Origin of the sequence: Marinomonas phycocola, from assembly GCF_047525455.1 — a bacterium.
Classification (GTDB): Bacteria; Pseudomonadota; Gammaproteobacteria; order Pseudomonadales; family Marinomonadaceae; genus Marinomonas.
Window position 1 is genome coordinate 115343 of sequence record NZ_JBLIXL010000007.1, and the last position, 54635, is coordinate 169977.

The window sequence follows — 54635 nt, forward strand, 5'->3', positions numbered from 1 at the left end:
TACTGATCCAATCACCGCGCCATCAAACATGACAAGAATACGGTCACTTAATGCCATAATTTCATCCAACTCTACTGAGACAAGTAAAATCGCCTTACCAGAATCTCTTAATTTCACAATTTCTTCATGAATATTTTCAATTGCACCAATATCGACACCACGTGTCGGCTGACCAATTAAAAGTACATTGGGGTTTTGCTCCACTTCACGAGCAATGACAATTTTTTGCTGATTACCACCCGAGAAATTGGCGGTTTTTAAATGGGGATTAGGCGGACGAACATCCCATTTGGCCATTCTTTCTTCACATTCAGACAGCATTGCTTTTCGATCTAATAAAATAGGACCATTGTATACAGATAAATTGTGATACCCCAGAATAGCCGATTCATAGGCCTCAAAACCGGTAACAAGACCCATTTTATGTCGATCTTCTGGCACGTGTGCCATTTTCAAATCACGCATTTGGGACGCATTTTTAGGGTTCTTAGGTGTAATGGTTTCACCTGAAAACTGAATCTCTCCTTCCGACAAGGCAGAAATGCCAGACAGCACATTCAGTAGTTCACTCTGACCATTACCAGACACACCTGCAATGCCGACAATTTCACCTGCCTTTAATTCAAAACTCACGTTTTTCAAACGTTTAACACCTTGGCTGTCAACAAGGCTTAAATTCTTCGCTGATAAAGCAACCTTTGTTGGGGTCGCTTCATCTTTATCCACCTTCAAGCGGACTTTTTTACCTACCATTAATTCAGCTAATTCTTCTTTACTGGTATTTTTGGTTTCACGATGAGCCACCATTTGACCTTGTCTCATAACCGAAACATTGTCTGTCGAGGCCATAATTTCACGCAATTTATGCGTAATTAACAAGACCGTAACACCTTGTTCTTTTAGCGACTTTAGAATCACAAACAAATGATCGGCTTCTTGAGGTGTTAAAACACCTGTTGGCTCATCCAGTATCAGAACTTTTGCGCCACGGTATAACGCTTTTAGAATTTCGACTCGCTGTTGCAGGCCAACAGGCAATTCTTCTACAATAGCATCCACATCCACATCCAAACTGTATTCAGACGCGAGTCTTTTAAGCTCTGCTCTTGCTGCAATTTTCCCTTGTTTCAACATAGCGCCACCCTCAGCGCCTAACATCACATTTTCTAGTACAGTAAAGTTTTCAACCAACATAAAATGTTGATGGACCATACCGATACCAGCATTAATGGCATCTTCAGACGTCTTAATGTGAGTGATTGATCCGCCTATCTCAATATCACCAGTATCTGCGGCGTAAAAACCGTAGATGATGCTCATTAAAGTTGATTTACCAGCACCATTTTCGCCGATAATACCGTGGATAGTCCCCATAGGGACTTGAAGACAAATATCTTTATTTGCCTGTACGGAACCGAAGCGTTTACTGATATCGCGCAGTTCGATTGCTAATGGACTTTTGTTGTTCATAAGATTGTGGTTTATCTGCGTTTATTTTTAGAAGAAACTAATAACTTGTAACGCTCTACTCGGCTACATTTAAGTCATTATAATGCGCTGTTGTCAGTATTGCGTTTTTATTTGACCTAACAAAATACATGCTGTGAATTAACTATCAGAAACAACTCTTTTACAACAATAATTTCACACAGAAACACATGTCTCCATATATATTTTAAACAAAAACAGCCGTCTATAGAGACGGCTGTTTTACTAACTTAATTATATGTCACATGAATTATTTGACATATAATCATGTACAACAACTTTACCACTTACAATATCCGCACGAATCGCATCCATTTTTGACTTCATATCAGCATCAACTAATGACGCATTATTATCATCTAAAGCCCAATCAACGCCACCTTCAGCAAGGCCTAAAACAGTCAAACCAGAAGCCCAAGTGCCTTTAGCCGCTTGATCGTATGTATTGTAAGCCGCTAAATCAACACGCTTAACCATGGAAGTAAGCATAGTACCTGGCTGTAAATGGTTTTGGTTTGAATCCACACCAATTGCAAATTTACCTTCATCTTTCGCCGCTTGGTACACACCGATTCCCGTGCCACCAGCAGCAGCAAAGACTACATCAGCGCCTTTAGAGAATTGGCTTTTCGCTAACTCTGCGCCTTTTGTAGGGTCATTAAACGCTGACGGAGTTGAGCCAGTCATGTTTTGGAAAACGTCAGCATTTGATACAACGTATTTAACACCTTGCTGATAACCACAAGCAAAACGACGGATTAATGGAATATCCATTCCACCGACAAAACCCACTTTCGCAGTTTCAGATTTCAGTGCAGCTAAAGCACCGACTAAGAACGAACCTTCGTGCTCTTTAAATACAACAGATTGTACATTTGGTAAATCAACAACCATATCGATGATAGTAAATTGTAAATCTGGGAAGTCCTTCGCAACTCGTTCAAGAGCGGATGCCATTGAGAAACCAACAGCAACGATAGGAGAATGGCCACGTTTTGCTAAACGACGTAAACCTTGCTCTGTTTGAGTTTCATTTTTCGGTTCAAATTCACGAACTTGAATACCAGAATCTTTGGTAAATTTAACGATGCCATTATAAACACCTTCGTTAAATGATTTATCAAATTTACCTGCTTGATCATAGACAACCGCTGGCTTTACGTCCGCAGCGTGAGCTGAAGCAACACTGATTGCCAACGCCGTAGCTGTAATAAAAAATGCACCTTTCATTCCGATTCCTCTTTATATTTTTTAAATTAGAGTCTGACAAATATATCAATTCTGTCTAACTGATCAAAAGTAAACTTTCTTGTATCATATCGCAACGATTATCCTTTTTTACGCAGAACAATCACATATTTTATGCGTACAAAATCGTACTATGATAAATCTTATATCACTCATTATTATCATAATGCTATCAATTAAAAAACGCCTGTTATCATTTTTATCATTCAAAATAAAAACACTATTTTTGGCAATACGAACAAAAAACCGTGCTGCGCTGCCCTAAACGGGACTCTGTTAACTCTTTTTGACAATTGACGCAAGCAGAGCCCGCTCGTCCATAAACAGATAACGATTGTTTAAAGTAGCCCGGTTTACCATCGCCACCAACAAAGTCTTTTAGTGTTGTTCCACCTTGTTCAATGGCTTCTCGTAAGATTATCTTAATATTCTCGACTAATAATGACAAACGCCGTTCACTAATGCGCCCTGCATGTCGATCGGGGCGAATACCAGATTTAAACAATGCCTCATTAGCGTATATATTACCAACCCCAACAACAATTTTACTGTCCATAATAAAAGTTTTAATCGGTTTTTTTCTCATTTTCGCTTTTGCCACTAAATAATCAGAATTAAACGCACAAGTAAGTGGTTCAGGACCAAGCGAGTTAAGCAAAGGGTGTTGCATCCAGTCATTTTCTGTCCACAATATAGAACCAAAGCGCCTCGGGTCTGTATAGCGTAGACATTGTCCAGTACTTAACACAACATCAACATGGTCATGAAATAGGGCTTCTGTTTTTTGCTCGACCAAATACAAACTGCCAGACATGCCTAAGTGCGCCATCATCGTACCGTTGTCTGTATGTATTCCGATGTATTTCCCTCTTCGAGAAACAGACCGAATCACTTGCCCTTCCATATTTTCAGGCAGTTCAGGTGTAATAGGCCACCTTAAATTGGGCTGACGGATAACGATTTTCTCGACAACAGAATCTATCAGGTAAGGTTCTATTCCATTTTTTGTTGTTTCGACTTCGGGTAATTCAGGCATAATGTCAGTACCATAAATAATTCAAATGCATAAAAAGTGCCACTTTATGATCTTCCCTGATTGCCATGTTTTATGTATAAAAAAACCGGCCACTGCCGGTTTTTTTATACATAAAAGCAAAAATTATTTAATTTTAGCTTCTTTGTACATTACATGCTTACGAATAACAGGATCGTATTTTTTAAACTCCAACTTATCAGGAGTATTACGCTTGTTTTTATCCGTAGTGTAAAAATGACCGGTACCAGCAGATGATACCATGCGAATTAAATCGCGAGCGCCTTTAGATGCCATGGTTCAGCTCCTTATACTTTTTCGCCATTTGCACGAATATCAGCTAAAACTGACTCGATGCCTTTTTTATCGATAATACGCATACCTTTAGAGGACACACGAATGCGCACAAAGCGGTTTTCGCTTTCTACCCAAAAACGGTGCCAATGAAGGTTAGGAAGAAAACGACGTTTTGTACGACGTTTAGAGTGGGAAACGTTATTACCTGTAACAGGACGCTTACCCGTAACTTGACATACGCGAGACATATTAAAACCTTTTTAATGCTATCCAGAAATTTTTGGAAGTGTTCTGCACTTCCTCAGGCGGAGCGTGGCATCTTTATCAAACCACTAAAATCCCATACCGAGGAATAGCGGCGCATATTCTCCCATAAGCACAATCCACTGGCAACCGCTTGTTAAAAAATAACCAATAGAAATACGACACAACATAAAGTGCATCGAGCTAAACCTGCCCACGCTCAGCCAAAGACACAGGCAGCCCATCCCCTACTATAAAATGATCGAGCAACCTAATATCAACCAAATCTAGCGCCTTTTTTATTTTTCCAGTAATTAATATATCCGCTTGGCTAGGTTCTGTTACACCTGACGGATGGTTATGAGCCAGAATGCAGGCAGCGGCATTGGATTTAAGCGCCTCTTTAACGACTTCTCTTGGGTAAACAACAGCAGCATCAATGGTTCCGTAAAACAGCTCCTTATATTGGATTAACCTATTTTGGCTGTCCAAAAACAAAACGGCAAAAACTTCTCGTTGTGATATTTGTAGATGAGTTTTCAAATACCGCTTCACCAACTCAGCACTGGTAAAGACATCCTCTCTTACAAGCTGTTCATTCAAATGGCGCTTTGTCATCTCCTGAACTGCCTGTAACTGAACAAATTTCGCCTCCCCAAATCCCGCACAAGCACAAAACTCGTCTTTAGACGCCGACATTAAAGGTCGTAATCCGCCAAAATGCATAATAGCTTGTCGGGCTAACTCAACAGCGCTAGTACCTTTGATACCTACACGTAAAAAGATAGCTAACAGCTCTGCATCACTCAGCGCTTCCGCACCTTTTGCCATTAACTTTTCTCGCGGTCTATCCTGCTCAGGCCAATGTTTGATACTCATGATCTACTCCTTGATCCATGCTATTCTTTTGTTTACGAACCTATTCGAAAATATATGGTCATATTCAAACCATAAAACACACAATAAACCATTAAAGAATTATTTGAGAAACCTTTTTTTATGACATCACTAAATGATAAAAAAATCCTCTTGGGTATCACTGGAGGCATTGCTGCTTACAAAAGCATCGAGTTGGTTCGATTATTAAAAAAGGCAGGGGCCCATGTACAAGTCGTTTTAACAAAAGGGGCGTTAGCGTTTGTCACACCAATGACGCTCCAAGCCGTTTCAGGCCTCCCAGTGAGAACAAGCTTACTTGACCCCGAAGCAGAAGCAGGAATGGGACACATTGAACTGGCAAAATGGGCCGACGTAATTTTAATCGCCCCTGCATCGGCGGATTTTATGGCCAGACAGACAACAGGTATGGCGGATGATTTACTCACTACTCTGTGTTTAGCAACAGAGTCACCCGTCATCATCGCACCAGCAATGAATCAAGCCATGTGGAAACACCCCGCCACCCAATCTAATTTGAAAACACTGCTTGAACGTGGAGTACACACTATTGGGCCTGAATCTGGTGCCCAAGCGTGTGGTGACATTGGGTATGGTCGAATGAGTGAGCCATTAGACATCTATAATTACATTGATGATTTTCTCTCTACCTCATCAGATCCATTACCACTAGCAGGGCAACACTGGGCGATTACTGCTGGCCCAACGATGGAAGCCATTGATCCTGTTCGCTTTATCAGTAACCATAGTTCTGGGAAAATGGGGTACGCACTCGCCAGTGCCGCCGCTACATTAGGGGCTAAGGTGACATTAATAAGTGGTCCTGTTTCTTTAAATACACCAGAGAAAACAACCAAGGTAGATGTACTTTCCGCTATCGATATGCTGGAAGCATGCAGAGCCATCAGTGAAAAAAGCCCTATTGACGTATTTATTGGCGCAGCCGCTGTAGCGGATTTTCGCATTCAAGAAGTTGCGACTCAAAAAATGAAAAAGCAAAATGGCACGAATGAGATGCAGCTCAATTTAGTAAAAAACCCAGATGTCATTGCCAGTGTTGTCTCTGAGTCTATGGCAAAGTTTGTGGTAGGATTCGCGGCCGAAACGCAAAACGTTATTGCTTATGCTAAAGATAAATTAGCAAAGAAAGGCCTCGATCTTATTGTTGCAAATGATGTGTCTAGAAAAGACATTGGCTTTAACCAAGATCAAAATGAAGTGACCATCGTTGGAAAAGACATCACGTGGTCTCCCAATAAAGCCGATAAAACAAAACTGGCTGACTTGTTAGTTAATTTTATAATACAGCACAATCGCTAACTCACACTTACCACCACGGGAATATAAGACAGAATGAAACAAGCAATTCAATTAAAGATACTGAATGATAAAATTGGCAAAGAGATCCCTTTACCAAGCTACGCAACAGAGGGGTCTGCAGGTTTAGACCTTAGAGCATGCTTAGACGCGCCAATAACACTGGCACCAGGTAATACCATTTTAATCCCAACGGGTCTGTCTATTTACATTGAAGATCAAAATTTAGCCGCTACAATACTTCCTCGGTCGGGGTTAGGTCATAAACACGGCATTGTATTAGGGAACCTAGTCGGGCTGATTGATTCTGATTACCAAGGAGAACTGATGGTTTCTTGTTGGAATAGAGGCCAAGACTCATTCACTATCGAACCTAGCGAGCGTATTGCTCAACTTGTTTTATTACCTGTAGTTCAAGCAGAATTCACTCTGGTTGAAGACTTTATAGCAACTGAACGTGGTGCAGGTGGTTTTGGGCATACTGGGAAAAACTAAATAACCTTCATTGAAACGAAGCATGCGATTCTTTGAAACTGTCACTAATGACCCTGTAACAGGGTCGACTCTTGCTTCGTTTATCTTCTTCTCTATCATTCAAAAGACACGCCTCTGTACGCTTATTAAACTAACTTTTTGTAGTCTATATCACAATATCACGTTATTATTTCGCCCCCAATTAGTAGTCACTCACATATTTTAACTTTATATGTCACCGTATCGCCTTTAATATGCGATACAATGCCGTTATTACTTCATTTTTATTTTGAGGAGCGTTTCAACATGCCTTTATCACTAGACTCTGCACTAAAAACCGCCAGTGTCCTAAGTGAGTCCCTTCCTTATATACAACGTTTTGCAGGGAAAACACTTGTCATCAAATACGGTGGCAACGCCATGACAGATAAGGCATTACAAGCAGGGTTTGCTCGTGATATCGTCTTAATGAAACTGATTGGTATCAATCCCATTGTTGTGCACGGTGGAGGGCCTCAAATTGGCAAAATGTTGTCCGACCTTAATATTGAATCAAAATTCATTAATGGCATGCGTGTAACCGATACTCGCACAATGGACATTGTTGAAATGGTTCTAGGCGGTCAGGTAAATAAAGGCATCGTTGATTTAATCAGCAGAGCGGGCGGCAAAGCCATCGGCTTAACAGGAAAAGACAGTGGCTTTATACAAGCTAAAAAATTGTTTGTTAAGCATCAATCTGACTCCATGGAGGCACCAGAGCAACTTGACATCGGACATGTAGGTGAAGTGTCTTCCATCGATATCAGCGTCTTAAAAGTACTAGAAAATAGCGATTTAATTCCTGTCATTGCACCAATTGGGGTGGATTCTGAAGGGAACGCCTATAATATCAATGCAGATTTGGTCGCAGGCAAAGTCGCTGAGGCGGTCAACGCAGAAAAATTAATATTGTTAACAAATATTGCTGGTCTGCAAGACAAACAAGGCAAAGTATTGACTGGATTAACAACTTTAGAGGTTGATGCGCTCATTGCAGATGGAACAATTTACGGAGGAATGCTTCCTAAAATAAGTTGTGCACTTTCCGCCGTAAATGCCGGGGTAACAAGTTCTCATATTATTGATGGTCGGGTTCCTCATGCCACACTATTAGAAATATTTACCGATGCAGGTGTTGGGACATTAATCTCCAATTCAAACCAACCTTAGCACCCAACTGAAAAAATGAATTAAGTGACACAGGCTTTAAATAAAAACTTTACTGAGTAAGAATGAAAATATAATGACGACCAAGAAGATAGATCGCCGAACTCAAATTCTACAATCTCTCGCTCAGATGCTTGAAAGCAGCCCTGGTGCTCGAATAACAACCGCCGCCTTAGCTAAACAAGTAGGTGTATCTGAGGCTGCTCTATATCGTCATTTTCCAAGTAAAGCTAAAATGTTTGAAGGCTTGATTGCGTTTATTGAAGAAACCATTTTTTCTCGTATTAATATCATTCTTCATGAAGAAACAAACGTTAATGCACGATTGCATATGATTTTATCTTTAGTCTTAGGGTTTGCCGAACAAAATCCTGGAATGTGTCGTTTATTAACAGGTGACGTATTATCTGGCGAAACAGATCGTCTAAGAACACGCATTTGCCAGTTATTCGATCGCATTGAAACACAGCTGAAGCAAGTTATTCGAGAAGCAGACCTAAAAGAAGGCCTAAAGCCAAGTGCTGGCGTTGCCGCTAATGCAGAACTGTTAATTGCCATTATTGAAGGCAAAGTCCGTCAATACGTTCGTAGTGAGTTTAAAAACAAACCTACCGCAATGTGGACAGATCAATGGAATGCAATTATTAACAATTTAATGGTCAGTCGCTAGTAATTTGAAAAAAATAACTATAATACTAAATTAGTATCGTACGTTATAAAAACTAAGTCTATTAAAGCAAATGTTATCGCCTTAATAGACAATAAAATTAAATGCCGTATTGAGTGCGATAGTCTTTAATCGCCGCTAGATGCTGAGAAAGTTCTGGAGAATTTTGTTCTTCAAGATAAGTGATAATATCGCCTAAAGAGACAATACTAATGACAGGTATTGAAAAATCTCTTTCGACTTCTTGAATTGCAGACAACTCTCCCCCACCTTTCTCTTGTCTATCGAGAGCAATTAGGACTCCAGCTGGCTTTGCTTGAGCCTCCTGAATAGTCACCATCACTTCTCGTATGGCAGTACCGGCAGTAATGACATCATCAATGATCATGACGTTGCCGACTAAAGGTGCACCAACTAATGAGCCACCTTCACCGTGAGTTTTTGCTTCTTTACGGTTAAATACATAAGGTGTGTCATAGTTATGATGGTCAAAAAGAGCAACAGCCGTTGTTGTGGCGAGTGGTATGCCTTTATAGGCAGGCCCAAACAAAACATCAAATGGCACCGCTGAGTCCATCAGGGCAGAGGCATAAAAACGCCCTAATTTAGCAAGCGCCTGACCTGAATTAAACAGGCCTGCATTGAAAAAATAAGGACTTACACGCCCTGATTTGAGTGTGAATTCACCAAATTTTAAGACGTTTTGAGAAATAGCGAACTCGATAAATTCTCTTTGGTAAGGTTTTTGCACGACCAACTCCAGAAAGATAAAAACATAAAAAAACAACACGCTTTAACCCGTGTTATAGAAACCAGAAAGTTATAACGGGTAATATAACACATGGCTTTGAATTATAGGGACCAGAAATGAAGGTCATTAGCCTTAATGTAAATGGTATAAAACAAGCAGCTGAACGCGGCTTTTTTGATTGGATGATTCGTCAGAATCCTGATGTGGTTTGCTTACAAGACATACAAGTTGACGAACGCAGCCTAAATGACAGCGTTTTTTTTCCAGCAGGTTATAACACGTATTTTTTTGACTCAATGGAAGACCCTGATACCGCGGGCGTCGCTATCTATTGTAAAAAAATGCCTAAAGCCATCATGACAGGTATGGGATTTACCGAATGTGATATTGAAGGCCGTTTTATTCAAGCAGATTTCGATAACGTTAGTATCGGCTCTTTTTTAACACCACATGGCTCTAACCATGAAGCAAGCTTACAAGAACACAAGTACCGCTTTATGGAGGGCTTTAAAAACCATTTGATTAAAACTCGGCGTAAACGTCGAGAGTTTATTTTTTGCGGCACAACAAACGTAGCTCGCTCACCGATTGATGTTAGCAGTTGGTTTGTTAACCAAAGAAATTCAGGTTTTTTACCTGAAGAACGCAAGTGGATTAATGAAATCTTCAATGAGATGGAATACATTGATGCCTTTCGACAAGCAAACAAACAAGATAAGCAATACACTTGGTGGCCTGATTACGAGCGTGCATGGAAATTAGATGAAGGGGGTCGCCTTGATTATCAAATTACTACCCCAGGAATCAAACATTTAATCCAAGGAGGCAGTGTTTATAAGGGCCAACGTTTTGCCGATCATGCTCCATTGATAATGGAATATAATCTAGACTAATCTACCCGTATATAGCCAATTCAATCTATTAAAACACCCCGCTGGTTATTATCAGACGGGGTTTTTTAATACTAAAAAAATGATTAATAAGTAGGCATAACCAACCCATAGATTTTTTTAGCGCACCAAAAAAGACCAAATCATAAACGTTTTTTTCACCATCCACACCCTCAAAAAGCGAGACCATTTGGTTATAAAAAAGATTTTTTATAACCTATTTAATTACTTACAGAGTTGATTGAAACTATTTTTTCAATCTGGCACATCTGCTGCAAAATAAATTTCATTCATTTCTTCAATTAAAACACTCAAAGGGAAAACACAATGAAACTTAAGAGTATGCTGAAAAAAACGTTTCTTATTGCGGCCTCTTTAGCCGCTTTATCAACAACTGCAATGGTGCAAGCCGATATACTGCAAGACATCAAAGATAGAAAAATTCTACGGGTTGCCGTTCCTCAGGACTTTCCTCCTTTTGGATCTGTTGGCTTGAACCTTAAACCTCAAGGCATTGACATCGATGTCGCTCAATACATCGCAGATAAAATGTCTGTGACACTTGAACTGATTCCTGTTACCAGCGCCAATCGCATTCCATACCTTCAGACCAAAAAAGCAGATCTGGTCATTTCTAGTCTAGGCAAAAATTCTGAACGAGAAAAGGCTATTGATTTTTCAATACCGTACGCACCTTTCTTTTTAGGTGTATTTGGTGAAAAGGGCATTGACGTTACAAGTGTAGAGGGGTTAAAAAATAAAACAGTTGGTGTAACACGCGGCGCGGTTGAAGATCTGGAGTTAGAGAAAATAGTATCAAGCAGTACAACAATTCAACGCTTCGAAGATAATAATACAACCTTATCCGCTTATCTTTCTGGTCAAGTTAGTTTGATCGCTACCGGTAATTTAGTCGCAACAGAAATTTCTAAAAGACAGCCAAACAGAGCACCTGAAAGCAAGTTTATGCTGAAAGACTCTCCTTGCTACATTGGCATGATGAAAGGAGAAAAAGCACTACAATCTGAAGTTAATGGCATTATCTCCGCCGCATTTGCAGATGGAACGTTAAACAGCATTTCTATGAAATGGCTAAAAGCACCACTACCCAAAGGCTTTGGAGCTTAGTCAAGATGCTAAACTTTTCAGATTTATTGCCTTATACAGGCCAGTTTCTCAAAGGCTTGCTAACAACGGTTGAACTCACATTGTATTCAACTTTATTAGGATTAGTATTGGGGGCGGTTCTTGCAACCGTCCGCCAATACAGTTCTTCCTTACTTGCCAGCGCAGTTTCTATCTATGTGGAGTTGATTCGAAACACACCTTTTATTGTGCAGTTATTCTTTATATTTTTTGGACTACCGTCGATTGGGGTTATGTTATCACCATGGCAAGCAGGCATGATTGCTATGATGATAAACCTTGCAGCATATAGTACAGAGATTATTCGTGCAGGTTTAGGAGCAACACCTAAAGGTCAATGGGAAGCAGGAAAGGTACTCGGATTAAGCTTTACGCAAACCCTGTTTAGAATTGTTATGGTACCTGCGGCTGAGAAAATATATCCCGCTCTCACGAGCCAATGCATTATCGTTATGCTTGGGTCTGCTGTCCTTTCTCAAATATCTGTTCCTGACTTAACTTACGCTGCGAATTTAGTTCAGTCACGTAACTTTAGAAGCTTTGAAAGTTATTTAGTTACGGCTGGGCTGTACCTTTTACTGGCCATTTTAATGCGTAAAGCATTTAACATGATTGGAAAAAGAGTCTTCTCTTATCGGGTAACTACATGATTGAATTTTCTAATATTGACATCATAAGAAATTTATTAATTGCCACTCAGTGGACAATTTTATTATCTCTAGTTGCTTTCGCTGGAGGAATTAGTATTGCCTTATTATTAACAGCGGTAAGATTAAATAAAACCCCCTTCTTTTCTATTTTTGTTCAACTTTATATAGAAGTTTTTCAGGGCACTCCCTTACTCATGCAAATGTTTTTATGTTTCTTTGGGCTATCCATGATCGGCATCGAAATATCAGCATGGAATGCGGCAGCGCTGTCTTTGACTCTATTTACCAGCGCTTTTTTAGTAGAAATTTGGCGTGGATGTATCGATACTCTGCCAAAAGGTCAATGGGAAGCGTCTCGTTGCCTTGGACTGAATTTCTTACAAACACTGCGTTATATCATTCTGCCTCAAGCGATTAGAACCGCTCTAGCGCCTTCCATCGGGTTCTCTGTACAAGTTGTGAAAGGTACAGCTTTGGCATCCGTAATTGGTTTTGTCGAACTCACAAAAGCGGGATCAATGCTAAACAACGCTACGTTTGAACCTTTTAAAGTGTTTACATTTGTCGCCATTATCTATTTTGTACTTTGTTATCCATTATCATGGACAAGTAAATTCTTGGAGAAAAAATTCCATGCCTCTCGTTAAAATCAATGATGTTCATAAATATTACGGAGACCTCCATGTATTGAAGGGTATAACTCTTTCGATTAAACAAGGCGAAGTCATTTGTATCATAGGTCGTAGTGGTTCAGGAAAAAGCACTCTATTACGCTGTATGAATGGCTTAGAAGAATATCAAAAAGGAGGAATTAGTGTTGATTATAAGGAAGTAACAACGGAAGAAATCCAAGTAAAAGCATTAGCCAAAAGTGTCGGCATGATCTTTCAGAATTTCAATTTATTCCCACATTTAACTGTCGGACAAAATATTATGCTGGCCCCAACCATTGTCTTAAAACAGTCACTGGCAGAAGCCCGGGAGGTTGCTCAAAAGATGCTCACGAAAGTGGGTCTTGCCGATAAGTTTGACAGCTACCCTGAACAGCTTTCAGGAGGACAGCAACAACGTGTTGCAATAGCTCGCGCATTAGCAATGTCGCCAAAAGTTCTTCTATGTGATGAAATCACATCGGCTCTCGATCCAGAATTGGTTGGCGAAGTATTAAAAGTCGTAGAACAACTCGCCGAAGAAGGAATAACCTTAATACTGGTTACTCACGAAATGAATTTTGCACGTGATGTCAGTGACCGAGTTGTCTTTATGAATCAAGGTAAAATTTGGGAAGAAGGCCCTCCAAAAAGCATCTTTGAAAGACCACAAACAGAAGAACTAAAACTCTTTGTCAATTCAGTTCTTTAGATATGGTGAAGATACTGATTCATGCTCCTATTAAGAGTTGATCAGTGTCTCAGATGTTACCTTCATTTTTAAATGGTAGATTTCTCTTGGCCCAACTTCGTGAGCATTGTCTAACGCATTGGCGCTTTCTACACAAACAAAAGACTGATATTCCATATTATCCATGTCGTTACGCTCTTTCGCTAAAGCTTCACCAGGGTTCCAAGCAACCACAGATGACGTTCCTTCTGTTTCAACAGTAATCCTACGATTAAAAACAGGGTCCTCTAAATAGGTCACTGATGGTGCATTTACATAAACACGATCTAAATAAGTACAAGGCGTAATATCACCTTCTTGTTTATGTCGCCCTCCTACAAATTTATCTTCATACTCAACTTGATCCAATCCTTTTAATACCGCAGATCGACTGTCACCTACATAAAAGTAAGTGTGAAATGCTTCAGAGACTTGAATAGATTCATAGGATAAATTGGCAGCGGAAAAATGCACTTGAAAACCATCGCCCAGTCGAAATGTTTGTCTCAACTCAAAAGCTTGAGGCCACATATCTTCAATTAAAGGGTGATCTTCAGATTCAAGTTGTATAACAACTTTGATATCACCGTTTTTAAAACGGCCTACTTCAACCAATTCCCAACGAAAATAACGAGCGATTCCATGAGCTTGTAGATCTGAGTGTTTAAGGTTAGCGCCAAACCAAGGCCAGCAAACAGGAACTCCGAAATGCTTACGCCCAAAACGAGTATCAGAGCCATCGTTTGACGATTGAAATAAGAGGTCTTCAAAGCCATTTTGAATAAAACTGCTTAAGTGCCCACCCCAAAGAGATATTTTTGCGGTAAAGCCCAATTGATCAATAACAATTTCATCGCACCCTTTAAAGCTCGAAGCAAGCAATTCGCCTCCTATTGCTTCCAACTCCGAAATCAGCTGGCTGTCCATTTCATACCTCTATCAATTAATGTATTCAAACATATTAGCGCTATAAGACGTAATTTCAACCTACCTAAGCTGAATGTTTGAAAATAGAGTACTTATAGCTTGTCATTCCATGCTTAAATGCTTATTGATTGAACACAATAAATGATAGTCTCAGTAACCTTAATGAGAATGTTAAGCGGATACTATTTGATTTCCGCCGGCTAACTCCGCTTTACCCAAAGCCTCATCGGCTTTACTCACCCAATCAGAAATAGAGTCAATACTTCTATCTGCTTGCGCCACACCAATACTAAGCGTGGTAGAAACATTTCCATTTTTTGTTTCTATTAACAACGACTCGATCTCTTTCCTAAGCGTATCTAATAAATCAGCTGCATTTTTTGCGTTATTATTTGGCAATACAATAGCAAACTTCTCACTGTTAAAACGGCCCACAAACGCATTGGGTTTAACTGAAGATAACAAAACCTGAGAAATAGCTTGAGTAACAACATCACTAATCAGGTAATCATACTGACTTTCTTCATCTCTAAAATAATCAGGCCGAATCATGATAAGAGCATGGCTCGACTTTGGCGATTTTTGGAACGCCTGCAATGTAAAACCCAGTGCTTTTTCTATACTGCTCCGGTTTTTTAAACCAGTTAAATGATCGGTTGTTTTCATTACCTGAATAGTACGATTCGCCGTAGATAGCGCTGTTTTGTTGGTAGCCACATCGGTTACATCATAAACAATGATACAGATATGCTTTACCGTGCCATCTATGTGTGTCAGAGGACGAATGGTGACGTTTTGAAACATCTGCTCGGCAACACCCGTAATTGGGCGATAACTTTTGAATAAAAACAAATACGGTCGTTGCTCCCATGAAAGATGTATTGGCGTATGCAAAGCCACTACTGTATCCATTTTCTTCCTTAACCAATTAGAGTTTAGGTGAGGAAATACATCAAACAAGGAATGTTCTTTCGCATTGGCAGAGCTGACACCACTGTGATTTTCCATAAAGCTATTCCATAGCTGAATGTTATAATCCACATCGAGTACTATTAAACCGGCATCGATGTTGTGCAACATGTCAAACAGCCAATGAAGTTCAAATAATTCATTTGAATCCGCACTCATTTATTATTCCTCAGCCAAATAAGATAAAAGGTTTTCTAATACACCGACTGAATCTTCGGTAAACAAAAGCATCAAATCACAGCTAATTTGGTAATTCTCAACTTCATATACAATTTCAACAGCCAAGGTTCGTTTCCATTGGGTTTTCTTAATTTGAATTAAATCATTAATAGAAACATGCTGCCCTAATAGCACTGGATGACCATGGCTAAAATCGATATTTAATTGCTTTCCCATTTCCATCATGAACGGACCAATTAAAACAGACGACACATCCATTAATAACTCAACTTCAGCATTGCGATCCAACTCTTGATCATAATGAAGTAACTTCGCCATATCAGGAAAGCTAGAATCAGAAAAAATAAACAACGCTTCAAACGCCACACCAGCACCAACAAAACCTTGCGATATGGCGGAGCATTGCTTGCTCTTATCGCCATAAGTTAATGCCATTTGCAATTCACTTACTTCCAACATATTGACAGTTGGAATGGGAAGCTTAATAAAGACATTTAACATATTCGCCAAGACGCTTGCCGCTTTACCCATTGCTATATTTGACACTTCTTGCAAACATTCATTTAAGGAGAACGGCTCTGATACTGTGTCGTTGGCAACAGCTAAGCCTCCTGTAAGAGACCCTGAACCTGATTTATTGTAAAGACCATGTTTCGTTAACGTCTCTAGTACTGCATTTTGCGTTGCTGGCTTCTTTAAAAAGTCCACGGCCCCCAAGGACATAACTCTAGCGAGAGCTTGTGGCTGAATATCTGCAGAAACAACAATGACTGATATTTCAACACCCAATTTTTGAAGTTTTGTCAGTGTTTGATACCCATCCATTACGGGCATATTAAGATCTAAAAATAGAACAGATATGTTTTTTGAGCTAATAACATCCAATGCTTCCATTCCGTTTGCAGCAAAGAACAAAGAGCTCTTCCACTCTTCAGGAATCAACTTCGAAAATTGCTTCCTTGCAATATTCGAGTCATCACAAATTAGAACATTAACACTCATATACACACTCTAATAATTAATATATTTGTACATCTTTAAATAAGAGACACACTCAATGAATGATGAACGACAACAATCATTGAAATGCGTTCAGCCTTTTATAATTACACTAAAGATACTAAAAATTGGCAAACCGCATGTTCATCGTAATATTGAGAACCTGCTTTTACCAAAGGTGCAACCAACACAGTCACATCAAGCTGCTCTACAGATGTAATGTCTTCGATGGGAGTTCGCTTAAAATGCGCCTCATCTAAAATCAAAAAATCAAGTATCCCTTTGGCATTTACCACAGGTTCAGAAGAGACCGTTTTTATGATGGTCTCGACCTGCTCTAATAAACTCATACCAAGCTGCTCAGGATCAGTACCCAAATTAGGTAAGTACACTTTTAAATTAGGATTTGACTTTATAGCATCAGATACACCTAAAGGTAGTAAATTTGCTAACACACTAGTATAAAAACTACCTGGAGGGTAACATATAACGTCTGAATTCATTATCATATCTTCCCGATTTGACAATAAATTACATTTCGCAGGACGATACTCTTTCGATGAATTATTTAAAAATATCCTTTTTATTGGACTCGTAAGAGGTTCTTTTTCCTTACCTGTAATATTGTGTTGCCCAAATACAAAATTACCATTCTCCAATTCCACCGCCAAACTGTGTGTTGAATCCGCAATCGTTTGAACGGTACCAAGCGCTTTTACCAGTCGAGAAAATAAAAAAACAATAGGGTCTAACTGTTGCCCATTATTTAAGTACCCACCTGCAATAATTAAATTCCCAATACTTGCGCCACGTAAATCAAAACGATCTGATATTTTCAATAAAATAACCGAGAGTTGAGTACGAATTAACTGTCTCATTGGTGCTGTGATAGGCTGAATCAATCTATGATGCCCATCTGCTATGTCCATCAGTTCTTGCTTTAAGTCTTCCGGATGGGCTGCTTTATTTAGCCTATAATTAAATAGCTCGTATACTTCCGGTTGACCTAATACTGTTTCATCCGCCAATGCCATTAAGCGGCTGCGTAAGTCTCCCACTGCGGGCATGGAAAACTCATCCCTCAAACGAGCAGAACTGCCACCCGAATCGAATGGGGTAACAAGATGAATCGAGTTGTGTGTGTAATACTTTAACGCTCGACTAATTTTATTAAGTGCCGTACCGCCACTAAAAAATAAAATTTTAGGGCCCAGCTCTGGCATTTTCTGACATCGTTGCACTCGGATAGGATCAGGGAAAGAAAACTGACGCCAAATTAAAGGTCTGTAGTCCATAAATAAATCTTACTAATGTGCTTAATTACTATGAGAAAAAGAGTCTACACGGAGCCGGTTTGAAATACGAATTGATTCTTGCCATTGGATTTAGCTAAGAATAGCCTCTTATCGGCCAAATCAAAACATGTTAAGAAATCACATTGAGATTCTGAACTCAACGCACCACCGATACTAACACTTAAAAACTCACATTGTTTGCTAGGATGCGGTAACGCATTATGTCTCATAATACGTAGAGCATTCTCAGCAACGATGATGGCCTCTTTCGCCGTAACATCAAATAAAACAACGACAAACTCTTCACCACCATAACGCAAACACAAACCATTTTCAGGTGTGACAGAAAGCAGTACATTAGCAACTTTTCTTAGTGCATCATCTCCTTCTAAATGTCCTAACATATCGTTGTAGTCTTTAAATAAGTCGATATCAAAAACCAAAACAGCAAACTCAGTCGGGCTTTTATTATAGGACAGATCAACGGCAATCTTATCGAACTTTTTACGATTAAACAGCCCTGTTAATGAATCTCTAAACACCTCATCCTCAACAACCGACAAATTTCTCTCGTATCTTGCTGCGGCATGTTGACGTTCGGTAACATCTATTAAATTAAGCAACAGCGATTTTTTATTTTGCCATGAAATTGAAGATCCAATAACATCAAACCATCGATGACATTTTTGATCATAATAGGACTCAATTAAAACGGTCGATTCACCATCTTCTTTCATAGCCACTTTATCGTATTGAATACTGTGGAACTCTTCGGATAATTCTGTAATTGAGTGTATTTCTGATAAACAAAACACCTCAGCAAAATATTCATTGTGATATACAATGGATTGATTAGAAAGCACCGCTACTCGTAGATTCGAGTGTTGAATAACGTCCGCTAACTGCTTACTCACCGTTGTAATAGTCAGTTGCTGCTCTTCAATTTTTAAAAGGAAACGTCTTAGCTGCTCGGCGACTTCCCCGATTTCATTTTGATCTCTAAACTGCATTAGTTTTTGACTCGAGAGTTCACCAGATGCCAACAGCCTCCTTAACAAACCAATTCGATCAAAGACTTGGTATTTAAGGCCCGCATAAATAAGAAGAATGATAACAAAACTAATAGTGACGATGATATTTAACCTTAATTGGGCATTGTTTGCATCGGTAACCAGCTGCAAAGCTTGATCAGAAAGGTCTTCCTTTGTGTCATTAAACAGTACCGTTACATAATCTAGTATGCTGTCCGATATAATACTGTTTTGAGTGGAGATACCAATTAACCGAAACTGAATACTACTGCGCATCTCCAACATAGACATTAAGCCTAAAGGCCCTTCTATAGCAGAGTTAATAAACAAAATTTCACTCGAATTGGACTCTATTTTTAGATCATTGAGCAATTCTAGGTTCAACAATAAATTCGACTTAGCTTTATTAATTTCAAACTTACGTTTTTTAACCATTAAATCAAACATTGACCTAGAAATTTTGTATGAAATGCTATTCCAAGAATAGAAATTTTCTAGTGACTGAACACCACTATCCAGTTGTTTCTTTTCTAAGTGAGATAAAATAGAAGAGACTTGTCGTGTAATCTGAGACTCTAACTGAAGCACAGTGCTTCTTTTTTCATATAATTGATCCAGGCCAGGCTCTAATACCGAAATGAATGCAAGCAACTTATTAGCAGACTCTTGGTCTTCCATTAAATTCAGCTCTATACGAATTCTTTTTATTAAAAGTTGAATGTTGTTGTATGAAATTCTTAATTTAGCAAGAGCATCACTATTCACCAGTTCACGACTAAAGGACGACAAACGAGTTACATGTAATTTTAAACTCGACAGTTTTTCAAAACTAGGAACACTAATGCTCTCATGATATTCAGCATCACTCTGAAACACACTCAATCGTTCAAAAGCAATGAAACTAATGGCCATAAAACACATAATAATGAGTAAAAAGCCGCAAATAATCTGCCCACTTATACGATAAGAAAACTTATTTTTTTTAGTAAGCAGCATTTAATGCGTTACCTTTAAGCCAATATTCGTGAGGCGTCCATCAAGTGTAGGGGATACATCACCTCTATCTTCAATAAATTCAATAACAGCACTCCAAATATGAGGGTCTTCAGAGGCATAAGGTTTAGCCGTTTTATTACGTAGTACTTCGTATTTATCCCCACCATTTTTTAAAAAATCATCTGTCGCTAGGGTATAACTGTCTTGATTTAAAGGGCGTCCACCAGTCATGATAGATATAACTCGAGCACCAACTGGGTTGCTCAAATTGTACACCACTTCAAATCCCGAAATTTGTAAAAAACGTCCTGACAGAGTTTCAAGGCCAGACAAAGAATGCTCCATCACTTGTTTTAATTCTGACGGGGTAATGTCTACAACGCTGACTCTCCCTCCGAACGGTAACTCTTTTTGAATATCCTTCCTTGTCAACACGAGTCCCGCTTCATATTCACTGTTTCCACGTATTGAACCCGAATTAATAATTGATAAATCCGTGTTTCTGACACGCCTAATCGCATCTGCGAACAGGTTCCCTAATGCATTTTCTTCTGATCTAATTTTCGTTTTAAATGAGTTCACTGGCGTTAAGATACGCCCTACCTCTTGATCTAATACTATGGAAAGACGGTTTAGATAGCTTTCAACAACTTGGCTCACTTTGACACTTTTTGCGGTATTTGAGTAATCAACCACTTCAGCAGTCGAGAACTGGTTATCAGAATCCAAGTGAACTTTAATCAGCTCTCCGTCGTTGCCCCCTCCTTTAGCAAACAACGGCTCTTTTGAAAAATCAACGAAATCTTTTCCTTCGTAAGAGAGCAACACTAAATCTACTGACGACATTTTTGAAATAGGGTATTCAGACAACACATCGTTTTCAGTCACCGCTATAATTTTATCCGCGCCTTCAAGTCTCAACTTCTTTGCTAGCTTCTGCATTTCATACAAAGGGTTACTGACAAACGCAGTACCCTTTAAATAACGATCATTTACCGTAGACGACATGACCATCATCACACCAATTGTCATGTCATTATTTTCAAATACAAAATACGGAAACGTTCCTTCTACTTGGTCCATTGTTCTCATATCACGAACATTTGACAAAACCATAGGAAAACTGGCTTCAGCAGTACGCAAGGACAAAGAATCTAACCCTTTTGCAAACTCTCTTTGATTAACCATAAAAACGTCTGTTTCCATCACATTTAATATGTCAATCATGTGAGCACCTTTATCATAAACAGACAAAGCATTAGGAAATAAGCTGTTGCCTCCATGAATAAAAATAACCTCGTCACCGGATTCTTTTTTCAGTGTTTCAATATAGCCCGCTAAATAGGCAATCCCCAGCTCATCATCATCTTGAAAAATATCGGGAATATTAGAAGTAAAAAGAAGTGTTACTGCATTGGCCGTATTTAAGCCAAGCATGACACCACTGAGAGAAAATACAAACAGCAACCGAACGATAGCATTCATACACAACCTGTAGCACAAGTAATAATACCTGAGGCTTTATCCATTAAGCGTAACGAGAAAGAGTTATGGCTCTCAGTTTAACCTGTTTTTTTTTCTGATCAAGAAAAGCACAACATATTCCTTACGACTTTTCTAACAAACACAAAAAAAGCCGCGATTAATAAATTAAAAGCAGCTTTTTTGTATGTAACGCGAAGTGTTATTTAAAAGTACGTTTACGCACTTTTTCTAAACGCTTCAAAATTGCATCCAAACGCTCAGGTTTAACCATGAATTCTTGGAAACCTTTCATACCTTCTTTTGCCATATTTGGGTTGGTGTCACGATCATAGAATTGAGCCGTACCATCAACCTTATTTAGCATTTCCATTCCTTTATTCAAGAAGTAGTTATCAGGTGCTGTTGCCTCTTTATGTGGTGGAATTTGCAGCAATGCTTTATTAACCAACGTTTGGTTTTCAGCTCGAGCCATAAACTTCAAGAACTTACGTGCATCTTCTTTATTTGTTGCTTTAGACGGGATATGCATTGTATCCAGTGGCGCGTCTTCCGCTACGCCAACAGAAGGATCTATAATAGGAAATTGGAAGAAGCCCATTTTTCCATCTAACTCAGCAGGGAAGTTTGGTGTAATAAAGTTGCCAATCAAATACATTGCCGCTTTACCGTTGTACATGAAGGGTTGCGCTTCTTGCCAAGAATAAGACGAATGGTTTTCTAGATAATAGCCTGGTTCAACCATTTGCTTCCAGTGTTCAAACGTTTTACGAACACGATCATCAGTATAAGGGATTTTTCCATCCATTAAGTCAATGTGGAATTGCAAACCGTTTGTACGCATGTTGATGTAATCAAACCAACCTGCAGCCGTCCAAAGATACTTAGTACCAATAGAAACAGGAGCAATATCATTCGCTTTTAGAGTCGCGCTGGCAGCTAAGAATTCATCCCATGTTTTCGGTTCTGCAATTCCATACTGCTCAAAGATGTCTTTACGATAGTAAATACCCCATTGGTAATACGTATAAGGAACACCCCATTGCTTGTCGTCAATTGTCATTGCAGGTTTAGCGGTGGGCATTACATCATGTAATTTTTCCTCATCCCAAATGTCGCTCACGTCTTCTAGGAGGCCACGCTCAACAAATGTTTTCATACGGTTACCCGCATACCAAAACACAAGATCTGGTGGGGAAGTCGCTAGCCAGTTACGGATAGCCGTTTTATAGCCTTCTTTATCATAAAGGTTGTATTTCACTTCTACGTCAGGATTTTCAGCTTTGAATTTTGTAACAATTTCTTCGAATGCTTTCTTAGGTGCTGGATCGGCTTGGTCAGAGTTAATAACTAATGTGCCAGCCTGAGCTGAAGCCATCATTGTTGCTAAAACAGTACCTGCGATCAAAGATTGAATCTTTTTCATACTTTAGGAACCCTCGCTTTTCTTTTTATTAAAATGGAACTTGGTTTCAGTATTAAACAGAATTTTGTATTCGTCAATCAAACAAAGGCAAAATTGTGTTATTTTTTAAGTTATTTCTTACTTTCTTACTCTTTTCTCCATACAGAAACGCCACATGAAATCAGCTCTTCACCACCAATCAAAGCTGTCGAATCGTCTGGACGATAAGTTTGACTTACCGGACTGTAATTAAATACAAACAGTAAGTTACCTCTTTGTCTCATACGAACGCCTTTCGGTAAAAAATAAGGTGATAAATTCGCCTTCTCAGCCAAACGGCTTAGGCTCACTTTCAACACATCATTATCCAAACAAGAACCGAGATAATAACGCTGATCTTTACCGACTAAAACCGCTGCACCTGAAGAATCGCTTAATAATACAGGCAAATCGGTTTTTAACTGCTCGTGCCAATGTTTCAGTAAGCCTATTCCCCATCGACCATTCACATCCATTTGAGTGTGCTCAGGCAATGCATCGACTCTCTCAACCGTCACAGGTAAGATTTTCGCTAACGGGCCAGGTGGTAAATTTTCAGGAATTTGGTAGCTTTCCGTTTTACTTCCAGAGCGTGGCCCAACCAGTAGAACACCTCGATAATTCTCTAAACGTGCTTCCAGTCTAGGAGACACGTAAGCCTGAGCAGGTAACACTAACATTTGATAATGTTCAAATTCCGCTTTAGCAGAAATAATATCGACGCTTAAACCTAACTCTCTTAAGGCTTCGTATACTCGATAACACCAAAACATGTAACGATATGCTTTCGACTGTGGCTGAATGTCCAAAGACCAACACGCATCATAATCAAACATAAGCGCCACTTTGCCTGCTGTAGGTAAAGAAACCAATGCATCAACATCCACTCCCAACTCATTGGCTAAGTGTTTTACTTCATTTGACACTTGCCCTGCTTCTATCGCTGCTTCAGCGGTAGACGCATCAGGGCGAAGTAAGCCCGCATGCATTTGTTCTTGTGCAAAAGGCGCTTGCCTCCAACGGAAATAAGACACCATTTCAGCACCATGAGAGAACGCTTCCCATGTCCATAAGCGCACAGCGCCATCAGCCGGTGTTGGATTATGCGGAGCCCAATTAACCGGCCCAGGTTGTTGCTCCATGATCCATAATCGGCCTTTACCACAACCCCGATACAAATCATGATGAAATGCACCAAAGTCAGGGTGACCAGTACGAAGGTACTCGTGTTTTTCAACGTCTGAGTAAATGGCTTCTTGATCCAAAAAACCGAGGGGATAAGTATCCCAACTGGCCACATCCAGGTCTTCACTAACTTTATGATGATCAAAAGCTGTGAAAAAACCCATATAATTGTGAACAAGATCCCTTCCAACAGAGTACTTTCTTAATATTTCTGTTTGAAGCCTATTGTAAGCCACAACCTGATCAGAGCAACAACGCTGAAAATCCAATCGATGAGATGGGTTTGCCTCCGTTACAGTTAAATTAGGCAATTCGATTTCATCAAATGAACCGTAATCCATGCTCCAAAAAATATTACCCCATGCACGGTTAAGCGCCTGTATGTCTTGATATTTTTCTTTGAGCCAGATACGAAACGCATCTAAATCAACCGCTGAGTAGCTTAAAATCGTATCATGACAGCCGTATTCATTGTCCGTTTGCCATGAAACAACCGCCGGGTGATTTCCATAGCGTTTCGCCATGATAGTAACAATACGACGACACTCTTCACGGTATTCCAAACTGGCAAACGTATAGTGACGACGGGAGCCAAAACCTCTCACTCTACCTTGCTCATCTTTTGCCAACATTGAAGGATGCTTATCAACTAACCACTTAGGTGGCGTTGCGGTAGGCGTTCCCAAAATCACTTTCAAACCATGATCATGTAAAATTGACAAAGATTCGTCTAACCAAGTCCAGTTAAGAACCCCAGGTGTGGGCTCTATCGTACTCCAACTAAACTCACCTATACGGACATATTCAATGCCAATAAGGCGCATTTCTTGTGCGTCTTTGAGCCAACGATCTTTAGCCCAATGTTCGGGATAATAGCAAACACCTAATTTCATTTTATGCTCCCGAAAAAACCTGGCTAGCCATACCTTGAACAGCAACATCAATCGCGATGACATGGCCTGCTAGTGGGCCATTTTCTAATTCTGTTTCACTGGTCTCCACACTCGCAGAGGTAATAAACAACGTATTGCCATTAGGACCACCAAAAGCACAGCTCGTCGGTTTGGCAAAAGGCAAATTAATCACTTGCAGCTCCTCACCTTCTGGGCTGTAACGCACTACACGAGAACCACCCCATTGGGCATTCCAAAGACAGCCTTCAATATCAATTGCCGAACCATCTGGCCCCATACCTTCTGGTGTTTTAATAAATGCATTATCCGCTCTGATATCGTCAAAAGCAGGAAATGGAAAAGCATGAATTTTGCCTTTCATGGAATCCCCGAAATAGAAGATGCCTCGCTCTGTGTCCCAAGCTAACGTATTGGATATACCAATATGATCCAATAATTTCTCTGTTTGTCCTGTTGGGTAGACTTTCCATAGCCGGCCTGTAGACAAAACTTCCGAATCATCCATTGTGCCGACCCAAAGATTCCCCTCTGGGTCACATTTAGCATCATTACTACGATTGTTTGGAATGTCGTCATCCAGAAAACACAAATACTCTAACTCGCTAGTTTCTCTATCTAAATACGCTACACCGTCAGCAAGCGTCACCAACAGTCGATTACTCTGAGTCGTAAACACAGCGGAAACTTTTTGCGGCAAAGTCCAAAAAAGGTGCTCACCTGTTGTCTGATTCCAACACCAGACTTGGCAGGCAGGAATATCAACCCAATACAACGATTGTTCAGATTCACTCCAAAAAGGACCTTCAGCAAGCAAATGTCGTTGTTTACTAATCTGCTTAGTGATGTTTTGAATACGACCAACCATTACTTCATCTCTTTCCATGACGCTGCAAAGGCTTGTGCATTTAAACGAGTTTGCTCAACCGATTGGCCTTTTTTATATAACGCAGAGCCCAAACCAAATCCACGAGCACCCGCCGCAAAATACTCACCCACATTATCAGGTGAAACACCGCCAACTGGGCACAGGCGCACTTCTTTAGGAATAACGGCTCCCATTGCGGAAATCACCTTCAAAGAAGGTAATGCTTCTGCTGGGAAGATTTTTAACGCATCTGCGCCAGCATGTATAGCTGCAAACGCTTCAGTAACAGTAAAAAAGCCTGGCATGGTATATAAGCCTGCCGTTTTAGCTGCACGAATAATTTCAGGATCCGTATGAGGTGCCACCATTAAGCCAGCACCGGTTTCGATAAGTTGAGCCAACTGCTCCATTGTTAATACAGTACCTGCACCAATTAACGTGGTGTCACCATAAGCCTCTTGCAGCATACGGATACTTTCAAATGGATTAGGAGAATTTAATGGCACTTCTATCATGCGAAAACCCGCTTCAATTAAAACGCGCCCATGCTCTAAAACCTCATGAGGCTCAACACCACGCATAATGGCAACCATTGGAAATTCTTGCATCATTACATCAAAAGAGTGTGTCATTAGTTCGCGACTCCCGTTAAAGGTAACTGTTGTTGATGAGTTGCTAAATGTTTCAAACCACGAATACTGGCTTCACTTGCATCTAGGAATTCACTTTTTAATCCATGAAATGACAAAGCCAACGCATAACGTTCGCTTAAATTATGGCTACCAATTAAAAGAACTGAAGTTTGTTTCGGTTGCAGTGCCTCTAAAATATCATGCACATCGGTGCCAATTACGATACCAGATAAGTAGTCTCGCCCTTCTGCTGTCGTTAATTCACCACAGACAAAGCGGCTACGAGCACTAAAAAGGTGGTGTAAAAAACCGCCTTTTTGCTGACTGACTTGCAACCCTTTATTAAACGCCTCTTTATTTAAGGATTCCGATATTGGCAATCCCTTCACTAAGCTGGATTCATCATTAAGACGCGCAAAAACCTCTCCAGAAAGCGTGGTTGAAAACTGACGAATTTCACTGTTTTCGATTTGACCCCATTTACAATGCGTTCCGGGCATACAACATAAAGGGTTCTCATCACCTCTATTCTGAGACTGCAACCAATCTAGCGCACCTAACAATTGTGTCTCTTCACCACGAATGACATCGTGATACCCATGCACACCCAACCCTTGAATACCCGGTACAATAGCAACGGGACAAGGCAAATTTGTTGGCAACCAATGAAGATGTTCAGCAAGAGACGTCAAAGAAACAGGACACGTTTGATAAGCAACTTCGTGCCAACCGCCACGACTACCAACCATGCCAGCCATATACACAGGAATATCAGCGCTAAGCCAATCGCCTAAAAGGTTTTTAAGAACGCCTTCAAATTCATTTTTTTGGAGGGAGAGCATACCTCGATCACTTTGCTTTTGATCTACAATCTGACCATTGTGATCAACTAAAAAAGCACGTAAATTCGTTGTCCCCCAATCTACCGCTACAAACAAAGGGAGGCCATTGTTTTGAGAAGTTCCCATTAAACACGCCCTCCATCAACAATTAAGTTTTGACCCGTCATCATACGACTGTCATCAGACCCTAAAAACAGCACCAAATCCGCAACGTCCGAAGGTTCCATCTTTTCTTTCAACGCTTGCTGAACCATTAATTCAGCTTCCGCTTCAGGCGTTAACCACAACTGTTTTTGTTTTTCCGTCATTACCCAACCTGGCAAAACGGTATTCACTCGGATTTTATTACGACCCAATTCACGTGCGAGTGCTTTTGTCAGACCTGAAATACCTGCTTTTGCAGTAACGTATCCAGGATAGCCTTCAAGCCCTAACATCCATGAGTTCGAACTCATATTAATGATACTGCCACCACCTGACTCAGCCATTCCAGGCGCAACAGCCTGTGCCGCAAAAACATGGTGCTTAAGATTGACGGACATGCACGCATCAAATTGCTCTGACGTCATGCTCGCTAATGTGTGTCTATGATCATTTGCTGCGTTATTCACTAAAATCCGAATGGCTCCCCAATGGGAAATTCGATTGTGAATTTCAGTCTGTAACAACTCAACATTCGTTAAATCAACATAGCTGAAGTGCGCTTTTAGGCCCGCTTGGGTTAACTCATTGGTTAACGCCTCACCTGCATTTTTGTCTATATCGAAAAAGCTGACTGAACATCCTTGATGAGCCAAAGAGCGAACAAGTGCTTCACCAATACCAGATGCACCGCCACTCACAAGAGCATGACGACCAACAAGACTAGGGTAAACAGTATCCGTCATTAGTGAGACTCCCTTTTAACCGTTGAGCCACTGTTACCCACTAAAAAATCAAGATCAGCACCTTCATCGGCTTGCATTACGTGATCAATGTATAGCTTGGCATAACCACGTTTGTATTCACTTTCTTCAGGCATCCACTCACTTTTACGCCGCGCCATTTCTTCATCAGAAATGTGTAAATGCAAGCCTCGACCCTCAACATCAAGAGTGATTTCATCACCATTTTGCACAAGAGCTAGTGGGCCACCCACTGTTGATTCTGGCGCGACATGTAAGACAACCGTACCAAAAGCGGTACCACTCATACGCGCGTCACTGATTCGAACCATGTCCAACACGCCTTGTTCAAGCAATTTACTCGGCAAAGCCATATTACCTACTTCTGGCATACCTGGGTAACCTTTTGGGCCACACCCTTTCAGCACTAAGATAGAATTTTTATCGACATCCAGCTCTTCAGTATCAATACGAGCTTTGTAATCTTCAATATTTTCAAATACCACTGCTTTACCCGTATGCTGCAACAGTTCAGCCGTTGCTGCACTCGGTTTTATAATCGCGCCCTGTGGTGATAAATTACCTCGCAATACAGCAATACCCGCATTCGCACGTAATGGCTTATCTAGCGGACGAATCACTTCTTCATTGAAACATTCTGCTCCATCCGTCACAGTACCTAGTGTTTTACCTAGAACCGTATTAGTAGACATATCAAATACATGGCTTAAGCGCTGAATCAATGCAGGAAAACCACCGGCATAATGGAAATCTTCCATTAAGAAACGACCTGATGGCATCAAGTCCACTAAACACGGTACTTCAGCACCAATTTTGTCCCAATCTTCTAGCGTTAAATCAACGCCAATACGACCCGCAATTGCCAGTAAGTGAACAACCGCATTCGTTGATCCACCAATCGCAGCATTCGCACGAATGGCATTTTCAAAAGCGGCTTTCGTCAAAATATCAGATGGCTTAAGATCTTCTTTCACCATCTCAACAATACGTGCGCCCGTTAAGTGCGCCAATGTCTGACGACGGGCATCTACGGCTGGCAATGTGCCATTTTCAGGTAATGACATACCCAATGCTTCAACAAGACACGCCATAGTAGACGCTGTTCCCATTGTCATACAGGTGCCACGTGAACGAGACATGCCTGATTCAGCACGCATAAATTCATCAAGGCTCATTTTACCTGCACGAACCGCTTCACTGAATTTCCAAACGTCAGTCCCAGAACCGATGTCTTTACCACGATATTTACCATTCAACATTGGGCCTGAAGAAACCACAATCGTTGGCAAATCCACTGAACATGCACCCATTAACTGCGCTGGCGTTGTTTTATCGCAACCGCCTAGTAATACAACACCATCCATGCCATAAGCACGCATGGACTCTTCTACATCCATGCTCATTAAGTTACGAAAGAGCATGGCTGTTGGCTTCATTTGAGTTTCACCAAGAGACATAACAGGGAATTCCAGCGGTACACCACCCGCTTCCCATACGCCACGTTTTACATACTCCGCTAGTTCTCGTAAATGAGCATTACAAGGAGTCAGCTCACTCCATGAATTACAAATACCTATGATAGGTCGACCATCAAAACTGTGGTCTGGATAGCCTTGGTTCTTCATCCAACTACGGTGTATAAATCCATCTTTATCTAACTTTCCATACCATTGCTGGCTGCGCAATACTTTCTTTCTTTTATCTTTTGGATCAGTCATTTAGTTTATCTCCGTAGTCGTCAACGCTGTGACGGCTATTAAAATCAAAGCCTCTGGGTCAAGAGTTGGTAATTTAAGACCAACTTGGCTTAATGTCGCTCCGTTCAAAATAAGTTCTTTATCCCACCAAGCAGGGCAGGTTTTCATTAGATGATTACCTAGTTCGCTTGATTCTAAAACCTCTACTCGATACAACTGATCAGCAATCAAATCAGGCAGTCGTATCGGCAACGGATGAGCTTGCTTTGGCATGGTTAATTGAGCATAAACAGCAAAGCCCGATAGACCGTCATTACTTAAAGCCCATTGGGTCTGAGAACGGCCATCAGCACTTGGTAAGCGCCAATTACGCCCCGTATGCATAATATTTCGTTGTTGTTTGTAATGAGATAGCCAACGCTTAACAGTGGCTTTTTGCTCTTCATTCGCATCCAGTAAATTCCATTCGATGCCTAGATGGCCAAGCATTGCCGTTCCTGCACGAAATACGACATCATGTATACGGCTGGTTGTATGACTCTTATCTGGGCCGATATGGGAGCCCATAATTTCTGGTGGAAAGAAATAACTAAAGCCGCGCTGAATACTGTGACGCTCTAAGGCATCATTGCAATCAGACACCCAAAAACGCTTAGTGTAGTTTAAAACCCCAAAATCTACACGAGCACCACCAGACGAACAACTTTCGATTTCTAAGTCAGGAAACGCCGCATTTAATTCACCAAACAAACGGTATAACGCTTGAACCTGTGCATACGCTTCAGGCAATAATTCACCACCCGGCTGTGTGTAATCGCGATTCATATCCCATTTAACATAATCAATCGGATACTCTTCTAACAGACTAAACAAGCGTTCTCGAATGTACGCATAAGCATCTGGGTTAGCTAAGTTTAAAATATGTTGATAACGCCCTAACACCGCCTCGTATTGAGGCAGCTGTAATGCCCATGCGGGATGAGCACGGAACAAATCAGAATCTGGATTCACCATTTCAGGCTCAAACCACAACCCAAACTCCATCCCTAAATTTTTAACATACTGAATCAAGGGCATTAATCCATCAGGGTATTTTTTTGTATCGACAAACCAATCTCCTAATCCCGCTTGTTCGTGATCACGACCTTTAAACCAACCGTCATCTAAAATATAGCGCTCTACACCAACTTCCGCCGCAGAGTCCGCTAACGCTTTCAGTTGATCCATATCATGATCAAAATAAAACGCTTCCCACGTATTCAAATGAATAGGTCGTGGTTTCGTCAACTTTAGGCGAGCTCTAGCCTCATTATGAAAAGACTGACTCATGCCATTTAAACCCTGAGAGCTAACACAAGCTAAGAACTCTGGTGTTTCAATACTTTCACCTGCCGCTAATGACAATTCGCCCGGCAAGTACAAAACCTCAGCTTGAATGTAACGATCCCCATTGATGGTATAATCGGCCTTTAATCGGTGATTACCAGACCACGAGAAGTGTGCACCAATGACATCACCTTGCTGTTCACCGAACCCCTCTTCCCCCACAATAACGCTTGGAAAATTACCATGAGAATTACGACCATGACGGTTTTCTTGTAGCCAAGTCGATTGCCAATTTGAGCGCTCTTGTTGAAACTCCTGACACCAACGGCCATAAAATCCGATACGTTCAGTAAAATATTCAGGAACGGGCAAAGTGCAGGCTAAACGTTGGACATCTACTGATCCAGTACCGATATTAGTCAAGATTATTTTTTGCGACAGCACACCTGAATCTAATAAAGAAATATTCAGACTAATCGCTAATTTTGCAACAGCATCATATAAACTGATCTGAAAACCGCGGTCATTTTGAATAACATCTTGTAATAACCACACGACAGACCAAGCCGGTCGATCGGTGGCGCTTACTTCTACCGCAGGAGATTGCAGCCATCCTCGACCCGCTTCAGGTAGCAAGCTGAGTCTAGGAGGGTTTTCTAGCATGGCTTGTGGAACACCTGCTTGCAAAGCAAGATACAGATGCGAAGCATCTGTATCTACTGGCAACACATTACCAAAATACACCAACTCAGGTGCACCTTTTTCAGGACACGCTAGCAAAAGAGTTTTACCAGCATTATCCTGGCGATAAAAATCAGTATTTGCCAATACCGCCATTCGTTATTACCCCTTAGTCGCGCCAAGCGTTAGGCCGGCGATAAAGTGTTTTTGCATTGCAAAGAAAAGAACAACTGGAGGTAACGCCGCAATAATAGAGCCTGCGGAAATTAACTGCCAAGATGCTAACCATTGGCCTTTAAGTGCACTGATACCAGCAGTAATAGGACGAACCTCATCACTTTGCACCAAGACAAGCGCCCAGAAATAATCATTCCAAATAAAGGTAAAAATCAAAACGGACAGAGCCGCCAATGCAGGACGCACTAGAGGCAAAACAACATGCCAGAAAATTTTCCATTCACTGACACCTTCAACACGAGCTGCCTCAATCAACTCATCAGGAAGTGCAATAATAAAGTTACGCATAAACAAGGTACAAAACCCCGTTTGAAATGCAATGTGGAAAAGAATCAAGCCCGTTGCTGAATCGTATAATCCCATATCAATCGTTAAATCACGAACAGGGATCATTAATATTTGAAACGGTACAAAGTTACCTGCGATAAACGTCGCAAATAAGGCAATAGACCCTTTAAATTTGAATTTAGCTAATGAATAACCCGCCAATGTTGATAAAGCCACAGCACCTGCAACAGCAGGAACCGTAATCAAAATGGAGTTCATTAAATACTTCGCCATAGGTGTCGCTTGGAACACTTGAAGATAGTTCTCTATGATCATCCATTCGCTTGGTATTCCCCAATAGTTACCAGCATTGATATCCGCAACAGAGCGTGCAGAGGTTAGCAATACAGCCGCCATAGGTAATAACCACAATAGCAAAGCAATCCAGATAGCGACTCGGTAACTGATGTTTACCGAAGATGATAATTTTTCAATAGGTGTAGGAAACATTAGGCTTTCTCACTCTTCAGCATGCGCCACAAGAAGTAGGCAATGTAAATATCCATAATTAAGAACAATACGGTCGCAATCGCAGCACCATAACCTGCGCGATAGTTGAATATGGACTGTTCGTACATGAAATACGCTAATACATTTGAACTACCGAATGGCCCACCACCCGTCATCGTTGCCACCAAGTCAAAGCTTCGTAATGCACCAATAACCGTTACAACAATAGCGATAAACGTCGCTGGGCGAAGTTGTGGCAAAATAATATGCCAAAGCATTTTCCAACCGTGAGCACCGTCCAAACGAGCGGCTTCAATTTGATCAGGGCTTAGATTGTTTAAACCTGTGAGATACAAAATCATGCAATAAGCGATTTGTGGCCAAAGACCCGCAGCAATAATACCGAAAGTTACCCAGTTCTCATCCGAAAGAATGGCAACAGGTTCAAAGCCCATACTGCTCCACACAATGTTAAACAAACCGTAGGTAGGATCATAGAACCAAGAAAAAACCAGACCGATAACAACTTGAGAAATTACAAAAGGAAAAAAGAACATCGACTTAACAAGTCGAATCCCCATGACTTTCTGATTTAAGAACAATGCAATGGCCAAACCCAAAGGCGGCGCAAGCATGTAAAAAACCATCCAGTAAACGTTATTTTTTAATGACGTCCAAAACTGTTCATCGCCAAATAACTCAATATAGTTATCTAGACCAATAAACGTTTTCTCTCCCAACCCGTCCCATTCGTAAAAACTGAGCATAATGCTCTGTACGATGGGTAGAATGACATAAACAGCAAACATGATAACTGCTGGTGCTAAAAAAAGCACAGGCATCCATTGTCGCTGTTTGCTATGCATTTTCTGCATGGCTCTACCACCTCTTATTTTTATTAGTTTTATTTAAATGCCTGTCCAGCTTGACAGGCACCTCAGAGTGTAAAATAATGGAACATAGTTTCAATTTTTGCAACAAATAAAAAATAACAAATTTGCTAATCGCTGCTTTTAAGGACTTTTCGTTTATTGTGCGACCACACCTCTTATGTATTCTCAATTAATGCATGAGAAAATAGCACCATTGTCTTGCCTGACAGCGAAGAACAGGAGACATACATGACTGAAACCAACCCAAAAAGTGGTGGTTCGTCGCTTAGCAAGGCACTTACCGTATTAAAAGAAGTATGCTGTTCTAATTCACCGCTAAGATTTGCTGACTTAGTGGACCGCTCCGAATTACCCAAAGCTACAACACATCGAATTTTAACAACACTGACGGATGAAGGCCTAGTCCGTTTGGATGAACACTCTCAACTTTATCATCCAGGATATGGGCTGTTAGAGCTGGCACACAAAGCATGGTCAACCTTAGACATACGAGATATCGCAGCAGATCAAATGAAAGCGCTATGGAAAGAGACAGGCGAAACCATCCATTTAGCCGTCTTAGACCGTGGTGACGTTATTTACATTGATAAGTTAGAAAGTCAAAAAAGCCTGCGGCTCTTTTCTGCTGTAGGCAAAAAAGGCCCTGTTTACTGTACAGGTGTTGGCAAAGCAATGGCTGCATTTTTACCTGAATCTCAGCTACAAGACGTCATTGCAACACAAAGTTTTATAAAACATACGGAAAGCACGCTAGACAGCGAAGAAAAATTAAGAGAAGACCTTACCCGTATTAAAGAGTCAGGTGTATCCCTCGACTTACAAGAGCATGAAGAAGGCATTCAATGTGCTTCTTCAACCATCTTCAACTATCGAAATGAGCCGATTGCAGCGCTAAGCATTACTGCACCCGCATTTAGAATAGACGAAGAACGCTTTCTACATTTCCAAAAACGCATCAAAGAAGCATGTTTGGAAATATCCTCTAGAATGGGGGCTCAGCCTCTCACTAAAAAACAGGACTGAAATTACTATGGCGACCATAAAACTAAAAAATGTCATTAAACGCTTTCAAGATATTGAAACCATTCATGGAGTAAACCTAGATTTAGAAGACGGTGAATTTGTCGTTTTCGTAGGTCCATCAGGGTGTGGTAAGTCAACACTATTACGCTTAATCGCAGGTCTGGAAGACATCACTGACGGAACACTTGAGATTGATGGGCAAAATATGAATGACGTGTCACCCGCAGATCGAGGTGTCGCCATGGTATTCCAGTCTTATGCTCTTTACCCTCACATGACGGTTGAAGAAAATATGAGTTTTGGCCTTCGTATGACAGGCGGCGACCCAGAAGTCATTAAAAAGCGCGTTTCTCATGCAGCAGAGATTCTTCAACTAGGCCCACTATTAGATAGAAAGCCTAAACAACTTTCTGGTGGGCAACGTCAACGTGTTGCAATCGGTCGCGCCATCGTTCGTGAGCCAAAAGTATTCTTATTTGATGAGCCGCTTTCGAATCTTGATGCAGAATTACGTGTTGATATGCGAGTTCAAATTGCAAAATTGCATAACCAGCTAACGGCTACTATGATTTATGTAACGCATGACCAAGTTGAAGCAATGACGCTGGCCGATAAAATCGTTGTCTTACGCGCAGGTAATATCGAGCAAGTTGGCTCGCCAATGGAACTTTATCATAACCCAAGCAATGAATTTGTGGCTGGTTTTATGGGATCACCTCGCATGAACTTCGTTGAAGGTAAGGTCACAGCAATAGACAGCTCAGACATGATTACAATTGAAGCAGCGGGTCAATTAATCAAGCTTAAAGCGGATTCATCTCTCGTATCCGTAAATGAAAAAGTATCTTTAGGCTTGAGACCTGAACATTTAACTGAATTTGATGACAGTTGTGGCGTCGCACTCGATGTAGAGATTGATGTTGCCGAACATTTGGGTGGATTAAGTTATCTATATGGTACTTGTCACGGACAAAGCCTTACGATTGAAGTATCAGGTCAAAACTTAAGTCGTCATGGCGATGTCTTGAAAATTGGCGCACAGCTCTCAAATTGCTATTTATTTAATAACAAGGGTGAAGCTCTTATACAAAGACCAGTTCCTACTCGTTAATTTACTTTAAGTTAACGATAAAGCGATCATTATCTCTTCTCCTTGTTTATGTAAATACGTGGAGAAGAGGTAATTTTTTCCATCAGGATTCTATACAGCATATGGGCATACTCGACACTATAAATAAAAAACCGTAATCCAATAAACACTTCTAGGAGCGAAGATGAAACTTACCGTCGCTAGTCGCATAATCATTGGGTTTAGTATTTTATTTTTCCTTATGCTAATTCAAGCCATCACTTCTTTTTACTCTCAAGAGAGTGTTCAACGGAAACAGGACTCTTTACTTAATGAATTATTGCCAGTCCAGTCCAAACCAATATAAATCAGCTGTCACAACGTCTACTGCAAGCAAATAAATCAACAATGCAGCACCTTTCAACAGAAAGTGCAGACAGCCGTCTTGCCATTGAAAATGAATTCACCGCTATCCAAGATCAATTTATTCAATCTAAAGACAGTATTAAAAACGAATTAAACCGTTTCCCAGAACTCTTACCTTTATTTGAAGAGGTGATTCCACCCTCTTTAGACAGTTTTCAATTTAGCCAACAATTAATTCAGCAAAACAATCTAAAAATCACACAACAACAAGAGCAGATCACTGCACTTGATATGTTTAAAGAAGAGTGGGAATTTTATAATACAGATATTGATGATTTAAACCTTGAACTTAGTAATGATTCTGCACAATCCGAACGCTTTAGATTTCAATTTTTAACACAAATCCTCGAAGAGTTTTCCGCAGACATCAATATAACCTTAGCTATCAAAGACCCATTTGATTTAGACCGTATCTTATCTTTACAAAAAGACCGCTATGAAACAGCCCTGATAACCGCCGGAGAATTTGGTGAATTTGAATTTATTATCATGGATAAAATGCAATTTTATTTGGATTTTATGAAGCAAACCCTCGGTAGCGAAGCTAAAAGAAAGCGTTCTCAAGGTTACCGACAGTATGAAATCCACTCAAGGTGAAGCGGATTCAATGCTAGAAATCGCTAATACCATTAACGGCTCCTATGACAAGCTGAATTCTGCCATTGATTTGGTGAGTCACTCTAGTACGGATATTTCTAACTCCGTAGCTAATCAAGAAAAAATGATGGATGCACTAAACAATAATATTGAACAAATTGTTGAGCTTGCTAACAAAATTGCTGATCAATCCAGCTCAAGCGGTGAACGTACAACGAAGCTAACTGAACTGGTCGAAACACAACGGCAACTGGTGGATAAATTTCAAATGAGCTAAATGGCATCGTTCATGACTCACTGAATAACCAGCCATGCAATAAGCGCCCCGGCATCAATGCAAAGCTACCAGCGATGAGTAAACCACCGACATATAGCCCAATCATCGTTTTTTTATGAAGGGCTATATTGCCTTTTTGAGCAGCAAAATACGCCGATGGTACAGAGTATAAGACTAACAGGCTCAAAATATGTACAGGACCAAAATGGTTTAATACGCTAAACCCTACCTTCGCCTGCATAAATAACGTCACTGTTGCGGACAGCAACATTAATACCATATACATTCGCCCAAGCTGTTTATGTACTCGCGTTCCTTTACGGTTTATCAATAAATAAGACCAATAGAGAGTGCAGGTAGCACAGTGGCTAAGTGAAAGTAGATCAAATATAAATACGTCATTAGAGTACTTCTTTATTTGGGAGCTTTGCACTACGTCGTGGACGACAATAAGACGAGTCTGTTTTTAACAAAGTATTCACAAGCATAGTAGTCGTGTAAAGGTCTCATTTAAGTAAAAAAGATCTATAGATAAAAACTAATGGCCCATTAGTTTTTATAAATTTCAATCCTAGCATGTGGTTCTGTACAATAATCAACCAACAACACATTTTTATCAGTTTCTCATCTATTTGAGGACTCAACACTACACCACGAGCACTTATAGCCCTGAGAAGCCTCATATTACAACTTAAGGATAATCTTATGTCTCGTTACACTATTTTTGGTCATGATGCTTGTGGTTTTTGCCATAGAGCAAAGCAGTTGTTAGAAGAAAAAGGGTTAGAGTACCGCTATGTTGATATTCATAAAGAAGGCATCAGCCAAGACGCTTTATCTAAACTTATTGGTAAAGAAGTCCAAACTGTGCCGCAAATTTTCCAAAATAAAGATTACATTGGTGGCTTCGATGATCTGACTGCTTCTTTTTTATAATAGTTGCCCTTAAACAGAATTTTATTATTATAATATAAAAATCAATAACCCTTTGATTTTTATATTATAATAATAAAAATAACACTATCCCCTCCCCCCTCCTGTCAACTTCATTAGACTACCTTGACGTAAACGTTAAGATTTCTTCACTACACTAAACTTTACAACAAGCATAATTTAGCATTACATTCAAAGAAGGTACTACAGTGATCCTACGGTACTAAACTATGCTAACGACATAATCGGTAGACATAACAATAAAAACAAGAAGGTCAATTATGAGTGATATTCACAAAACAGATGCGCCCATCGTGCATCGGCCTATATTTGCAGACGATACAGCGTTAACGCTTCCTACCTTACGTATTCTTCAAGAAGACGGGCATACCTACTCTGATGCAGAATTGCCAGACATAGGCAAAGCCTTAGCTCTCAAAATCTATGATACCTTTCTCTTCATTCGAGCATTAGATGAAAGAATGCTAGCGTCTCAACGACAAGGTCGTATCAGTTTTTATATGACAGAAACGGGTGAAGAAGCCGCCGATATTGGCAGCACAGCGGCATTGCTGGATGACGACATGGTCATGGCGCAATATCGAGAGCAAGGTTCACTTGCCTTTCGAGGTTTTACTCCAGACCAATTTATGAACCAGATTTTTTCCAACGAGAGAGATTTGGGCAAAGGCCGTCAAATGCCCATTCATTACGGTTCACAGGCATTGAATTACATGACGGTGTCTTCCCCTTTAGCCACTCAGTTGCCGCAAGCAACCGGTTACGCTTATGCACTCAAAGCTCAGGAAAAGCCGAATTGTGTAATTTGCTACTTTGGTGAGGGTGCCGCCTCAGAAGGAGACTTCCATTCGGCTTTAAATATGGCTGGCGTTTACAAAGTACCAATCATTTTCTTTTGCAGAAACAACGGCTACGCAATTTCTACCCCCTCCAAAGAACAATATGCAGGTGACGGTATCGCACCGCGTGGCGTGGCTTATGGGCTAAAAACCATTCGTGTCGACGGTAACGATGTATTAGCGGTGTTAAAAGCCACACAAGAAGCACGCAAACTGGCCGTTGAGCAGCATCAACCCGTCTTAATTGAAGCCATGACGTATCGCTTAGGCGCTCACTCTAGCTCTGATGACCCAAGCGGATATCGCAATAAAGATGAAGAAGATGTTTGGCGTATGAAGTGCCCTGTTACTCGTATGAAACGCTGGTTAATACTCCAAGATTGGTGGAGCGAAGAGCAAGACGAGTCCTTAAAGCAGCAACACCGTCAAACGGTTGTCGATGCAATGAAAAAAGGGGAAAGAGTTTCTCCTCCATCTTTAGATGATCTGTTTACTGATGTATACGACACCCTCCCTTGGAATTTGGAAGAACAAAAAGCAGAGTTAGAAAAACACATTAAGCTCTATCCAGAATCCTACAAAAAATCATCATGGAGGTTCGGTCATGAGTAAAATGAATCTATTACAGGCAATCAATAACGCGCTCGACATTGCCATGACAAAAGATAAAAACGCCTTATGCTTTGGCGAAGACGTTGGTCACTTTGGGGGCGTATTCCGTGCCACCAACAAACTGCAAGAAAAACATGGTAAAACTCGTTGCTTCAATACGCCATTAACAGAACAAGGAATCTTAGGCTTTGCGAATGGTTTAGCAGCTCAAGGCACAACGGCCATTGCTGAAATCCAATTCGCCGATTACATATTTCCTGCTTTCGATCAAATCGTCAACGAAGCAGCGAAGTTCCGTTATCGTTCTGGCAATGAATTTAATGTGGGCAGTTTGACGGTTCGAACCCCTTACGGCGGTGGCATCAATGGAGGCTTATACCATTCTCAATCACCAGAAGCCTATTTTACCCATACACCGGGTTTAAAAGTGGTTGTTCCTCGCAATCCAGAGCACGCCAAAGGTTTATTACTGGCGTCCATTCGCGACCCTAACCCAGTCTTGTTCTTTGAGCCGAAAAAGCTCTACCGATCGTCTATCGGTGAAGTGCCGGATGAGGATTATGAATTACCGCTAGGCAAAGCCGACATCGTAAAAGAAGGTAAAGACATTACCTTACTTGCTTGGGGTGCCCAAGTAGAAGTTATTGAAATGGCAGCAGACATGGCCGAAAAAGACGGTATTTCCTGTGAAATCGTCGATCTAAGATCGCTATTGCCATGGGACAGAGACACAGTCACTCAATCTGTGACGAAAACAGGCCGCTTACTCATTAACCATGAAGCACCCAAAACATCCGGTTTTGGCGCAGAGATCGCTGCTGCTATTCAAGAAACATGTTTCCTCCATCTGGAATCGCCCATTGTGCGAGTCGCGGGGCTAGATACCCCTTTCCCTCTCATTTTAGAGAAGGAATACATGCCAGATCATTTAAAAACGTATGAGGCAATTAAAGCCTCGATGGCTTATTGAACAAGTACTTTTAAGCCGTCGTTCATGAATACACTTTTATGAGGAACCACTAAATGAAAATTGATTTTATTCTACCCGATATCGGTGAAGGCATTATTGAGTGCGAGCTTGTTGAATGGCAAATTCAAGAAGGGCAGGAGGTACAAGAAGATCAATCTGTTGCGGATGTAATGACAGACAAAGCCCTTGTTGAAATTACTTCCATGCACACAGGTCGAATCAACAAGCTGTATTATGCAAAAGGTGAAATTGCTAAAGTGCATCAACCACTTTTTCAAATTGAAGTCGCAGATGATAAAAGTAACACCAAAGCAGTTCCAACTGAATCAGAAGCCGTTGCCGCAGACGATGCCCACCCCACAGTAAACACTGTAACGTCAGAAAACGCCACACACAACATCAAAACAGAAACAGAAGATAAGCAGCAAAACAATGGCAAAGCCCTTGCCAGCCCAGCCGTAAGACGCTTAGCGAGAGAATGTGGCCTTAATATTTCTGTCGTTAAAGGCTCTGGAAAAAATGGTCGTGTTTATAAAGAAGACATTGAAGCCCATCAAAATACCACCACGACATCATCAAGCTCCATGACTAAAAACTCGCCAGAAATACAAAGCGCCGCTCTTGATCGAGTCGAACCTATAAAAGGCATTCGTGCAATTATGGCGAAGCAAATGCTGGAATCGGTACACAATATTCCGCATTTCACCTACGCAGAAGAGCTTGATGTGACCAATCTAGAGTTATTGCGTGCAGAGCTAAAACCTGAATTCGCAGCGAAAGATGCCAAGCTAAGCATGATGCCTTTTATTATGAAAGCATTGGCCCTTACCTTACCTGAGTTCCCAATATTAAACAGTCGAATTAATGACGATTGCACTGAAATCACGTATTTAAACGACATTAATATCGGCATGGCAGCCGACACGCCATTAGGTTTGTTAGTGCCCAACATTAAACAAGTCCAAAACTTATCTTTGTTAGAATTGACATTACAAGTCAATCGTCTTGCAACAGCCGCCCGTAATGGAAAACTGAAACCAGACGAGATGAAAGGTGCTACGATCAGCGTATCGAACATCGGTGTCATTGGCGGTACTGTCGCAACGCCTATTATTAACCCGCCAGAAGTCGCGATTATGGCAATGGGACGTATTCAAACCGTGCCTAGGTTTAATAGCAAAGGCGAAGTACAAGCACGAAAAATAATGCAGGTAAGTTGGTCTGGTGATCATCGTATTATTGACGGTGCAACCATGGCTCGTTTCTGCAATCGCTGGAAAGCGTACGTTGAAAATCCAGTCTCTATGCTGACCCAACTTAGGTAAGTTTTAGACGCAATGACACAGCCTACGTTACAGCAATTCTATATTAACGAAGATCAATCGATTTACCTTATGAGCCATGAAGACGCTCAGAAGATAAAAGATTGGGTTCAACTCTGTATAGATCAACTGAGTTTACTCGGCTTTTTCGATATTGAATACATCGGTAAAGGCGCGTATGGCTTTGTGTTTGGTGGTCGCGCCTCAGACGGCAACGACTATGTTTTTAAATTTTCACGGATCAATTTACCACAACACATTCAAGACAAATTGGAAGACGAAGCTTGGATGCAAAGCCAATTGCACCATGAATACATTCCTAAAGTACGGGAATATACTAAAATTTCTCGGCAATCTATTTTAATGATGTCACGCGCACGCGGCATGGATTTGGATGCTTACAGTGTAAAGTTTGGTCGTTTGTCACCTCGTCTAATCATCAAAATAGCCTCTCAATTGATTGCCATTTTACAAACACTACGTGATGCCACGACAGACAATATGCACACCCCCATTGTTCATGGGGACATAAAACCATCCAATATTGTTTTTGATCCAGAAAGTGAAACCGTACAACTCATCGATTGGGGTTCTAGCGTCTACGCTCAACTTGATGCAGCAGGTCAAGCCGTTGGCTACAACGCATTTGGTTTAATCAGTGATGATGTACAACAAACCAATGCCAAATTAGGTGACGTCTACTTTATTGGAGACGAGCAATTAAACGGTGAACTTAGCTCCCCCCGTTTTGATGAACAAGGCGTATCAGGCACGCTCTACGCCCTGGCTTCGGGACAAAGCTGCCGTTATGGGTTCGATGCCATCCCCGCCACGTCATTAGGATTACCAAAAGAATTCGCCATCACCTTGCAAACCTTGTTATCAGGTAATGATCAACAAAGAAAACAAGCGGGCGATTACCTTTTTAAGAACATGCCTAAGATGAAAAAGTTGGTGATGCCAGACATCCCTGAACCAGAAGAAAAAAATCGAATTCCTATCTGGTCTATCGATGGTATTTCAGACATGGAGACCGTTGTTTACAGCTCTCGAAAAAGCTTTTTACGAGAAGGTAATGTAGATCATTATCTAATGAACGACGTAGACAATGTGGAGTTAGAAAAATATTACAAAAACTTTATGCACGGGATGGGGCACACAGAGCGGGCCTTCCTTGGTGCCATCAGCCGATTAGGTCGATACCCCGTACTTGGCGGTATGGCAGTACGTTGGGATGAAAGCAATGTTTTCATTGATTCTAACCTACAATTACAAGATCCAACACTAAAGGCGCCCTTTACCACTACCGTCAATAACGTCGTCACGTTAGCACAAGCTATTCATCGAGACGGCATCTTTAAATGCTGCATGTTTAACGCAAAAAACACACAACACCTTAACCGAGATCAAGAACAAGACCCATTCATACCAGAAGTTGGGATGTTCATTCCATTTGAAGTATCACCTACGTTATTAGCAGAAGACAAAAGCCGCCATCACTCTTATTTTGAAGATGGTCAAGACCCCGATGAATTGCTGCAATTACCATCCGAAATTATCGAAGACATTACCTTGCTGAACGACATTCGACACACAGGGCTAATCATTTTTGAAGCACTGCCAAAGCATCTAAAAATCCACAGCAACTACGTCTTACTCGATCCAAATAAAGAAGAAGCATTTGCAGCGGCCTTAGGGCGAATCGTGCAAGCCATTCCTCATATTAAAGGATTGGGCGTTTCGGGGTTTATGAAAATGCCCTACAAAAACACTCGTCAATTTCCATTACAACCTACCGTACCCGATCGTTTCTACCCAAAAGACCCAAGAACACTTCTACAAAAACTCTCATAAAATAGAGTTTGCTTTGTATTCACTCAGGAAAACCATCAACACAAGGTGCATGAATACCAGCATCCAGACAAAAATATTACTCATCGGTGACAATGGTAAAAGTAAAAGGCAGAGAAGCTATCCTCCATAGAAAAAGCGATACTACCGCAAAGACAACGACCTGTTAATGTTTTCGCCATTCGATAAAACACCCTACATTCCAATCCATCTTCCTAGAATATTGGAAGGTGCCTCTGGCTTTTCATATCTACAGACTCAACATACCACTCTCATCAATGAAGTCGGTCGGATGAGCGAAGCGCCATCCTACAAATCAACAATGAACAAAACACTTAAGCGAACAGGAACAAATTGACAGCGGCGGCGAAGGCCATACCTCGAATCAGCCATTTGAATTGATTGGGATTCACTTTTTTCAAGAAGTGATAACCAATAAAGGCGCCTATGATTAATCCGGGAACACCTTGCAGACTAATAATAACAGAGCTTTCTGTAAGCAAACCAAGTGGAATGAATAAGGGAATTTTCAATAGATTGACCATAAAGAGTATCCAAGTTCTAGTGCTTACGTAAGTTTGCTTATCCAGTTTTTGTTCTAATAAAAACAAACTAAGCACTGGGCCTGCGGCATTGGATACAGTACTAATAAAACCACTCAAAAAACCCATCCCATACGCCGCGTTCTTGCTTTGCATAAACATAGCTGGGTGATAATCTAAATACAAACTAAGACCAATCATACTGATCATAATCACGCCAAGACATGTCACAAAATCATTTGGATCAATCGTCGCAAGTACATAACTTCCCAGCAACATTCCCAGTAAAAGCAAGGGAATAAAGTGCCACACCACAGACCACGCCACTTTAGAACGATAACTGAAGACCGCCATCACATCGGTAATCAAATACAAGGGCAACAACATACCTAATGCTTCGGGGCCGGGAAAAGCGATCATAATAATCGGCACGATCAATAGCCCCATCCCGCCAACAGAGAACTTGGAAAACCCCGTAATTAATCCAGCCAGAAATAAAACGCCAAATGTCGTATCCATTAAAAATTCATACACCTTCAACTAAGCATTAATCGATTCAATATCAGAGCGACTAAAAAATCAGTCACAAAGACGTTTGATTTTCATTAGAATAAAGCAAATAATGAACAATAAATAATATCATTTATCTATCAAAACAATCATAAAATACGATCGTATTATGAAACTAGACCAAGTTAGAGCCTTTATCGCTGTCGTTGAAACAGGAAGTTTTCGCTCCGCCGCATTACTTACCAACAAAGCACAACCCAGCATCAGTGCGTCTGTTAAAGCATTAGAAGAGCAATACAACATTCTGCTGTTTGATAGGGACAGCTATCGCCCGACACTCACAGCGGCAGGTCACTCTTTTTTTAAACAAAGTAAAAAACTCATGTCTCAAGTCCAACAATTGGAATCCTTGGGGCAAAATCTATCCCACGGAGTCACTCCCCCCTTACGCATTTGCCTAAGTCAAATGACACTGACATCAGAGTGTATGCATAAAATTAAATCCTTTACGCAACAGAACCCTGATATTTCCATCGAAATAACCACCAATCACATGCACGGGGTACAAGCATCCTTATTAAAAGGTCAAGCGGATGTGGCCATCGGCCCCAGATACGGTTTGGACGATCGGCATGCATTTACTCAGGTAATGTCGATTAACATGGTAACGGTTGTCAGCCCTGATTTATTGCAACAATTTGACAACTTTCGCACGAAAAGCTCGGGAAAAATAAAACAACAAGCGCTTTCCGCCATTCCTCAAATTCTCGTAAGCAATTCAGCAAATCAATCAAAGGAAAATGATGGACACCAGCACTTATTACCTATCGGTAAACGGTGGTATGTCAGTGATTTTTACACGAAAAAAACGCTGTTATTGAACAGCTTCGGCTGGGCAAGAATGCCGCGTCATATTATTGAAGCGCATTTAACGAATAATGAATTAGCAATAATAGAAGTAGAGCAATTTACTTCCAGTAATGTGATTCCAGTGTTTATGATTCGCTTACGTAACCAAGCTCGTAGTTACCAAGCTAACCTTTTCTGGGAATTTCTGACAGTATAATCACCTACTGTTTACAATGTCTTCGTTCTGAAAAACGCATTTGCGTTAACATATTTTTACTGGCGGAAAATATATTTCACTGTCAGTATAAAATCACTAAAACCTAAAGCTTTTGAAATAATCATTTTTTATATCAATTCATAGAAACGATAAAAGGTTTACCTATGATCTCTCTTGCATACATTAGTAACGCATCAAAAAAATACGTTGATGACAAACTAAAACACATGTTCAAAGATTTCCAGCAAAGAAATGCCCGAAATAACATTTCCAGTGCTCTACTCTCTAATGGCGCAGGCACGTTTATTCAGGTATTAGAAGGCGATGATAAGCTTGTAGACACCTCATTCGCAAGTATAAGAAAGGACATTCGACATAAGAGTGTATATTGTCTGCGTCGTACAACCGCAAAGGAAACAAACGTTAATGCTTGTAAAATGGGTTTTCGTAATTTAAGTAAAGATGCGCTTTATCAGAACGGGCATTTTTCCAACTTCTTAAATGACCAAGAGCTCGATCACTTTATCGCCTCAAACACAGATTTCGCCTTAAATGTTCTCACACACTTTAAGAACACAGCCAAAAAGCTAAATGTTCTAACGGAGTACAGCAATGATTTCCATGCTAAAAATATCTCATAAAATCTTTCTCATGGGTTTTATACAGTTTATGCTAATTGCATCACTAGGCTGGTTTAGCATTACTCAGTTAGAGCAAATTGGGGGTGAAATAGACGACATCGCCTCCGAGCACATTCCTTTAACTCGCTCCATTACTTTGGTGACAGAATACCAACTGCAAGTCGCTATTGGTTTTGAACGCGTTATTGCCCACGCTTTACTGGATGAGATTAAAGGGCATGGACACTCTAAAGAATCGCTTGCGTTGGAAACGGCTCTGGATAAATCACTGCTGAAGTTACACGATGAAGTAATTAAGACAGAACGCTTAATTGAAAACGCCACACAAAACCTGCATACAGAAGCCAACAAAGAAAAAATATACAATTTTCTTGTCAACTTTAAAAAAATTGAAGAAGAATTCTTTACTCTTGAAGAAAAAACGCATCACTTTCTTGAAAAAATCATGAAGCATGGGATTCTAGATGTTATAGGCGATGTACCAGAATTAGAACATCAATATGAGGTGTTGGATAACAATTTAATTGAGTTATTAAATACAGCTCAATCATTTTCGATTGCCTCTGCTGAAACAGCCAGAGAAGACGAACTTCATTCAGTTAAAATCATAATGACAACGTTGGGCATTGCCTTGGCATTCTCCATATTCATTCCCATTCTGATTGGCCGAGCTATTACTACACCAATTGGATTACTTATCGAACGTATTCAAGAATTAGTCAGTGGCGGTGGTGATTTAACCCTTAGAATAAACAGCAAAGCGAAAGACGAAGTAGGTGACATTGCTAATGCACTTGATTCTTTTATGGAGAAACTTCAAGACATTATAACGACAGTCAACAGTTCATCTACGTCATTAGGCCAATCATCTGAAGTCGCAACCAATACTATTAAAAATACACTTGCCAGTGTTGAACACCAGCGCATCGCTACAGAACGAGTCGTCAGTGCGATGACTCAAATGAGTCAAACCACAGGTGAAGTCGCGCGTAATACCGCAGAAGCCTCTAGCGTTACAGAACAAGTTAAAAACCGTGTACTAGAAGGCCGCCAATCCGCAGAAGACACGCAAGATATTATTAAACGCTTAGCCGACGATGTGAAAAGCACATCCACTGACATTAATGGTTTAATGAAAGAAACAAACAACATTGGTATGGTATTAGAAACCATCCAAGGCATTGCAGAGCAAACCAACCTATTGGCATTGAATGCAGCGATTGAAGCAGCGCGAGCAGGTGAGACAGGTCGAGGCTTTGCAGTTGTGGCCGACGAAGTACGTTCTCTTGCACAACGCACACAAGACTCAACGGTAAGCATCCAAGAGTTGGTTGAGACCTTACAAAAAGAAGCCAATCACGCCGTAGGCAGTATGGCCCGAGGCTTAAGCATTACAGAGGAATGTTTGGAAAAAAGTCTTCATACAGCACAAGTATTTGAAGATGCAGCCAGTGCCGTGAACGAAATATCCGATTTCAACATTCAAATAGAAAAAGCCACTGAAGAACAAGTTGAAGTTGCTCATCTTATTCAAAAAGATCTAGAGAACATCAATAGTATTGCCAAAAAGACCAGCGAAAACGCAGAACAAGCAGAGTCGTCAAACAAAAGCATTGCCGTTAACCTTATGGATCTGCATTCCAGTCTGAATCAATTTAAAGTGTAACCGCTATAAAATAGGCACGCTGTGTTGTCCTAAAAAAGGAGCCTCTTCGTTGGCTCCTTTTTTATTGGCCAATTAACCTAAGAGAAATAGTTCTTCGGTGTGCATTCAAAAAACTGATGGAATGCATAGGTAAAAGCAGACGGCGAGCTGTAACCCACGTCTAACGCCACTTGCGTTACAGCGTCACCTTTTTCCAGCAATATCAAAGAATGTAATAATCGCATTCGTTGTCGCCATTCCTTAAAACCAATGCCTGTTTGAGACATGAAAATACGGCTTATTGTACGGCTGGAAACCCCAAGTCGGGCGGCCCATTCGTCCAAATTCAAATCATTACTAGGATTCATTTGAATCTCATCAACCAATCCAAGCAAGCGATCATCCTGAGGTATCGAAAGGGTCAGACCTTTGTCTTTTTGCGCGGTTAATTGATCCAATAACACGGTCAATAATCGAAAATCCATAGGACTCCACACCAAATCAACATCACAGCGTGCCACCACCTTTAGAATCAACTCTCTGATAAGAGGAGAGATATTCAGCACTTTGCTTTCCTCCCCCAGTGCCTTCACTTGGTCAGGACGAAAATACAAGCTACGAAACTTAGCACCGACAGGTGTAAAGGTTCTGTGTTCACAACCTGGGGGCAACCAAATGGCTTTATGAGGGGGGATAACAACCATCTTGTCGGCAAAGGTGACATTTAACAAACCACTAGAAGCGTACATCAATTGATACCACTCATGGCTGTGACGAACTCCTCTATGAGCCGGAGGCATATCTCTTTGATGCGCTACCACATATCGATCTGTCGCTTGTGATATTTGTATATTAGACTGAAGTAATGTTAAGCCTGTTCTGATATCCACATTCGCACTCCCGCTATTAGTACTTATACACAAGATAAGAAATCGTTCTGTAAATTACTTGATGCAATTAACTGAATCAACAAAAAGTCCGTTTAACGACATAAAATGACACTTCATAGAAAGTCAGACAGGTTTAACCTTGTTATCCTATGTTGTATTAATCAACACATATGGACACACCTAAAATGAAAACAACCTCTATCCCTGCTCCTGTACTGAAATCATGGCAAACACCCACGGTGTTATTAATGCTGGTCTCAATTATTGTGCCTATGTCATTTGCCACATGGCAGGCATTACTGAATAATTTTGTAATTGAAAAAGCCGCCTTTACCGGCGCTGAAATTGGTTTATTGCAAAGTGTCAGAGAGATTCCCGGCTTTCTTGCGTTCACCGCCGTGTTTGTTCTTTTGTTTCTTAGAGAACAATTTTTTATGGTGCTTGCGCTGATTATGCTCACCCTTGGTGTCGCGATCACAGGCTTCTTTCCATCCGTGGGTGGTTTGCTCTGCACAACCCTACTGATGTCCATTGGCTTTCACTATTTTGAAACGCTCAAACAATCGCTTTCATTGCAGTGGCTCAGCAAAGAAGAAGCGCCTGAAATTCTTGGAAAACTTATTTCAGTTGGCGCTCTCGCTTCGTTAGTTACCTATGCGTTTTTATGGTGTGCCTTAGAAATACTGCAATTGGATTTTATGTGGATTTATCTCATTGCGGGCTCGCTTGCGTTGGCTTTGGTGGCGTTTATTTGGCTTGCCTTCCCTCAGTTTGAAAGCAAAACCGTACAGAATAAAAAGCTAATTTTAAGAAAACGCTATTGGTTGTATTACGCACTGGTGTTTATGAGTGGTGCAAGAAGGCAAATATTTGTGGTGTTTGCTGGTTTTCTAATGGTTGAAAAGTTTGGTTATTCAGCGGCTGACATTACCTTATTATTCTTGATTAATTACGCCTTTAATTGGCTATTTGCAAAGAAAATTGGCCGTATCATTGGCATAGTCGGTGAGCGCAATGCACTGATCTTTGAATACCTTGGTCTCATTCTCGTCTTTGTTAGTTATGCGTTTGTTGAACAAGCCGAATGGGCGGCTGGCTTATATGTGGTTGATCATTTATTTTTTGCTTTAGCCATTGCCATTAAAACCTATTTCCAAAAAATCGCCGACCCAGCGGACATCGCATCCACCTCTGGTGTGTCGTTTACCATTAGCCACATTGCGGCTGTCGTGATTCCCATTACGTTTGGTTTGTTATGGCTGGTGTCCCCTGCCGCCGTATTCCTTGCAGGTGCCGCCATGGCCGTCGCGTCATTGGTGCTGGCATTTAACATCCCAGACGCGCCGAAACCTGAGAACGAAGTAAGACTGTTTAAGTGGTCTTAACGACCGATTGACCGTGCTGCTGTTTTTCCACAGACCTAATGTTTGGTGATCATCAAACATTAGGTTGATCGCTTTTCATTGCGCCTTTCCTTTAAGTCCTTCTATGATAGGGCATAACCTATTCACCCTGTTTCCAAGGCAGTGGCTCTAACAAAATCGCACCTTATTATTGGAGAATTCAATGTCTGTATCAGCACAATTACTCAGTACCTTTACACACCCTGAGCTGATTCATCATCAGTCTTATATCAATGGCCAATGGGTTGATGCGCTTTCAGGCGATACCTTTGCAATAACCAATCCGTCCACGGGTGAGCATTTAATTGCTGTGGCCAACGTCGGTTCCATAGAAACCAATAATGCCATTGACGCGGCTCAAGTTGCGCTTACAACATGGCGCAACGTGTTACCAAAAGAAAGAACTCGTTTATTGCGTAAATGGCATCAATTAATTCTGGATAACCAAGAGGATTTGGCCAGGCTAATGACCTTTGAGCAGGGCAAACCGTTTGCCAGATCCAAAGGCGAAGTGCTGTATGGCGCGTCTTTTATAGACTGATTTGCCGACGAAGCTCGACGTTTATATGATGATGTGATTCCAACCTTTGCACAAGACAAACACTTATTAACGGTTAAGCAACCTGTTGGTGTCGTCACGGCCATCACGCTGTGGAACTTCCCCATTGCAACAATTACCCGTAAAACAGCACCAGCGTTAACCACAGGCTGCACCATTATCATTAAACCATCGGACGCCCCCCTTTCTGTGCCCTTGCGTTAGCCAAGCTGGTTCATCAAACAGGCATTCCAGCAGGAGTCATGAATGTGATTGTCGAGAAGAGTGCCACCGTCGAAGGTGCTATTGCGTCCAAATACCATAATGCGGGCTAAACCTGCGTCTGTGCCAATCGCATGTTGGTTCAAGCTGGCATTTACGATGCGTTCGCAGAAAAACTGACCACCGTCAACCACTCACAAAAAATCAGATCTTAGCGAGCAGGGATTTTATCAAACGGCTGTGTTCTCCTTGAGAATTGTAAGCAGCAAAAGCGTTCATTTCTATGATAGGGGCGTCGGTGACGAGGTGCAGCTTTCCAGTGGCGATTTCTTGTTGTACCATGACTTCGGGCAAATAGGCGGCTCCCCCGCTGTTGAGAATAAGATTCAAAGCGACTCGACCACTGTTTGCACGTACTCTGGCAAGTGGTCGCTGGGGAAAGTAGGATTCGTGCATCACGGCAAAGGCGGTGCCCCACTCAACCCGAATGTAGCCTTCTGACACAGCCAGCTCTGGCGAAATCCCTTGCCTGTCTGCGACCAAAATCATCGGTACATTGGCAACTTCATGTACCACTAAGCCCTTCATTGTCGGTGGCTCGTACATAAACCCCACATCAATCAGGCTTTGTTCGAGCTTTTCGACGACACGTAATGGCGTACTTTCTTCAGCTCGTAAACTCAAATCCTTATGAGAGGTATAAATGTCATTGAGCCAGTCTTGCACAAATATGTCCCACAGGCTTGAAACCCCCGCTACGACAAGTCTTTTATGTTGTCGTTGACTTAAGGCGGTGTCTTCGTAGGCCCTATCCCATGCATTTAAAATAAAATGCGCGTGTCGTTCCAATCCTTCGCCCGATGGCGTTAAGCTGATTTCATGATGTCGGCGAATAAATAACGATACCCCCATAATAGCTTCCAGTTGCTTGATCCTTGCACTCACGGTGGAAGAAGAAACACATAGGTTAACGGAGGCTTGGCCAAAGTTGCGGGTTTTAGACACTTCAATGAATGTTTTTAGCAATATCATGTCCATTTCAACATCCTATTTTTATGGCCGCAATGACCAATTAATTTTGTTTTTCATGCTGTTTAGTATCCCTTAAACTCCCCTACTAATGCAAAATTAACCGATCTTTCTTCGACTTATCGCATCACATTGCGGCTCTTACCTAAAAATAGATGTCTAAAACGAATGTGCAAAAAGACGAAGACGCTACCCAATGGAAAATGTGATGAATCGAAACACACACTCTTCGACAAAAAGCCTAGCAAATAAAATACAAAACTTGATGCCTTTTTTAATCTGGGGGAGAACCTTGACCAAGCAATCGCTTTTCGCGGATTTTCTTGCGGGGTTAACGGGTGCCATTGTTGTGTTACCGCAAGGGGTAGCTTATGCACTGATTGCAGGTTTACCCGCTGAATTTGGTTTGTATACCGCCATTGTCACGCCAGTAATTGCTGGATTATTTGGCTCTTCGTTGCATTTAATTTCTGGCCCCACCGCTGCTATTTCCATAGTGGTATTAAGCATTGTCAGCAGCGTAGTGCCGCAAGGAACAGAAGCGTTTATTCCCGTTGTGCTTACCTTGACCTTGCTTGCGGGGATTATTCAGCTGGGCATGGGCTTAGCGCGTATGGGCACTTTGGTGAATTTCATTTCTCATACTGTGGTCATTGGCTTTACAACAGGAGCAGCCATCCTGATTGCTACCAGCCAAATCAAACACGCATTTGGTATCAGCGTACCGTCAGGGTCATCATTTTTTGCAAGTTGGCAGGTTCTATTAAGCAATATTTCTACTACCAATCTGTATTCACTCACCATCGCCTTGGTCACCATTGCCACCACGTTAATAATTAAGAACATCAACCCCAAAATTCCAGCCATGTTATTCGGTATGATTATAGGCAGCGTTTTTTGCTTATTGATTAATGGCGCGGCGCATAAGGTGCCATTAGTGGGTGCTCTCTCTGGCGATTTGCCCATTTTATCCTTACCGGATTTATCTGGCAGTACCATCAGCAGCATCATTCCTGGTGCCATCGCCATTGCCATATTAGGCTTGGTGGAAGCTGTGTCGATTGCGCGAGCCATTGCCATTCGTTCAGGGCAACGTATTAACGGCAATCAAGAATTTATCGGGCAAGGTCTATCCAACATCGTTGGTAGCTTCTTTTCTTGTTACGCAGGCTCAGGCTCTTTTACTCGTACTGGGGTCAATTACGAGACTGGGGCAAAAACGCCGATGGCGGCGATCATTGCGGCACTGATTCTAGTCATTATTTTGATTGGCGCACCCAAAGTAACCGCTTACTTACCCCTTCCGGCCATGGCTGGAGCCATTTTATTGATTGCATGGAACCTTATCGACTCTCATCATATTTCTCAAATACTCAGAAGTAATAAACAAGAAGCCGCTATTTTGATCGTGACTTTTGTGTCTACCTTGGTCGTAGAGTTGGAGTTTTCCATCTATCTGGGGATGCTGTTATCGCTGATTTTCTATTTAAAACGCACTGCCAACCCTCGCATTATGGAAGTGGCGCCTAAGTCTCTTGAGCAAGGCACCGACCTACGCAGCATTTCTCGTTTCAATTTGTCTGAATGCCCTCAAATTAAAATTGTGCGGGTTGATGGCTCTATTTTCTTTGGGGCGATTGATCACATTCAAAAGACCCTTGCCGATTTGAGTGCTAACCTACCAGAGAAAACTCACCTGCTTATTATGTGTAATGGCATTAACTTTATCGACATTGCAGGGGCAGAAATGTTAATACAAGAATCGTCAAGAATGCGTAAACAAGGTCAATTCCTGCATTTTTGCGCTCTTAAAAACACAGTAAAAGACGAGTTATCCGCCAATAATTATTTAGAAAAATTAGGTGAAGAAAGCTTCTACCCAACTATTGATGACGCATTGTCAAATTTAGTTGCTCTGTTAAACATGAATGTGTGCAGTCGTTGTACGACTCGGGTGTTTTCTCAGTGTCCAAAAGTATCATCAACGAGACATTCAGAATTGATGAAGAACGTTAGCTGATCCAAAAATGCGACTACTGAAACCTTAATGCTGGCAGACAAAACCCAAATTGAGATACGCTGTGTATTACTCTCAAGGACGGTTGTTAATAAGCAAGCTCCTAAATTCAGATAATAAGTGCGACACTGCTAATCAGGTGTAGAAGAAGCCAACTGCTGAAGTGGGTACACTTCTTTTCACCACAAAACTAAGCAGTACCAACATGAATTATCAGCAGTTGAC

The 54635-nt window shown here is 41.0% G+C and carries 51 protein-coding genes and 1 pseudogene (1 of these 52 cut by a window edge); 25 read left to right on the forward strand and 27 right to left on the reverse strand.

The annotated features are described in order from the left end of the window. The 6 genes from ACMUMJ_RS07485 to radC form a co-directional block, all read right to left on the reverse strand. Positions 1 to 1470, reverse strand: the 5' portion of a protein-coding gene (locus tag ACMUMJ_RS07485; protein WP_414678192.1) for an ABC transporter ATP-binding protein. The gene continues 90 nt to the left of window position 1, outside the view; 1470 of the gene's 1560 nt are visible here — the first part of the coding sequence; its start codon is at positions 1468 to 1470; its stop codon lies beyond the left edge, outside the window. A 252-nt stretch (positions 1471 to 1722) separates the two neighbouring features. Then, a complete protein-coding gene (locus ACMUMJ_RS07490; RefSeq protein WP_414678193.1) occupies positions 1723 to 2718 on the reverse strand; it encodes a BMP family lipoprotein in 996 nt (331 codons plus the stop codon). A 238-nt stretch (positions 2719 to 2956) separates the two neighbouring features. Further along, a complete protein-coding gene (mutM, locus tag ACMUMJ_RS07495; protein ID WP_414678194.1) occupies positions 2957 to 3772 on the reverse strand; it encodes a bifunctional DNA-formamidopyrimidine glycosylase/DNA-(apurinic or apyrimidinic site) lyase in 816 nt (271 codons plus the stop codon). Between the two features lie 123 nt (positions 3773 to 3895). Next, a complete protein-coding gene (gene rpmG, locus ACMUMJ_RS07500; RefSeq protein WP_414678195.1) occupies positions 3896 to 4066 on the reverse strand; it encodes a 50S ribosomal protein L33 in 171 nt (56 codons plus the stop codon). An 11-nt stretch (positions 4067 to 4077) separates the two neighbouring features. Then, positions 4078 to 4314: a 50S ribosomal protein L28 gene (rpmB, locus tag ACMUMJ_RS07505; RefSeq protein WP_414678196.1), complete on the reverse strand. Its 237-nt coding sequence runs from the start codon at positions 4312 to 4314 to the stop codon at positions 4078 to 4080. 199 nt (positions 4315 to 4513) lie between these two features. After that, positions 4514 to 5188, reverse strand: coding sequence for a RadC family protein (gene radC, locus ACMUMJ_RS07510; RefSeq protein WP_414678197.1), 675 nt, complete (start codon positions 5186 to 5188; stop codon positions 4514 to 4516). Between the two features lie 120 nt (positions 5189 to 5308). Between radC and coaBC the strand changes: the two genes are divergently transcribed. The 4 genes from coaBC (at position 5309) to slmA (ending at position 8876) form a co-directional block, all read left to right on the forward strand. Beyond that, a complete protein-coding gene (coaBC, locus tag ACMUMJ_RS07515; protein WP_414678198.1) occupies positions 5309 to 6526 on the forward strand; it encodes a bifunctional phosphopantothenoylcysteine decarboxylase/phosphopantothenate--cysteine ligase CoaBC in 1218 nt (405 codons plus the stop codon). A gap of 33 nt (positions 6527 to 6559) precedes the next feature. Beyond that, on the forward strand, positions 6560 to 7018 hold the full coding sequence (gene dut, locus ACMUMJ_RS07520) for a dUTP diphosphatase (protein WP_414678199.1): 459 nt from the start codon (positions 6560 to 6562) through the stop codon (positions 7016 to 7018). Between the two features lie 285 nt (positions 7019 to 7303). Continuing rightward, entirely contained in the window at positions 7304 to 8209 is a 906-nt protein-coding gene (gene argB, locus ACMUMJ_RS07525) for an acetylglutamate kinase (protein ID WP_414678200.1), read from the forward strand. 73 nt (positions 8210 to 8282) lie between these two features. Further along, complete coding sequence (gene slmA / locus ACMUMJ_RS07530; protein ID WP_414678201.1) at positions 8283 to 8876, forward strand: nucleoid occlusion factor SlmA; 594 nt, start codon at positions 8283 to 8285, stop codon at positions 8874 to 8876. Between the two features lie 97 nt (positions 8877 to 8973). Here slmA and pyrE read toward each other — a convergent pair whose 3' ends face one another. Continuing rightward, complete coding sequence (pyrE, locus tag ACMUMJ_RS07535; RefSeq protein ID WP_414678202.1) at positions 8974 to 9624, reverse strand: orotate phosphoribosyltransferase; 651 nt, start codon at positions 9622 to 9624, stop codon at positions 8974 to 8976. Between the two features lie 116 nt (positions 9625 to 9740). Between pyrE and ACMUMJ_RS07540 the strand changes: the two genes are divergently transcribed. The 5 genes from ACMUMJ_RS07540 (at position 9741) to ACMUMJ_RS07560 (ending at position 13672) form a co-directional block, all read left to right on the forward strand. Further along, positions 9741 to 10517 carry an exodeoxyribonuclease III gene (locus tag ACMUMJ_RS07540; RefSeq protein ID WP_414678203.1) on the forward strand — a complete coding sequence of 259 codons (777 nt, stop codon included), beginning with the start codon at positions 9741 to 9743 and terminating at the stop codon, positions 10515 to 10517. A 324-nt stretch (positions 10518 to 10841) separates the two neighbouring features. Further along, a complete protein-coding gene (locus ACMUMJ_RS07545; RefSeq protein ID WP_414678204.1) occupies positions 10842 to 11642 on the forward strand; it encodes a transporter substrate-binding domain-containing protein in 801 nt (266 codons plus the stop codon). 5 nt (positions 11643 to 11647) lie between these two features. Next, the gene (locus ACMUMJ_RS07550) at positions 11648 to 12310 is read left to right on the forward strand and encodes an amino acid ABC transporter permease (protein WP_414678205.1); all 663 of its coding nucleotides are present in this window, start codon (positions 11648 to 11650) and stop codon (positions 12308 to 12310) included. Beyond that, positions 12307 to 12957: an amino acid ABC transporter permease gene (locus ACMUMJ_RS07555; RefSeq protein WP_414678206.1), complete on the forward strand. Its 651-nt coding sequence runs from the start codon at positions 12307 to 12309 to the stop codon at positions 12955 to 12957. Before ACMUMJ_RS07550 ends, ACMUMJ_RS07555 begins: the two co-directional genes overlap by 4 nt. After that, complete coding sequence (locus ACMUMJ_RS07560; protein WP_414678207.1) at positions 12944 to 13672, forward strand: amino acid ABC transporter ATP-binding protein; 729 nt, start codon at positions 12944 to 12946, stop codon at positions 13670 to 13672. The genes ACMUMJ_RS07555 and ACMUMJ_RS07560 overlap by 14 nt, the downstream gene beginning before the upstream one ends. Before the next feature lie 30 nt (positions 13673 to 13702). Here ACMUMJ_RS07560 and ACMUMJ_RS07565 read toward each other — a convergent pair whose 3' ends face one another. The 16 genes from ACMUMJ_RS07565 to ACMUMJ_RS07640 form a co-directional block, all read right to left on the reverse strand. Beyond that, the gene (locus tag ACMUMJ_RS07565; RefSeq protein WP_414678208.1) at positions 13703 to 14617 is read right to left on the reverse strand and encodes a D-hexose-6-phosphate mutarotase; all 915 of its coding nucleotides are present in this window, start codon (positions 14615 to 14617) and stop codon (positions 13703 to 13705) included. 171 nt (positions 14618 to 14788) lie between these two features. Continuing rightward, a complete protein-coding gene (locus ACMUMJ_RS07570) occupies positions 14789 to 15745 on the reverse strand; it encodes a sensor domain-containing diguanylate cyclase (protein WP_414678209.1) in 957 nt (318 codons plus the stop codon). Between the two features lie 3 nt (positions 15746 to 15748). After that, positions 15749 to 16768, reverse strand: a complete 1020-nt coding sequence (locus ACMUMJ_RS07575) for a response regulator (protein ID WP_414678210.1) — start codon at positions 16766 to 16768, stop codon at positions 15749 to 15751. Between the two features lie 104 nt (positions 16769 to 16872). Beyond that, positions 16873 to 18060: a GAK system CofD-like protein gene (locus ACMUMJ_RS07580; RefSeq protein WP_414678211.1), complete on the reverse strand. Its 1188-nt coding sequence runs from the start codon at positions 18058 to 18060 to the stop codon at positions 16873 to 16875. A gap of 44 nt (positions 18061 to 18104) precedes the next feature. Then, the gene (locus ACMUMJ_RS07585) at positions 18105 to 20087 is read right to left on the reverse strand and encodes a sensor domain-containing diguanylate cyclase (protein ID WP_414678212.1); all 1983 of its coding nucleotides are present in this window, start codon (positions 20085 to 20087) and stop codon (positions 18105 to 18107) included. Next, on the reverse strand, positions 20088 to 21572 hold the full coding sequence (locus ACMUMJ_RS07590; protein ID WP_414678213.1) for a bifunctional metallophosphatase/5'-nucleotidase: 1485 nt from the start codon (positions 21570 to 21572) through the stop codon (positions 20088 to 20090). It abuts the gene before it with no gap. Positions 21573 to 21771: 199 nt separating this feature from the next. Next, positions 21772 to 22995 (reverse strand): ABC transporter substrate-binding protein, encoded by a 1224-nt coding sequence (locus ACMUMJ_RS07595; RefSeq protein ID WP_414678214.1) that lies wholly within the window; start codon positions 22993 to 22995, stop codon positions 21772 to 21774. A gap of 125 nt (positions 22996 to 23120) precedes the next feature. Further along, entirely contained in the window at positions 23121 to 25091 is a 1971-nt protein-coding gene (locus ACMUMJ_RS07600) for a beta-galactosidase (RefSeq protein ID WP_414678215.1), read from the reverse strand. A 1-nt stretch (position 25092) separates the two neighbouring features. After that, complete coding sequence (locus tag ACMUMJ_RS07605; RefSeq protein ID WP_414678216.1) at positions 25093 to 25995, reverse strand: SMP-30/gluconolactonase/LRE family protein; 903 nt, start codon at positions 25993 to 25995, stop codon at positions 25093 to 25095. Beyond that, positions 25977 to 26609, reverse strand: coding sequence for a 2-dehydro-3-deoxy-6-phosphogalactonate aldolase (locus ACMUMJ_RS07610; protein ID WP_414678217.1), 633 nt, complete (start codon positions 26607 to 26609; stop codon positions 25977 to 25979). Before ACMUMJ_RS07610 ends, ACMUMJ_RS07605 begins: the two co-directional genes overlap by 19 nt. Continuing rightward, complete coding sequence (locus ACMUMJ_RS07615) at positions 26609 to 27577, reverse strand: 2-dehydro-3-deoxygalactonokinase (RefSeq protein WP_414678218.1); 969 nt, start codon at positions 27575 to 27577, stop codon at positions 26609 to 26611. The genes ACMUMJ_RS07610 and ACMUMJ_RS07615 overlap by 1 nt, the downstream gene beginning before the upstream one ends. Continuing rightward, complete coding sequence (locus ACMUMJ_RS07620) at positions 27577 to 28338, reverse strand: SDR family NAD(P)-dependent oxidoreductase (RefSeq protein ID WP_414678219.1); 762 nt, start codon at positions 28336 to 28338, stop codon at positions 27577 to 27579. The genes ACMUMJ_RS07615 and ACMUMJ_RS07620 overlap by 1 nt, the downstream gene beginning before the upstream one ends. Beyond that, positions 28338 to 30074: an IlvD/Edd family dehydratase gene (locus tag ACMUMJ_RS07625; RefSeq protein WP_414678220.1), complete on the reverse strand. Its 1737-nt coding sequence runs from the start codon at positions 30072 to 30074 to the stop codon at positions 28338 to 28340. Before ACMUMJ_RS07625 ends, ACMUMJ_RS07620 begins: the two co-directional genes overlap by 1 nt. Continuing rightward, on the reverse strand, positions 30075 to 32216 hold the full coding sequence (locus ACMUMJ_RS07630) for an alpha-galactosidase (RefSeq protein ID WP_414678221.1): 2142 nt from the start codon (positions 32214 to 32216) through the stop codon (positions 30075 to 30077). It abuts the gene before it with no gap. Positions 32217 to 32222: 6 nt separating this feature from the next. Then, complete coding sequence (locus tag ACMUMJ_RS07635; RefSeq protein WP_414678222.1) at positions 32223 to 33074, reverse strand: carbohydrate ABC transporter permease; 852 nt, start codon at positions 33072 to 33074, stop codon at positions 32223 to 32225. Beyond that, positions 33074 to 33949, reverse strand: a complete 876-nt coding sequence (locus ACMUMJ_RS07640) for a carbohydrate ABC transporter permease (RefSeq protein ID WP_414678223.1) — start codon at positions 33947 to 33949, stop codon at positions 33074 to 33076. Before ACMUMJ_RS07640 ends, ACMUMJ_RS07635 begins: the two co-directional genes overlap by 1 nt. Positions 33950 to 34195: 246 nt before the next feature. Here ACMUMJ_RS07640 and ACMUMJ_RS07645 point away from each other — a divergent pair, with 246 nt between their 5' ends. The 4 genes from ACMUMJ_RS07645 to ACMUMJ_RS07660 all read left to right on the forward strand — a co-directional run bounded on the left by ACMUMJ_RS07645 (position 34196) and on the right by ACMUMJ_RS07660 (position 37359). Then, positions 34196 to 34990, forward strand: a complete 795-nt coding sequence (locus ACMUMJ_RS07645) for an IclR family transcriptional regulator (protein WP_414678224.1) — start codon at positions 34196 to 34198, stop codon at positions 34988 to 34990. Between the two features lie 7 nt (positions 34991 to 34997). Beyond that, a complete protein-coding gene (locus ACMUMJ_RS07650; RefSeq protein WP_414678225.1) occupies positions 34998 to 36101 on the forward strand; it encodes an ABC transporter ATP-binding protein in 1104 nt (367 codons plus the stop codon). A gap of 366 nt (positions 36102 to 36467) precedes the next feature. After that, a complete protein-coding gene (locus ACMUMJ_RS07655) occupies positions 36468 to 37082 on the forward strand; it encodes a hypothetical protein (RefSeq protein WP_414678226.1) in 615 nt (204 codons plus the stop codon). Then, positions 37063 to 37359, forward strand: coding sequence for a hypothetical protein (locus tag ACMUMJ_RS07660; RefSeq protein WP_414678228.1), 297 nt, complete (start codon positions 37063 to 37065; stop codon positions 37357 to 37359). The genes ACMUMJ_RS07655 and ACMUMJ_RS07660 overlap by 20 nt, the downstream gene beginning before the upstream one ends. A 10-nt stretch (positions 37360 to 37369) precedes the next feature. On the opposite strand, the gene ACMUMJ_RS07665 is transcribed toward ACMUMJ_RS07660, so the two are convergent. Next, positions 37370 to 37639 carry a DUF2306 domain-containing protein gene (locus ACMUMJ_RS07665; RefSeq protein WP_414678229.1) on the reverse strand — a complete coding sequence of 90 codons (270 nt, stop codon included), beginning with the start codon at positions 37637 to 37639 and terminating at the stop codon, positions 37370 to 37372. Positions 37640 to 38064: 425 nt separating this feature from the next. On the opposite strand from ACMUMJ_RS07665, the gene ACMUMJ_RS07670 reads away from it, so the two are divergent. The 5 genes from ACMUMJ_RS07670 (at position 38065) to ACMUMJ_RS07690 (ending at position 43910) form a co-directional block, all read left to right on the forward strand. After that, positions 38065 to 38295 carry a GrxA family glutaredoxin gene (locus ACMUMJ_RS07670; RefSeq protein WP_414678230.1) on the forward strand — a complete coding sequence of 77 codons (231 nt, stop codon included), beginning with the start codon at positions 38065 to 38067 and terminating at the stop codon, positions 38293 to 38295. A gap of 278 nt (positions 38296 to 38573) precedes the next feature. Continuing rightward, a complete protein-coding gene (locus tag ACMUMJ_RS07675; RefSeq protein ID WP_414678231.1) occupies positions 38574 to 39764 on the forward strand; it encodes a thiamine pyrophosphate-dependent dehydrogenase E1 component subunit alpha in 1191 nt (396 codons plus the stop codon). Then, a complete protein-coding gene (locus tag ACMUMJ_RS07680; protein ID WP_414678232.1) occupies positions 39757 to 40734 on the forward strand; it encodes an alpha-ketoacid dehydrogenase subunit beta in 978 nt (325 codons plus the stop codon). The genes ACMUMJ_RS07675 and ACMUMJ_RS07680 overlap by 8 nt, the downstream gene beginning before the upstream one ends. Positions 40735 to 40787: 53 nt before the next feature. Further along, entirely contained in the window at positions 40788 to 42059 is a 1272-nt protein-coding gene (locus ACMUMJ_RS07685) for a 2-oxo acid dehydrogenase subunit E2 (RefSeq protein WP_414678233.1), read from the forward strand. A gap of 12 nt (positions 42060 to 42071) precedes the next feature. Beyond that, positions 42072 to 43910 carry a protein kinase domain-containing protein gene (locus ACMUMJ_RS07690; protein WP_414678234.1) on the forward strand — a complete coding sequence of 613 codons (1839 nt, stop codon included), beginning with the start codon at positions 42072 to 42074 and terminating at the stop codon, positions 43908 to 43910. Positions 43911 to 44242: 332 nt separating this feature from the next. On the opposite strand, the gene ACMUMJ_RS07695 is transcribed toward ACMUMJ_RS07690, so the two are convergent. Next, on the reverse strand, positions 44243 to 44968 hold the full coding sequence (locus tag ACMUMJ_RS07695; RefSeq protein WP_414678235.1) for a sulfite exporter TauE/SafE family protein: 726 nt from the start codon (positions 44966 to 44968) through the stop codon (positions 44243 to 44245). Positions 44969 to 45128: 160 nt separating this feature from the next. Here ACMUMJ_RS07695 and ACMUMJ_RS07700 point away from each other — a divergent pair, with 160 nt between their 5' ends. From ACMUMJ_RS07700 to ACMUMJ_RS07710, 3 genes are all read left to right on the forward strand, one after another. After that, positions 45129 to 46025, forward strand: a complete 897-nt coding sequence (locus ACMUMJ_RS07700) for a LysR family transcriptional regulator (protein WP_414678236.1) — start codon at positions 45129 to 45131, stop codon at positions 46023 to 46025. Between the two features lie 164 nt (positions 46026 to 46189). Then, a complete protein-coding gene (locus tag ACMUMJ_RS07705) occupies positions 46190 to 46666 on the forward strand; it encodes a BLUF domain-containing protein (RefSeq protein WP_414678237.1) in 477 nt (158 codons plus the stop codon). Between the two features lie 28 nt (positions 46667 to 46694). Beyond that, a complete protein-coding gene (locus ACMUMJ_RS07710; RefSeq protein ID WP_414678238.1) occupies positions 46695 to 48332 on the forward strand; it encodes a methyl-accepting chemotaxis protein in 1638 nt (545 codons plus the stop codon). Between the two features lie 77 nt (positions 48333 to 48409). On the opposite strand, the gene ACMUMJ_RS07715 is transcribed toward ACMUMJ_RS07710, so the two are convergent. Beyond that, positions 48410 to 49201, reverse strand: a complete 792-nt coding sequence (locus ACMUMJ_RS07715; protein ID WP_414678239.1) for an AraC family transcriptional regulator — start codon at positions 49199 to 49201, stop codon at positions 48410 to 48412. A gap of 185 nt (positions 49202 to 49386) precedes the next feature. Here ACMUMJ_RS07715 and ACMUMJ_RS07720 point away from each other — a divergent pair, with 185 nt between their 5' ends. The 3 genes and pseudogenes from ACMUMJ_RS07720 (at position 49387) to ACMUMJ_RS07730 (ending at position 51477) form a co-directional block, all read left to right on the forward strand. After that, positions 49387 to 50586 (forward strand): MFS transporter, encoded by a 1200-nt coding sequence (locus tag ACMUMJ_RS07720; protein ID WP_414678240.1) that lies wholly within the window; start codon positions 49387 to 49389, stop codon positions 50584 to 50586. 181 nt (positions 50587 to 50767) lie between these two features. Beyond that, positions 50768 to 51367 (forward strand): annotated as a pseudogene (locus tag ACMUMJ_RS07725) (aldehyde dehydrogenase family protein). 23 nt (positions 51368 to 51390) lie between these two features. After that, positions 51391 to 51477 carry a hypothetical protein gene (locus ACMUMJ_RS07730; RefSeq protein ID WP_414678245.1) on the forward strand — a complete coding sequence of 29 codons (87 nt, stop codon included), beginning with the start codon at positions 51391 to 51393 and terminating at the stop codon, positions 51475 to 51477. A 91-nt stretch (positions 51478 to 51568) separates the two neighbouring features. On the opposite strand, the gene ACMUMJ_RS07735 is transcribed toward ACMUMJ_RS07730, so the two are convergent. Further along, positions 51569 to 52402: a LysR substrate-binding domain-containing protein gene (locus ACMUMJ_RS07735; RefSeq protein ID WP_414678241.1), complete on the reverse strand. Its 834-nt coding sequence runs from the start codon at positions 52400 to 52402 to the stop codon at positions 51569 to 51571. A gap of 199 nt (positions 52403 to 52601) precedes the next feature. Here ACMUMJ_RS07735 and sulP point away from each other — a divergent pair, with 199 nt between their 5' ends. Continuing rightward, the gene (gene sulP / locus ACMUMJ_RS07740) at positions 52602 to 54413 is read left to right on the forward strand and encodes a SulP family inorganic anion transporter (RefSeq protein WP_414678242.1); all 1812 of its coding nucleotides are present in this window, start codon (positions 52602 to 52604) and stop codon (positions 54411 to 54413) included. Positions 54414 to 54635 lie beyond the last annotated feature (222 nt).

What these genes read in the sequence shown, in the direction of transcription:
- ACMUMJ_RS07490 (WP_414678193.1), bottom strand. Translation starts at nt 2,718, where the DNA reads ATGAAAGGTGCATTTTTTATTACAGCTACGGCGTTGGCAATCAGTGTT.
- mutM (WP_414678194.1), bottom strand. Translation starts at nt 3,772, where the DNA reads ATGCCTGAATTACCCGAAGTCGAAACAACAAAAAATGGAATAGAACCT.
- rpmG (WP_414678195.1), bottom strand. Translation starts at nt 4,066, where the DNA reads ATGGCATCTAAAGGCGCTCGCGATTTAATTCGCATGGTATCATCTGCT.
- rpmB (WP_414678196.1), bottom strand. Translation starts at nt 4,314, where the DNA reads ATGTCTCGCGTATGTCAAGTTACGGGTAAGCGTCCTGTTACAGGTAAT.
- radC (WP_414678197.1), bottom strand. Translation starts at nt 5,188, where the DNA reads ATGAGTATCAAACATTGGCCTGAGCAGGATAGACCGCGAGAAAAGTTA.
- coaBC (WP_414678198.1), top strand. Translation starts at nt 5,309, where the DNA reads ATGACATCACTAAATGATAAAAAAATCCTCTTGGGTATCACTGGAGGC.
- dut (WP_414678199.1), top strand. Translation starts at nt 6,560, where the DNA reads ATGAAACAAGCAATTCAATTAAAGATACTGAATGATAAAATTGGCAAA.
- argB (WP_414678200.1), top strand. Translation starts at nt 7,304, where the DNA reads ATGCCTTTATCACTAGACTCTGCACTAAAAACCGCCAGTGTCCTAAGT.
- slmA (WP_414678201.1), top strand. Translation starts at nt 8,283, where the DNA reads ATGACGACCAAGAAGATAGATCGCCGAACTCAAATTCTACAATCTCTC.
- ACMUMJ_RS07540 (WP_414678203.1), top strand. Translation starts at nt 9,741, where the DNA reads ATGAAGGTCATTAGCCTTAATGTAAATGGTATAAAACAAGCAGCTGAA.
- ACMUMJ_RS07545 (WP_414678204.1), top strand. Translation starts at nt 10,842, where the DNA reads ATGAAACTTAAGAGTATGCTGAAAAAAACGTTTCTTATTGCGGCCTCT.
- ACMUMJ_RS07550 (WP_414678205.1), top strand. Translation starts at nt 11,648, where the DNA reads ATGCTAAACTTTTCAGATTTATTGCCTTATACAGGCCAGTTTCTCAAA.
- ACMUMJ_RS07555 (WP_414678206.1), top strand. Translation starts at nt 12,307, where the DNA reads ATGATTGAATTTTCTAATATTGACATCATAAGAAATTTATTAATTGCC.
- ACMUMJ_RS07560 (WP_414678207.1), top strand. Translation starts at nt 12,944, where the DNA reads ATGCCTCTCGTTAAAATCAATGATGTTCATAAATATTACGGAGACCTC.
- ACMUMJ_RS07565 (WP_414678208.1), bottom strand. Translation starts at nt 14,617, where the DNA reads ATGGACAGCCAGCTGATTTCGGAGTTGGAAGCAATAGGAGGCGAATTG.
- ACMUMJ_RS07570 (WP_414678209.1), bottom strand. Translation starts at nt 15,745, where the DNA reads ATGAGTGCGGATTCAAATGAATTATTTGAACTTCATTGGCTGTTTGAC.
- ACMUMJ_RS07575 (WP_414678210.1), bottom strand. Translation starts at nt 16,768, where the DNA reads ATGAGTGTTAATGTTCTAATTTGTGATGACTCGAATATTGCAAGGAAG.
- ACMUMJ_RS07580 (WP_414678211.1), bottom strand. Translation starts at nt 18,060, where the DNA reads ATGGACTACAGACCTTTAATTTGGCGTCAGTTTTCTTTCCCTGATCCT.
- ACMUMJ_RS07585 (WP_414678212.1), bottom strand. Translation starts at nt 20,087, where the DNA reads ATGCTGCTTACTAAAAAAAATAAGTTTTCTTATCGTATAAGTGGGCAG.
- ACMUMJ_RS07590 (WP_414678213.1), bottom strand. Translation starts at nt 21,572, where the DNA reads ATGAATGCTATCGTTCGGTTGCTGTTTGTATTTTCTCTCAGTGGTGTC.
- ACMUMJ_RS07595 (WP_414678214.1), bottom strand. Translation starts at nt 22,995, where the DNA reads ATGAAAAAGATTCAATCTTTGATCGCAGGTACTGTTTTAGCAACAATG.
- ACMUMJ_RS07600 (WP_414678215.1), bottom strand. Translation starts at nt 25,091, where the DNA reads ATGAAATTAGGTGTTTGCTATTATCCCGAACATTGGGCTAAAGATCGT.
- ACMUMJ_RS07605 (WP_414678216.1), bottom strand. Translation starts at nt 25,995, where the DNA reads ATGGAAAGAGATGAAGTAATGGTTGGTCGTATTCAAAACATCACTAAG.
- ACMUMJ_RS07610 (WP_414678217.1), bottom strand. Translation starts at nt 26,609, where the DNA reads ATGACACACTCTTTTGATGTAATGATGCAAGAATTTCCAATGGTTGCC.
- ACMUMJ_RS07615 (WP_414678218.1), bottom strand. Translation starts at nt 27,577, where the DNA reads ATGGGAACTTCTCAAAACAATGGCCTCCCTTTGTTTGTAGCGGTAGAT.
- ACMUMJ_RS07620 (WP_414678219.1), bottom strand. Translation starts at nt 28,338, where the DNA reads ATGACGGATACTGTTTACCCTAGTCTTGTTGGTCGTCATGCTCTTGTG.
- ACMUMJ_RS07625 (WP_414678220.1), bottom strand. Translation starts at nt 30,074, where the DNA reads ATGACTGATCCAAAAGATAAAAGAAAGAAAGTATTGCGCAGCCAGCAA.
- ACMUMJ_RS07630 (WP_414678221.1), bottom strand. Translation starts at nt 32,216, where the DNA reads ATGGCGGTATTGGCAAATACTGATTTTTATCGCCAGGATAATGCTGGT.
- ACMUMJ_RS07635 (WP_414678222.1), bottom strand. Translation starts at nt 33,074, where the DNA reads ATGTTTCCTACACCTATTGAAAAATTATCATCTTCGGTAAACATCAGT.
- ACMUMJ_RS07640 (WP_414678223.1), bottom strand. Translation starts at nt 33,949, where the DNA reads ATGCAGAAAATGCATAGCAAACAGCGACAATGGATGCCTGTGCTTTTT.
- ACMUMJ_RS07645 (WP_414678224.1), top strand. Translation starts at nt 34,196, where the DNA reads ATGACTGAAACCAACCCAAAAAGTGGTGGTTCGTCGCTTAGCAAGGCA.
- ACMUMJ_RS07650 (WP_414678225.1), top strand. Translation starts at nt 34,998, where the DNA reads ATGGCGACCATAAAACTAAAAAATGTCATTAAACGCTTTCAAGATATT.
- ACMUMJ_RS07655 (WP_414678226.1), top strand. Translation starts at nt 36,468, where the DNA reads ATGCAGCACCTTTCAACAGAAAGTGCAGACAGCCGTCTTGCCATTGAA.
- ACMUMJ_RS07660 (WP_414678228.1), top strand. Translation starts at nt 37,063, where the DNA reads ATGAAATCCACTCAAGGTGAAGCGGATTCAATGCTAGAAATCGCTAAT.
- ACMUMJ_RS07665 (WP_414678229.1), bottom strand. Translation starts at nt 37,639, where the DNA reads ATGGTATTAATGTTGCTGTCCGCAACAGTGACGTTATTTATGCAGGCG.
- ACMUMJ_RS07670 (WP_414678230.1), top strand. Translation starts at nt 38,065, where the DNA reads ATGTCTCGTTACACTATTTTTGGTCATGATGCTTGTGGTTTTTGCCAT.
- ACMUMJ_RS07675 (WP_414678231.1), top strand. Translation starts at nt 38,574, where the DNA reads ATGAGTGATATTCACAAAACAGATGCGCCCATCGTGCATCGGCCTATA.
- ACMUMJ_RS07680 (WP_414678232.1), top strand. Translation starts at nt 39,757, where the DNA reads ATGAGTAAAATGAATCTATTACAGGCAATCAATAACGCGCTCGACATT.
- ACMUMJ_RS07685 (WP_414678233.1), top strand. Translation starts at nt 40,788, where the DNA reads ATGAAAATTGATTTTATTCTACCCGATATCGGTGAAGGCATTATTGAG.
- ACMUMJ_RS07690 (WP_414678234.1), top strand. Translation starts at nt 42,072, where the DNA reads ATGACACAGCCTACGTTACAGCAATTCTATATTAACGAAGATCAATCG.
- ACMUMJ_RS07695 (WP_414678235.1), bottom strand. Translation starts at nt 44,968, where the DNA reads ATGGATACGACATTTGGCGTTTTATTTCTGGCTGGATTAATTACGGGG.
- ACMUMJ_RS07700 (WP_414678236.1), top strand. Translation starts at nt 45,129, where the DNA reads ATGAAACTAGACCAAGTTAGAGCCTTTATCGCTGTCGTTGAAACAGGA.
- ACMUMJ_RS07705 (WP_414678237.1), top strand. Translation starts at nt 46,190, where the DNA reads ATGATCTCTCTTGCATACATTAGTAACGCATCAAAAAAATACGTTGAT.
- ACMUMJ_RS07710 (WP_414678238.1), top strand. Translation starts at nt 46,695, where the DNA reads ATGCTAATTGCATCACTAGGCTGGTTTAGCATTACTCAGTTAGAGCAA.
- ACMUMJ_RS07720 (WP_414678240.1), top strand. Translation starts at nt 49,387, where the DNA reads ATGAAAACAACCTCTATCCCTGCTCCTGTACTGAAATCATGGCAAACA.
- ACMUMJ_RS07735 (WP_414678241.1), bottom strand. Translation starts at nt 52,402, where the DNA reads ATGGACATGATATTGCTAAAAACATTCATTGAAGTGTCTAAAACCCGC.
- sulP (WP_414678242.1), top strand. Translation starts at nt 52,602, where the DNA reads ATGAATCGAAACACACACTCTTCGACAAAAAGCCTAGCAAATAAAATA.